Genomic DNA, 57,671 nt, shown 5'->3' on the forward strand with positions numbered 1-57,671 from the left:
AGCGGCCCAGCGTATCGAGCGCCCATTGCAGGGCGTACTCAACGCTTCTCTCCCGGACCCGTTCACGGCCGATATCGCCGAACTGCATCACCTGGACCAGTGTGATGTCCTGATTTTCGATATCGGTATAGCTTAGCCCAAAACAGACCATGCCGACGGGCTTTTCGGCCGAACCGCCGCCGGGGCCGGCAATTCCGGTAACACTCAACGCCAAGTCGGCATTGGCAGCCGTGCGTGCCCCGTCGGCCATGGCGGCGGCGACCTCGAGGCTTACGGCGCCGTGGGCGATGAGCAGGACTTCCGGGACGCCGGCCAGCGCCGTCTTGGCGGCATTGGAGTAGGTGATCAGGCCGGTCTCGAACACCTGCGATGATCCCGCTACCGAGGTGAGGGCGGCGGCGATCAGTCCACCGGTGCAGCTTTCGACCGTGGCGATCGTCTTGCCTTGATCCTGCAGGCGGTGGACCAGTTCGGCGGCGAGTGACCTGCTGTTCATGCACCTATCCTTGTCGACGGCCGCGACGGCGGGCAATAAAAAAAAGCGGTCCGAAGACCGCTTTTTCATTTCATCAAACGCCCGGGTGAAGCGGAGCGTCAAGGTTGGCATTGGCGAAGTCCCAATTGACCAGGCTGGTCAGGAAGGTCTCGATGAACTTGGGGCGCAGGTTCTGGTAGTCGAGATAGTAGGCGTGTTCCCAAACATCCAAGGTCAACAACGGCTTGTCGCCCTTGGTAAACGGGGTTTCGGCGTTGCCGGTCTTGGTGACCTTCAGCTTGCCATCCTCGCCCAGAACCAGCCACGCCCAACCCGAACCGAACTGGGTGGCACCGGCCGTCTTGAATTGCTCGACGAAGGCATCGTACGAGCCAAAGTCGACATTGATCTTATCGGCGATCGCGCCGGTGGCTGCGCCGCCGCCATTGGGCTTCATCGACGACCAGAAGAAGGTGTGATTCCACACCTGCGCGGAATTGTTGAACACGCCCGGGTTCTTGCCGTCCGACGCCTTGACGATCTCGACCAGCGACAGGTTTTCGAATTCGGTGCCGGCGATCAGCTTGTTCAGGTTGTCGACATAGGCCTTGTGGTGCTTGGCGTGGTGGAAGCTGAAGGTATTGGCCGACATGTGCGGTTCCAGCGAATCGCTGGCGTAGGGCAGGGGCGGCAATTCGAAAGCCATGACAAACCTCGTTGCAATAGGGGAGGAGACGCAGTTACCCGGCTCATATATTGGGCGCCCATAGCCATTTCAAGGCCAAGTTTACTGAGAATGCTTCGCAGTAAACCATAGAAACATAAGGGTTTTCATATTTCAATGGCACAGACCGCCTGGGCGGCCAGCCCTTCCTGACGACCGGTAAAGCCCATGCCCTCGGTCGTGGTCGCCTTGACGCTGACGCGGTCGATGGCGATGCCGAGGATTTCGGCCAACCGCGCGCGCATGGCTTCGCGGTGCGGTTTGATCCTGGGGCGTTCGCAGATCAGGGTAACATCGACATTGACGATGCTGCCCCCCCTTTGCGTAATCAGATCAACAGCATGCAGCAAGAACCTGTCGCTGGAGGCCCCCTTCCACTGCGGATCAGTTGGTGGGAAATGGTCGCCGATATCGCCCAGACCGGCTGCGCCCAACAGGGCATCGGTCAGGGCATGCAGGCCGGCATCAGCATCGCTATGGCCGATCAAGGTCTGGGTGTGGACGATTTCCACGCCGCACAGCCAGACACTGTCGCCTTCGCCCCAGCGATGGGCGTCAAAGCCCTGGCCGATCCGGATCTGTTTTGCGGGCTTGTCCATCAGGGCTTCCAATAAAGAAAAATCGACGGGATAGGTCAGTTTGTGCAGCCGAACATCGCCTTCGACCAGGGCGACCTCGATCCCCGCTGCGGCCGCCACAGTGGCTTCGTCGGTCGCTGGGCCACCCGACCAGATCTCGTAGGCTCTGACGATATCGCCAAAGCGGAACGCCTGGGGAGTCTGGGCGCGCCACAGGCCGTCACGCGACGGTGCGCCAGTCACCACCTCCGCGCCGGATTTCAGAGAATCTGTTATCGGCAGCGCCAGAATTGCCGCACGTCGCGTCTCAAGACTATGCAATAGCGCATTGATATGGCGTGACTTTAACAGAGGTCTAGCCGCATCATGAATAAGCACCAGGTCTCGTTCGTCCGCAGCAAGCGCCCGCAGCCCGTTGATCACCGAACCGGCCCGGTCGGTACCACCGGCGACAATGGTCGCCTGCTCGCCATAGCGCTGCGTTGCCTGAACGACGTCGTCGGCGGGCACGACAACGACAATTTGCGCCGCGCCGGCAAAGGCTGACACCGACCAGTCGAGGACAGGCCGGCCACCCAGCGGCATCCATTGCTTCTTGCCGCGCGATCGTGAACCGGATCCGCCGGCGACAATGATGGCGTGCCAGGTCATACGTTTGTCTCGAAATGAAAGGCTTGAATGGTCAAACCCTCACGGAAATAGAATTTGTGCGCCTGTGTGCGGTGGGTACCACTGTCCAGCCTGAGTTGAGCGCAACCTTCTTCGCGTGCAAGGTCTTTCATCCAGTTCAGGAGATTTTTTCCGTAACCCTTTGATCGAGCCTCATCTATTGTTACCAAGTCATCGACATAGAGGATCTTCCCTGAGACCAGCCATTCGTGGACGCGGAACCCGGCGCAGGCCACAACTGCTCCTGCATCTTCAACATAGGCCAACCGCCAGTCGGCCATAGACCGCTGGCGATCGATGCGAGCTATCAGATCGTCGGCATCAATGACATGCGGACGTAACAACTGGATAACCGGGAAACAGCGCCGGAAATCGTCTTCGCTGACGGCCAGTTTGACTTCGGGCATGAGCAGACTCCTTCGCCAGCCTTCTAAAACTGCCACGGGCATTCCCACAAGCGCCATTTTCCGTTAAAGCCCCCTCATGACCAAGGGTTTGACCATAGGCGACGTGACTATCGACGGCCGGGTGCTGATCGCACCGATGACCGGCGTATCCGATCTGCCTTTCCGTCGTGTGGCGGCGAAACTCGGCGCACCTTATGCTGCGACAGAGATGGTGGCCTGCGCCGACATGAGTCGGCCCGAGATTGTCCGCAAGGCTCAATTGGGCGACCACGCCGGCCTGAAGATCGTGCAACTGGTCGGCCGCGACCCGGAACACATCGCCCACGGCGCCCGTCTGGCCGAAGAGTCAGGTGCTGATATTGTCGACCTCAACTTCGGCTGTCCGGCCAAGGAGGTCATCGGTGTGCTCTGCGGTTCGGCCCTGATGCGTGACCTGGATCAGGCCGAACGCATTATGACAGCGGCCCTCAAGGCGACATCAAGACCTGTGACGGTCAAGATGCGGCTGGGCTGGGATGATGACTCGCAAAACGCGCCGGAACTTGCGCAGCGGGCGGAAAAACTGGGTATCAAGGCGCTGACGGTCCACGGTCGTACCCGCCAGCAATTCTACAAGGGCGAAGCCAACTGGCATGCGGTGGCGCATGTCAAAAGCGCGGTCCGCATTCCGGTTATCGTGAACGGCGATATTGTCGACCTGGGGTCTGCCCGGGATGCGCTGCACCAGTCCGGAGCCGACGGACTGATGATTGGCCGCGGTATCTACGGACGGCCGTGGTTCGCTCATGACCTGAACCACGCGCTGAACGACAACGATATGCCGTCACGCGATGTTGCCGATCGGGCTGACATTGTTGTCGAACATATGAACGACAGCCTGGCCTTTTACGGCAAAGCGCTTGGCCTGCGTATGTTCAAGAAGCATCTGGGGGCCTATGTTGAAGGCGCGCCCTACCATGATGATCCTTCGGTGCGTCGCCAGGATAAGGCGAGGTTGTGCCGCATGGACGATTCCGCCCAAATCGAAAACGCCCTGCGCACCCTGTTCAGTCGCTAGGTCGTAACAATTGCGGTCAAATCTGCGATAATTTGACGCTTTGGCGCAACATTCCTGTTGATATTCGGACACAGTAGTGCACAAATGCCACGGAACCAGAACGTGGTGGTGTTGGGTCTTGAAAGACACATCCTTGAAACGACGGAGCATGCATTTCCTGTTGCGCGGCATCAGGGATATCCGCTCAGCCGGCCTGAAAAGGCTTTTGCTGGGTGCGGGTTATGGTGCTTCCTTCCTCACGACCGCGTTTATTGTCTGGCTCATTCTTGAAGGCCCTGGAACGGCGCCGATCAGCCAGACCAGCGCCTATCTCCTGATCGTGGCCTGTCTCAATCTGATCCTGCTGTTGGGGCTACTGGCGGGCGTCGTTGTGCGGGTGGCGGCGATCGCGCGCAGTCGTGGTGCCGACGCCGGAGCAAGGCTGCACCTGCGTTTCGTCTTTCTGTTTTCACTGGCCGCTGTCACGCCGGCGATTATCGTCGCCCTGATGTTCGGATTCCTGAACCGTGGGTTCGACACCTGGTTCGAGCAAAAGGTCAATGACACGGTCGAAAATGGGGCCGCCCTGGCCAGCAATTACCTGGCCTCAGAACGCAGCGTCGCCAGCGACGCCATGACGGCGTTGCAGGCGCAACTTCAATCCGAACGGGCCCACGCTCTTTATCCGGACCGGGTGGCATTTTCCCAAGCCCTGAAACAGGTTGTCGAAGATCAGGGTGTCATGACGGCCCTCTATATCATCGACCGAGAAGGGCAGATTCTGGCGCAGGCCGAAACCGCCGAGGCGCCGATCTATGTGGCGCCGGCGTCGAATATTCTGTCATTTGTGACGGCCGAAGGTCCGCTTCTGGCGGAATATCCCGGGCCTGACGCGCAACGCGTTGTCTACACACTGCCAGGGTACGAGGGCGCCTACCTCTATGGCGTCCGCCTGTTGCCGGAAGGCATTTTTGCCCGGTTGCGCGGCGCTGAGGATGCCATCAGCGAATATCGCGGCGTGCGCCAGGACCGAAATCGCAGCCAGGCCTTGTTCATCATGACCTATGTCGAGGCTGTTCTGCTGGTGCTGATCGGCGCCATCTGGGGCGGGACGTCGGCAGCGGAAAGTATCGCCGTGCCTGTGGCCCGACTTGTGCAGGCGGCGGACAAGGTCGCCAGTGGGGATTTGAACGCACGAGTCATGACAGCCCGCCAATCCGAAGATATCGCCGTGCTGTCACGCGCTTTCAATCGCATGACCTCGGATCTGCAAAGTCAGCGGCAGGCCTTGAAACAGGCCGGCGACGAGGCCGAAACGCGGCGCCGCTTTATCGAAACCGTGCTGTCCGAGATCAGCGCCGGCATCGTCGGCCTGGACGAAGACGAACAGATTTCGGCCATCAACCGCCACGCCGCCAACTTTATCGGCATCGCCAAGGATGAGGCCGCCGGTCTCAAGATTCGCGACGTAGCCCCTGAAATCGCTGAGCTTTTGGACAAGGTCTCGGTGCATCGCGTCGAAGAGCAGGAGGTTGACCTGGTCCGCCGTGGCGAAACGCGACGTGTCCGTGTTCGCGTCTCGGGCCTGGAGACCGGCGGCGCCGTTTTGACCTTCGACGATATAACCCGACTGATTGCGGCCCAGCGCAACGCCGCCTGGAAAGACGTGGCCCGGCGCATCGCCCACGAAATCAAAAATCCGCTGACCCCGATCCAACTGTCGGCCGAGCGTCTGCGCCGTAAATACCGCGCCCAGATTGAGACAGATGTCGAAACCTTCGATCGCCTGAATGATACCATCATCCGGCAGGTTGGCGATATCGGTCGCATGGTCGACGAATTTGCCTCGTTCGCCCGCATGCCGGCACCGAACTTCGCCGAGGAAGAAGCCGCGGAACTGGTGCGTTCGTGCGTCTTCTCGCAACGTGTGGCCAGGGCCGATATCGTCATCGACATTGTTGAGCCCTTGCCCGAACTGCGTGTCGTCTGCGATGGCCGCATGCTGGGTCAAGCCCTGGGCAATGTGCTGAAAAACGGCGGAGAGGCCATCTCGTCGCGTCTGCTGCGTGACCGCGGCACCGATGTGGTTGAGCCTGCCGACGGCATTGTCGGCCACCTGCGCGTCGAGATGACGGCAGAGGACGGCTTCCTGATCATCACGGTCGAGGATGATGGGATAGGCCTGCCCGAAAAGGACCGTGACCGTTTGACTGAACCCTATGTCACAACGCGTGAAAAGGGTACCGGTCTGGGACTGGCAATTGTGAAGCGTATTCTGGAAGACCACGGCGGTGAGTTCTGGCTGACCGACGCGGTGCATCTCAACGGCGCGCGGGCCGTCTTGCGTCTGCCGCGCCAGCAGTCGGGTCTTCTCCCGACTGGTACTGATGTTTCGGCCTTGGCCGGAAGTAAGCTGATGAGGGTCTGATGAAAGTATCGTCTGGCGTAGATATTCTGGTTGTCGACGACGAAGCCGACATCCGCGAACTGATTGCGGGTATCCTGGAGGACGAAGGTTACGCGGTTCGCACCGCCGCCGACTCCAATGCGGCCTTGCGAGCTATCAAGGCGCGTAAGCCTAGCCTGTGCGTGCTCGACATCTGGATGCAGGGTGGCGGCCTTGACGGCATAGAGTTGCTGAGCGTCATCCATGAGCTGGACCCCGACATTCCGGCCATCATGATCTCAGGTCACGGCACAATCGAAACAGCGGTGACGGCGATCAAGCGGGGGGCGTTCGATTTCATCGAAAAGCCTTTCAAAACCGAGCGCTTGATCATGGTTGTTCAGCGCGCGCTTGAAGTCACCAGCCTGCGGCGGGAAAACAAGCGGCTGCGCTCTCAGGCGGTTGTGCCGGACGGATTGATCGGCAATTCGGCAGCGGCGCAACTGCTGCGCTCAACCATCGCCAAGGTGGCGCCCGCCAACTCGCGCATCATGATCTCCGGTCCGGCCGGTTCCGGCAAGGAACTGGTGGCGCGGATGATCCACGACGCTTCGCCGCGGGCACGCTGTGAATTTGTGCCGATCTCGGCTGCGGGCATGACGCCGGAACGGCTGGATGTTGAACTCTTCGGCGAGGAAGGCGAGGGCGGCAAGCCGCGCAAGATCGGCGTGTTCGAACGTGCGCATGGCGGAACGCTGTTCCTCGACGAAGTCGCCGACATGCCGCCGGAATCCCAAAGCCGCATTCTCCGGGTCCTCGTCGAACAACGCTTCCAGCGCGTCGGCGGCGCCCAGGACGTCCAGGTCGACGTGCGGGTGATATCCTCGACCTCCAAGGATCTGGCCCAGGAGATCTCAGCCGCCCGTTTCCGCGAAGACCTGTTCCACCGCCTCAACGTCGTTCCGGTGCGGGTCCCAGGCCTGTCTGAGCGCCGCAGCGATATCGCCGAACTGGTGACCTACTTCATAGAGCGCATCGCAGCGGCGCAGGGCCTGGCGCGGCGCACCCTGTCGGAAGACGCTATGGCGACCTTGCAGGTCCACGAATGGCCCGGCAATGTCCGGCAACTGCGCAACAATATTGAGCGGCTGCTGATCCTGGCCTCGGGGTCCCCCAACGAGCCGATCACCGCCCAGATGCTGCCGTCGGAAGTGGTCGAGTCGGCCGTAGCCGGCGCCATTCGTCCGGAACGGATCATTGCCCTGCCGCTGCGCGACGCCCGTGAAGTGTTCGAGCGCGAGTATCTGTCGTCCCAGATTGTCCGTTTCGGCGGCAATATTTCGCGCACCGCCACCTTTATCGGCATGGAACGTTCGGCGCTTCACCGCAAGCTCAAGTCGTTGGGCCTGGCCCACGTCCGCGGCGAGGAAGAGGACGCTTAAGCTTCATGCGTACCGCCTATGTCAATGGCGCCTATGTGCGCCAGTCCGAAGCCGTCGTCTCGATCGAAGACCGCGGCTATCAGTTCGCCGATGCCGTCTACGAGGTATGGTCGGTCTTCGACGGTCGTTTGGCCGATCTCGAAGGCCACCTGAACCGACTGGAACGGTCGCTGGGCGAGTTGAAAATCGCCACGCCGATGCCGCGCAATTCGCTGCTGGTCGTTTTAAACGAAGTGGTTCGCCGCAATCGAGTCCGCGAAGGCATGGTCTACCTGCAGATTTCGCGCGGCGTGGCGCCACGCGACCACGTCTTCCCGGAAAATGTCCGTCCGGCCATGGTCGTTACGGCCCGGCCGGTTGACCGCGATGCCGCCGCGAAGAAGGCCCTGACCGGCATCAAGGCCAAATCCATGCCGGATATCCGCTGGGGCCGGTGCGACATCAAGACGGTAGGGCTCCTGCCCAATGTCCTGGCGAAGCAGGCGGCGAAAGAGGACGGCGCAGGGGAAGTTATCTTTGTCGACAAGAATGGCTATGTCACCGAAGGCGGGTCGACCAATGTCTACATGGTCGACGCCGACGGTATCATCCTGACCCGAGACCTGAAGGCCAACATCCTGGCCGGCGTGACGCGACTCACCCTGCTGGACATGGTGAGTGATACCGGTCTCGAAATCCGTCAGGTAGCGTTCACCCTGGAGGCCGCGAAGGCCGCGTCAGAGGTGTTTATTACCGCTGCGACGTCGTTGGTGATGCCAATCGTGGCGATCGACGGTCACCCTGTTGGTGAAGGCAAGCCCGGCCCTGTGGCAAGCGCCCTAAGGGATTCCTACATCAGCCATGCCAGGCGGACCGCGTCGGCGTAAACAGTCGCAAAATAAATTTACCGCAGTGCGGTTGAAATAGCAGAGGTTATTTGCCTATTATCCGATGTTGTCTGTGTGGGGGGTATTGTGCTCCCCAAATTTTATTGAAATGAGAAGGGCCGATTAATGTCCCACGACAAGAAGCAAAACCTGCAGGATACGTTTCTCAACAGTGTCCGCAAAACCAAAACTCCTTTGACCATTTTCCTGATCAACGGCGTCAAGCTGCAAGGTATCGTCAGCTGGTTCGACAATTTCTGCGTGTTGCTGCGCCGCGATGGCCAATCGCAACTGGTGTACAAGCACGCGATCTCGACCATCATGCCGGCCGCGCCCGTCCAGCTTTATGAGCAAGAAGACGACGCTGATGATTGATATCCCTACGAGGGAATTCTTCATTGACTGACAAATATATCGATAACGCCCCCGACATCGTGCGGGCGGTCGTGATCGACCCCGATATCGCGCACGCTGCTGAACAGCGTGCGGCGCCGCGCCTGCTCGAGGACTCACGCCTGGACGAAGCCATCGGCCTCGCCCTGGCGCTGGATCTAGAGATCGCTGGCTCCCTTTCTGTGCGTGTCCGCAAACTCAATCCGGCGACCCTGTTCGGCGCGGGCAAGGTCGAAGAGATCAAGGCCCTGTGTGAGGAGGTCGACGCCTCCCTGTGCGTGGTCAACGGCTCGCTCACGCCCATCCAGCAACGGAATCTGGAAAAGGAACTCGAGCGAAAGGTCATCGACCGGACCGGCATGATCCTGGAGATCTTCGGCCGTCGTGCCCGCACGCGCGAAGGCAAGCTGCAGGTCGAACTGGCGCGGCTGGAATACGAAAAGTCGCGCCTGGTGCGGACCTGGACCCACCTGGAGCGCCAGCGGGCCACGGGTACGACCGGCGGTCCGGGTGAAACCCAGATCGAACTCGACCGGCGCATGATCGCGGACAAGATCAAGCAACTGAAGACCGAGTTGGATGAGGTTCGCCGCACGCGCGCACTTCATCGCGTCCAGCGCAAGAAGGTTCCGTATCCGATCGTGGCCCTGGTCGGCTATACCAATGCCGGCAAGTCGACCCTGTTCAATCATCTGACCCGGGCCGAGGTCGTCGCCAAGGACCTGTTGTTCGCCACGCTGGACACCACTCTTCGCACTCTGAAACTGCCCAACGGACGTTCGGCCATGCTGAGCGACACGGTCGGGTTCATTTCCGACCTGCCCCACGAACTGGTCGCGGCCTTCCGGGCCACGTTGGAAGAGGTCGAGCAGGCCGACCTGATTTTGCACGTCCGCGACGTCTCCAACCCGGAGACGGAGGCCCAGCGCCAGGACGTCGAGCAGGTGCTGCAGCACATCCTGCCGGATCTCGACCGCGGCCGAATGTTCGAAGTCTGGAATAAGATCGACCTTTTAGATCCTGATTCGAAAGAGGTTTTGTACGCGCGATCGGTGACCTCTCGCGACGCCCAAAAGCCCTTGCCTGTATCGGCCGTGACAGGGGAGGGCATTGAGGCCTTGCTGGCCCGTGTCGCCAATCTGGTTGACGCCGACGGGGAGGAGATCGACCTGGTCCTGGAACCGCATCAGGGCGATGCCCTTGCGTTCCTGTACCAACATGGCCGCGTCATCGCCCGCCATGAAGACGAAGACGGCAAGGTCCACGTGAAGGTCAAGTTGTCGGATATGGCCTATGGCCGGTACGAAAGATTAAGCAACGCTCAATCCTGAATTTAGAGCGCCGATCCGGTAGAATCGGATCGGCGCTCTAAATTTTTTTTGACGCGCATCTTTGTCCAAAACGTGCGTCACACTTTTTGGGATGCGCTCTAAGCGTGAATATATCCCGCCAAGTGGCTGATACAACAGCCAATTGGCGGGATTTCCATGTCAGAAAAGGCTCAAAGTTTCCTCGGCTGCCCCGCGGGGCTCTGGCTTGCGGCGCTTCACGGGTGATTTGGGCGCGTTGGCTCGGATCAGGCGCGAGACGAAGATGGGCTTGTTGCGCTGCATTTCCGCGGCAACCTCCTTCGGCATATCGGTGCGCCGCTCGTGTTTCATGGAATAGAGCGCCAATTCCACCAGCAGCGGTGCCAGATCGGCGCCTTTTTCCGTCAGGCTGTAGATGAATTTGCGGGCATCCGCCGGGTCGGGCTTCTTGACGATCAGGCCGTTCAGTTCCAACCGCGACAGGCGGTCGGCCAGAATGTTTGTGGCAATTTTTTCCTCGGAACGGAGGAAGGCCTGATAGCCCGTATGTCCGCGCAACATCAGGTCTCGGATGATCAGCATCGACCAGGAGTCGCCTACCTTTTCCAGGGTCAGGTTGATCGGGCACATTGACCGGTGTGACTTTTCCGGAGCCGGCTTCTTGATCAGGGATGGCTTGGCCTGAGGCGCATCCGCCCGAACCAACCTGGACCTGGGCCCGGAAGACCGCGGGGCAGGGGGCGGAGGCGAAGCTTTGGCAGTTCTTTTCATGGCGCGGCACCGGTCATTTTGAATGGCGTGACGCAAGTCTTAACGCGCTCACCTTTTGATTCGCAATCGGAACAAAAGCTAAACTTTCAAACTAAAAGTGAATTTCCGATTCACTTGTGGCCAGCAAGCCACCATCTAGATCACTTTCAATTCAAAACTGATGGCTTGCGGCTTTGAACGGGCGGATATGCCGCTTCACCTCGTCTGTGCCCGCGTCACCCCTGGCAAGGCTGGCCACGCGGGTCAAGGCCTCCAACTGCGCCACGGTGTCGGAGACACTCGGGTCGTTCAGCGCCTGGTCGGTACCCGGCTTCCATTTCAGGCAACCGTTTCGGCGTATCTCTTTCTTGACGTGCAGAACGACCAGGCAGGAGCCGCCATAGATAGTGGGGCCGGTGGCTATCGGATCGGCCCAGAATGACGAGACGTGCAGATCGCGCACGTAGGCGCGTACATCCTTTTCCGAAACGCGATAGACATAGATGCCCGAGACCCTGGTCCCCGTGCCGCCCTGATAAACCACCGTACCGTCACCGAAGACATCAATCCGATAGGCCGGACAGGCGGCGGCGGCCGTCATCGACGAGCAGGGAAATTGGACGTAGCTGATATGTGCGTCTCTCAGGGCTGACTCTTCGCGCCAAGTCTGCCAGGCGGGGGCGGCGAAACCGAACACGGCAGCTGCGCCTATGATCAGTCCCCCCCAAAGTGCGTAACGTTTGATAGCGGTGGCCTTGGCCTTCAGCATGCAGATCCTCCGATGGAGATCGGAGGTTATGCCAAGCCCAGGATTTCACCAATTACACGCGGCTTACGAATTCCCGGGTGAATCTCACGATGGGTTTTCACGCTCGCTATGCTTGGCCGCGTTCCACAGGGCGTCCATCTCTTCGAGATTGGATTGGTCGGGCGTGCGCCCCTGAGCCCGCAGCGCGTCTTCGATCGACTGGAAGCGTCGCACGAACTTGGCATTTGTCAGGCGCAAGGCATCCTCGGGCTCAACATCCAGTTTGCGTGCCAGGTTGGCCATGACGAACAGCAAGTCGCCCAGTTCCTCGCGCGCCTTGTCGAGATCGCCGGCGCGGATCTCGACTTTCAACTCGGCGGTTTCTTCATCGAGCTTGTCGATCACCTCTTGCACGTTAGGCCAATCAAAGCCAACGCGAGCCGCGCGTTTGGTCAGCTTGGCAGCGCGGGTGAGGGCGGGCAATCCTACCGGAACGTCATCCAGGATCCCGGTCTTGTTCTTGGCCTTGCGTTCTTCCGCCTTGGTCACTTCCCAGGCGACGTTCTGTTCATCCGCGGTGCGATCACCGACATCGCCGAAAACATGCGGGTGCCGGCGGATCAGCTTCTCCGACATGGCGGCGGCGACATCGTGAAAATCGAACAGGCCCTGTTCCTCGGCGAGGCGGGAATGAAACACCACCTGGAACAACAGGTCGCCCAATTCTTCCTTCAGGTCGCGCATGTCGTCGCGCTGGATTGCATCGGCGACTTCGTAGGATTCCTCGATCGTGTATGGGGCTATCGTCGCGAAGGTTTGCTCACGGTCCCACGGGCAACCGCCGACCGGATCGCGCAAACGGCGCATGACGTCAAGCAGCGATTCAATGGCTGACGGGTCCGTCACACCAGACCCTTTTCCTTGAGACGGGCCACCACTTCAGCATGTTTTTGTGGCGTCAGGTCGTAATTCTTCATCACCAGTGCACCCAGGATCAGAAAGATCACCGGCAAACCGATAAATAGCGCTTCGACCCACACAAGGGACTCTGCCGGACTTGCCGAAGGCTCTTTAACGTTGAACCCGAGAGCACCGACCAAGGTGATGGTCGCTGCGGAAACGGCATAGCCCAGCTTGGTTGTCGCCGACAGTATCGCCATTAGGGTGCCCTTGTGGTCATGACCCGTTTCGGACATGACCTCGTCGCCTATGTCGGCCATTAGGGCGCGCGTCAGCAACAACGACGCGGCATAGGGAATACCGTTTAGGAAGGTCATTGTGGCACATGCGACGAAATTATCTTTTGGCGCAAAGTACATTGCGCCGTACAACACCGCGAAAATCAGGCTCGAAACGATCAAGGTTGCGTGTTTGTTGAATTTCTTCGATGCGATCACCCAAATGGGCGCACCAACGATGCCACCGACAAAATAGAGCAGCATCGCGATGCTGGCTTCCATCCGCGTCAGGTGTTTGACCTGCTCGAAAAAGTAGAAGAGGAGGGCGCCCATGATGCCCGGCGCCAGTCCCATAAACAGGTCGGCCCACAGGATGCAACGGACGTTTCGCCGTTTCCACATGTCGAAGTAATGCCCCAAATGGAGGTCGTGGGTTGCGGCATTCGACACCTTCTCCGGGACGATCATGAAGGCGGTGCCAATGCTGATCGGCAACGTAATCATAATGAATATACCGACAGCCTGGACACCGACGTTGTAACTGTAGCCGATATGTTGGGCGGCCACCGGGATAATAGCGGCGAAAATGATGCCGATAATATTGCCGACCTGCCACCAGGCGAATATACGCGACCGTTCGTTATAGTCCGTCGACAGAACCGAACCCCAACTCGATTGACTCAGAGCGGCCATAGAAAATCCGATGTAAAGGACCAGGAGCCATAGGCCGAGGTACAGCTCGTTGACGCCCTTGCCGGCCAGGAAAATGAAACCTGCGCTGACAAACAGCACCGGCAAACACATCAACATCCATAGCTTGAAACGGCCGAATTTCGTGCGCGTGCGGTCCATCCAGTAGCCGAGTGGTGGATCGATCAGGATGTCACAGCACCTGACAAGCAGGAAGATTAGTCCAACGGACGCGCCGAGCTGGAGTTGTGTGCCATAATATTCCGGCAGGATGGCAACGAGAGGCAGTCCCAAGGCGGCGAAAGGTACGCAAGGACCGATGAAGGCCAGCAAGCGCCCGAATGGCACTTTGCCGTCGCTGCTGGCTGGACTGCCCCCCGTAGACATGCGGTTCTCCTGAAAAATCGTACCGTTTCACAGACTAGAGCGAGTCTTAAGCCGCGTCCCCACAAAAGCCAAGTGCTGCCACACTTAAAGTAAGGGGTGAGGTTTTTATCAATATTGATGAATGACGGTATCCCTTATATCACCTTGGAAAGCTGAAACCTGATGGCGGCCGTAACGACCTCCGGATCCGTCAGATTCGGAAAATGGCCAGAGGTCAGAATGTCCGCGGACGCCACATTCGGCAGAGCCTCCATCAGACAGTTCCTGGCATCCTGACTGACGAAAGCGTCGTTGCGACAATGGAACAACACACACGGCACGGTGACCTTGGAGAGATCATCACGTAGATCCGCCATCAGGGCGCAATGGACCTGGTGCTCCAGGATTGTGGAATTATTGCTGCAGAAATAGCCTTCGAGTTCGTCAATAATAACCGTCTGGCCGTCATCGGCGATAGCCAAGGGCGCCACATGTGCCGACCAGTCACGCAAGCTGGCACGCAGCGACGCCAACAAGCCTTCGATGTCGTCGTCGCTGAAACCGCCCTCATAGTTGCCCAGGTTGCGGTGGCAGGGCGAAACGTTCAGCAGCAGAAGCCGCGAAAACAACTCAGGTGCCTGTGACGCGGCCAACAAAGCCGCCATGCCGCCTAGACTGTGTCCGACGACATCGACAGGACCGCCACCTAGGGACCTGCATATGGCAATAAGATCGTCAGCTTGGCCCTGCAGGGTTTTATAGCGTTCGGGCTCGAAAGCGGCGTGATCGGAATTGCCAGAGCCAATCAGGTCCAGCAGGACGACGCGATGCGTCCGCTCGAAACGCGGAGATATATAGTGCCAGACATGCTGATCGCAGCCAACGCCATGAAGAAAAATGAGGTGCCGCGTGCCGGCGCCGGAAATCGTCAGAGCATGGCGTTTGAACAGAGACATGACGGGCCCGAATTGCTGTAACAACGGCCGGATGCAGCGGTGGTATGGTCTCCCAAATTTCACTCATCCACAAGGCGAAATTGGACGAATGTTCGATTGACCCGAACAGATGGTTGTCGTGATCGTCAAGCTAAAATTCGCGTATGAAACGGGCGGGTAAATCGCCATGTTAATCGCGCATAATAAATATTATGGGAAATTTGATGCATGGTTAAGCCCTTAGAACCGTTCTGGCTTACGCCGTCCTTACGTCATGCAGCGAGCTTTGCCACATACACCTTACGGAATTTGCACTAGGTTCACATCAACGCCGATTGTGGCGCTCGCGATCTCAAGTAACAGCTTTTCGGGGTTTTTGTCATGGCCAAGTCCGCCACACATTTTCAACCTACTACCGACACCTTCGGTGAACTTACCCTCCATGCACGTCGCATCGGTTCGTATTTCACCACGACCACCTGGGATCATCTGTCTACTGGAGTCGATCGAAAGGCCCTGAACAACACAATCATCACGGTGCTGTTCCTTGCCGGATTTTTTGCCGCTCTGGCAGGATTGTTCGTCTTCGACCAGATGGCCTTTGAAGGCGTTCAAACCAGCCAAGTTTACTACGGTGGCGTCGCGCTCGACTACAATTAACTCAATCATGGACATTGAGCGAATGTCCGGCATGAGTTATTTCCCATAATTCTTTGTTTTGTAATGATATTTAATCGTCCATATCGACGTCGACTTGCAGCTGATCGTAGGCCGGCTCGATACCGTCCGGTAATTCAGCTTTTAAACTTTCATAGTCCATATCGTGGTGCAAGTTCGTCAGAATGGCGCGCTCCGGCTTCACTCGCGCGATCCATTCTAACGCCAGGTCCAGGTGTGCGTGTGTCGGATGTGTTCGCCGGCGTAAGGCGTCGACGATCCACACCTTGACCCCGTCCAAAGCCTCCAGGCTAGCCTCCGGCATCACATTCACATCGCTTGAATAGGCCACATCGCCGATCCGGTAGCCGACCGATCGAATGGGTCCATGTCCCTGATCAAAGGTGATGATCGGCACATGGCCACCGTCGCCGTCCACACCCCAGGTCAGGCCGTGTGGCATTATGACGTGCGGATCGCATATCGGCGGATATCCAAACTTGCCGGTAAAGACATAATCGAACCGCGCCCGGAAGGTTTCATACGTCGCCTCATCCATATAGCCGTCGATCGGCCCGCCGCGAGCGAATGTATAGGCCCGCATGTCGTCCAGCCCGTGGCTTTGATCAGCGTGGTCGTGAGTCCACAAGATCGCGTCAACATGGTTAACGCCCGCCCGCACCATCTGTTCGCGAAACTCGGGTGACGTATCGACGACAACCGAGGTCACGCCATCCGTCACCGTGTCGCGCAGCCCAAACCAGGCTGAACATCGTGTCCGCCGGTTCTTCGGATTCTCCGGATCACACGCGCCCCAAAAGCCGTCGATGCGCGGAACGCCAGTCGAACATCCGGACCCCAGGATTTTGACGGTCAGAATCTTGCTCATGCTGTGATCCTGTCGAACAGCTTGAATGTCGCCTCGTGCGTGCGCGCCCTCACCTCTTGAGCGTCCCAGCCGCGGATCTCGCCCAGCTTGTCATAGACGTGGGGCACAAAGGCCGGTTCGCAACGGCGGCCGCGCATCGGCACCGGCGCCAGGTACGGGCAATCGGTCTCAACGATAATGCGGTCGCCCGGCATGTCACTGATAATGTCGCGAACATCCTGGGCGGCCTTGAACGTCGCAATCCCCGACACAGAGAAATATGCGCCCATGGCCGCGCATTTGCGCGCCAGTTCTGGACCAGACGTGTAGCAGTGCAACAACAGCTTGAACGCGCCCGCGGACATTTCCTCTTCGAGGATCTGGCCCATCCAGTCGTCCGCTTCACGGGTGTGGACCACCAGTGGCAATCCGCTGTCGCGCGCGGCCGCGGCATGAACGCGAAAGACCTTGGCCTGGATATCTCGAGGACTGTAGTCATAATGAAAGTCGAGACCGCACTCCCCAATCCCGACGACCTTCGTTTTGCGCCAGTTCCAGGAGGGATGCTGCCGTCAAATCCGGATTTTCGCGCGCCTCATGGGGATGGGTTCCAACGGTTGCCCAGATGTCCGGGTTTGCGTCGGCAATGGCGTAAACCGCATCGAAATTTGACACCCGGTCACAGATATTGATCATCAGGCCCACCCCCGCCGCCCGGGCGCGGTCTATAACCTGGTCGCGATCGTCATCGAACTGCGGCGCATGCAAGTTGACGTGGGAATCAATATATCGGCAATCAATCATCTTAATTCATACTCTGTCTTAGCTTAATGTAGATAAATCGTTGTAAATAGACCAAAAATAGTCACCTCGATCAAGGTTGACAGACTCCGCCTCCGCCGGGGCGTTTTGCAGCCTCGACCAGAGCTTTGCCACCGATTGTCCCTTTTGTGACGTCTCGGCCCCAAGGGCGCGGTCTTGAAGACGGTCGCACAAACACATGATGAAGGTGGCGAACTTCCGAGCGCCATCGTTCTTTGCACTCGACGATTTGAATAAGGCAGCGGCAGCCATGAGTTCCTGGCGCGGCGGCCTGGCAGTTTTCAGCATCCTTCCGGCCAGGCTATCCATCTCCAGAGCCCCTTCTTGCATAAGGCTTAGCGCGCGACCGGGCGCTCCATGTGCCAGTCGCACGAGACGGTCGACCGCTTCGTCTTCCAGGTCAATTCGATGGCGCAGGAAGGCATTGACCTCGGTGTCGCTCCACGGTGGAAAGTTCAGTCGCCGGCAGCGCGAACGGATGGTCGCCAGCAGTTTCCCAGGTGAATGCGAGATCAGGAAGATGATGCCCTTATGCGGTGGTTCTTCAAGAATCTTCAGCAAGGCATTGGCAGAATTGATATTCAGGTCATCTACGGAGTCGATAATGCAGACCCGGAAGGCCGATCGCGATGGCGCCTTTGAGAAGAATTCTCCGACCTCCCGCACCGCGTCGACGGAGATATTCTTCTTCAACTTGGTGTCGCCCATCTCACGTTCCAGCACCAACAAGTCGGGATGCGACTGGGCTGTGATCAAACGGACATCGGCATCGTCGCGCGCCATGCCCAAGGCACCAAAGCTTTCATCGCGATTGTGCCCCATCAGAAAACGGGCACAACGAAACGCGAAACTGGCTTTACCCAAACCTTGTGGTCCACACAGCAGCCAGGCATGGTGCAACCGGTCGCGTTGAAATGCCGTCAAAAAAGAACGGTCGGCCGCCTCACCGCCTTCGAAGGCGAAACTTTCGCGTGGCGGGATCAGGCGGGACTCTTCGGCCATCTCAGGTGACCCGCAGTTCAGGGAAGGCTCGGGCCATCACGCGCCAGATATCATTGAACAGAGGCTCGATCGGCTGATCAGCATTGAACACGCGATAACGCTCCGGCACCTTGGCCGCGCGATTAAGGAATCCCTGACGCAGCCTTTCGTGGAACGCCAGTCCTTTCGACTCAAACCGGTTCTCCTTGTCGCCACGTGCCGAAGCCCGGGCAAGACCGGCTTCAACCGGCATGTCCAACACCAGGACCAGATCCGGCTGGGTGTCGCCCACGACAGCGGCGTCGATTTGTTCGATAAATTCCGGCGCCACACCGCCTCCCGCCCCTTGATAGGCGCGCGACGAATCGGCGAAACGGTCACACACCACCCAGGCGCCACGTTCCAAAGCCGGCCGGATCACGGTTTCGAGATGGTCCGACCGAGCGGCATACATCATGAGGGTTTCGCTCATCGGCGACCAACGTCCCGCGTCGCCCTGGACCAGTAGGTTTCTCAAGACTTCGGCCCCCGGCGATCCGCCGGGCTCGCGCGTCTGGACAACCTCAAGGCCAAAGTCGCGCAAACGCTTGACCAGCGCCTGAACCTGGGTGGATTTTCCGGCCCCCTCACCGCCTTCGAAAACGATGAAACGGCCCGTGCTGTTCGATATATGGCTCACGCGCTGAAATAGCCCGCGTTCCGGCGATTTCTCAAGTTTTATTTCGCCTAATCGGCGCGCTTGAGGATGGCGCCGGTGAATCCGGCGTCGATGGCCTTTTGACGATGCTTCTCAGCAGACGCGGCGCCCATATAAGGACCGATATACACTATATATATGTCGCCACGCCGATCGACATGGGCGTCGTCTATCTTGTCGCGAACCCGCTCGGCATTGTCTCTCTGCGAAAACGCCCCCAACTGCACGATATAGCTTTGACGGTCATCGGACGGAACCGCATGGACCAGTGACGCCGTCAGCGGTTCCGCCGGCCCCAGAAATTTCACCCGCACCTTGGCGGTTCCAGTCGTGTAAACACCCAGGGCCTTGGCGGCGCCTCGCGAAAGATCGATGATACGGCCGTTGCTGAAGGGGCCGCGGTCATTGACCCGAACGCGAATGGTCTTGCCATTATCAAGGTTGGTCACTTCAGCGATGCTGGGGAGTGGGAAGGTCTTGTGCGCGGCCGAAATGCCATCGGCCACAAACACCTCGCCATCCGCCGTGTGTCGGTTCGGAGACTCGTGGCCATACCACGAAGCCGTACCCGTCTCTTCATGCCCTACCTTGGGTATGACGGGTTGGTATGTACGGCCGCGAACCGTGTAGGGTTTCAAGTTACCTTTGTTATAACGGGCTTCGTCGGCAACGACTGGTCTGTGGACATCGACACCGTCGCGGCCTTTGGGTGACGACGCGCACGCCATCAAACTCATAGCCAAAACAAGGGCTAAGCCAACAATATTTAAAGTAGAATATGTCGCTCGAACCGTCGCCATTCGGTCGCAATCCTGCCCCTCGATACACCTACTTCATCCAACCTATCAAAATTCTGGTTAAGAAAGTCTGATGGCAGATATCTGGCGCAAAAACCGCTGTCGCCTGCTCCAAAATTTGGCGGCAAAAAACGCCTTGGCAATCGATCGAAACTCAGGCGAAAAGCCGCTTCCCACTCAATGACACGGACAGGTGGCCGAGTGGTTTAAGGCGGCGGTCTTGAAACCGGAGCGAAGCGGAGGTTCGGCGAAGCCAAAACCGCCACCGCGCAAAGCGCGGTATTTGCTTAAAAACGTCTTGGCACGAGGGTGCAAGTCGGGCTACAAGCCGCTTTCCGCTCATATCAGGCACGGACAGGTGGCCGAGTGGTTTAAGGCAGCGGTCTTGAAAACCGCCGTAGGTGGAAGCCTACCGTGGGTTCGAATCCCACCTTGTCCGCCAAAGCCCGTCCAAATTGAGCCCGGAAACGGTTGTTTGGCATCTCTTTGGGGGGAATTCGAGATGGCCGTACTGAAGGCGTTGACGTACAACCTTGGCAACTTACTCACGTTTACAGGCCGCGAAACTCGCGGTCAGTTTTGGCCGTACGCGGCGATCGTTTTTGTATTTTCGATGGCGGGCATGATGGCTGTAATGATGCCTGAAATGTTCGCGAGTATGGAGCGAATGCAAAAATTCGCTACGGAGCATCCCGAGTTAGCAACGATCCAACAAGGATCAGGTAGTTATTCCATCACTGTACAAGGGAATCATCCCGAATTGATGCCTGACATGGCGAATATGATGGGGATGATGGCCATTGTATTCATCTTCGCTATTTCCCTGCTCGCGGCCGCAGTTGCTCGTCGGCTCCATGATCGTGGAAAATCAGGCGCTTGGGGACTGATGCCTCTCCCTTTCATTACATTTGCATCGGTTATGATGCCGACGGTCTTTGCGCAAACCTTTGCCGATATGGGTCTATTTTTTACCATGTTTATCAACAATGTGCTCTACATCGCGGCACTGGTTTTCCTGGTAATCTTACTCGCTGGCGCTGGTTCGGAGGGAGAGAATCGCTTTGGACCTGATCCGACACTTTAAGTGATTCTGGCGCAGCTTTTACGAATGCCGCCATGTGGTTCACGGTCACCGCTAATGACGTGAATTCGAATCCCGCCTTGTCCGCCATCTCCTTGCCAAAGCGCTCTTTGCGCAGAACTATCCTGGCTGGATTTCGCACTGACCAGGGGCAATGTCATGCCGAGCGGGCCGACGAAAATTATCTACCCGGAAGATCGCTTGCCCGTGGGGCAAAACCTGTTTGCGGGCTTGCAGCGCGTGCTGGCCATGTTCGGCGGAGCCGTGCTCTGCCCGCTCCTGATAGAGTTTGATCCCAACACCACAATCTTCTTCTCCGGTCTCGGCTCCAGCTAGTCCTTTATTGCCGCCATCATCGCCGTAACAGCCTATTCCGGCACTGGCGCCAATCCCAATATCCCGGTTGCCTTGGGCGGCGTCGCGGCCGGCGCGGTCTATGCCGTTATCGGGCTGATTGTCATGAAGACCGGCCATGGCTGGATCGAAACGCGGATGCCGCCCGTCCTGACTGGCGCTATCGTCACCAAGATTGGTCTAAACCCGGCACCCGTGGCGGAACAGCAGGTCAGTGGCTCGCAGTTCAATGTCTTTTTTGGCCTCCTGACCGTAGCGCTCGTCGCCTTCAGCGCGGCTTACCTACACTATTTCCTCGCATGCAACCTCAGTACACTCGGGAAACCCATTGATTTTTCAAAAATTAGTGGAGCTGAATGGTTGGGGTCTCCGCAGTTCACACCCCCGGCTTTCGAACTCAATGCGATGCTATTGGTCGCCCCCGTGGCCATTATCCTCGTGGCGGAAAACCTGGGCCATGTACGCGCGATTTCCGCGATGACGGGCCGCTGGCAACCTTCTTCTCCCTGGTGCTGTTCCACGTTCTGGCGCTGAAAAAGGCGAAGGCCTAGTCCTTACACACGTGACAACGACCAATCTGTAACACTTTCTCAAGACCTGTCTGCAACCTTCTGTTCAGGTTGCGGAATCGTCGCTGCATATGATGCCGCGGCTTGGCTAGGGCCTGTTCAAAATCACGCCGCCTTGACGCTCTGCCCGGTATGGCCATGCCAGGTAGTGCCTTGTCATGCCTGGTCGAACCAGCCCTACCTCGGTCCGCATAAATATTTCGTATTTAATTAATAGCCAAGATGACCTAAACTTCGCGCTACAGAAACAGGGAGATTCCAATCATGCCGAAGATTTCACGTCGTCACCTGATGGCCACTGCCGCTGCGGGGCTGGCCTTGTCAGGCTGCAATTTGCCCACTTTGAACACCTCCGCCCCGACAAAGGACGACTTCGTGTCCGTCGACGGCATTAAGTTCAAGCTCAAGGACGACACCTACCACTATGTTGGCGCAAATATCTGGTACGGCGCTTACCTCGGCGCCACCGCGGCCTTTGGCAATCGTGCGCGCCTGCTCAAAGAACTCGACGATATGAAAGCCCTTGGGATAGATAACCTGCGGGTTCTGGGGTCGTCCGAGCTCTCACCCTTGACCAATTCGCTGGATCCGGCCTTTACCAACAAGCCAGGCGACTACAACAACGACCTTCTCGTCGGCCTCGACTTCCTGCTGGACGAAATGGCCAAGCGCGACATGAAGGCGGTGCTGTACCTGACCAATTTCTGGGAATGGTCGGGCGGCCTGGTGACCAATCAGTACTACACCAACGGTGGAGACTATATGAATGCGGGCGATCCCGCCCATCCCTGGCCGGCATTTGCCGACTATTCCGCCCAGTTCTACGCCAGCGGCACCGCCACGGCGGTCTATTACGATTACGTACGCATGCTGGTGTCGCGCACTAATTCCATTACGGGCAAACCCTACAAGGACGACGCCACCATCATGGCATGGCAGCTCTGCAATGAGCCGCGTCCGGGTGGCAGCGACGCGGCCATCGACAAGAACGTTGAGGCCTATTACGGCTGGATCAAGGATACCGCCGCCCTGATCCGCTCGCTCGACTCAAACCATCTGGTATCCCTGGGTCATGAGGGCCTGATGGGGGCCAACGGACGTGAGGACATCGTCGTAAAGGCCCATGAACACATAGATTATTTGACAGCGCACATCTGGCCTCAGAACTGGTCGTGGGTCGACGGCAAGAATCTGGCCGGTACATTCGACGCCGGCGCAGAAAAGGTCAAAACCTATATCCAAGCTCATATCGACATCGCCCGAAAGCTCGACATGCCGGTCGTTTTTGAAGAATTTGGCTTCCCACGCGACGACGTTGCCTATGAGCCTGGAACGCCAACCACCTATAAGGACAGGTTCTACGGCCTGATCTATGCCGCGGTCGAAGATGCCATCAAGAACAATACGCCGGTCGCCGGTTCCAACTTCTGGGCCTGGGGTGGTGCAGGTCGGGCATTGCACGCCGACTACCACATGCTGCGGGGTGAAACAGCCTATGTCGGTGATCCGCCGCACGAACCTCAAGGCTGGTATAGTGTCTTCAACACCGACACCTCGACCCAGGCCTTGGTGAAGACCCATGCCGAGCACATCCGCAGCCTATCGGCGGCTGGCTAATCCTGGACAAAGGCCGTGCCGTGTGGCGCGGCCTTTTTTCGTCTTTGCAGGTCCCGCATCCTGTGTCAGGAGACGGTAATGACGCCTGATGAACCCGAGACCATCGACGCCCGAGGTCACCGCTGTCCGGTGCCGACGCTTAAACTGCGCCGCCACCTGGCGCAGCAGCCTGCGGGAGCCCGTGTCGTGCTGCTGGCAGATGATCCCATGGCACAGATCGATGTCCCCCACTTTTGCAATCAAAACAACTACTTCCTGCGCTCAGTCGAAGTTGTCGCTGATGGCTGGCGTTTTGAAATCTGCTGCGCCGACTGATCCTTTTTGTGTTACAACCTTGTTTACGGTTTCGGCTCTATGAATCGGGCCCGCCAGGGTAGACGGAAACGATTCTGTCTTCAGGTAGAGGTAGAGGAGCGTAAGCATTGACCCTTCATGCGCGTCTGTTGCTGCTGAGTCGCGACGACGGCTGGCTGCAAGGGTTGAGCCGCGATCTGGACCGGCTGGGGACGCGCACACTCTCTGCGGAAACACCCGAAGCCGCCTGCGCCGCGCTGGCCGATCTCGGGATTGAAGCCGTGCTGGTCAATGAAACCTGCCAAAGGGAATGGCCAGAGGTTCTGGATCAACTGCGCGCAGCCTGTCAGCCGCGACGGATCGCGGCGATCATGATGCGACACGACGATGACTATGTCATTCCGGCGGGTTGGGACATGGTCTTTACCCGCGATGCCCATCCGCAGCAGATTTCGCTCAGCGTCGAACACCTGGTGCGCGCCTGCGTCGCAGAAGAAGAGTACGACCTCCGCTGTCAGACGTTTAACAGTGGCGCACAAAGCCTTGATCAACTTATGAAAACTCAACCCAAACTGAGTTTACTGTCGATCGGTCAACCCGACCCGGAGTTCCTCGCGCTTAGCCACGCCCTGAAGGCCCAGGGCTGTGATGTGGTCGCCGCACTGTCAAGTTACAGCGCTTTCGACTACCTCCACGACAAGGTCTTTGACGCCGTATTGTTGTGGGGCAGCGATCAGCCGTCGGAGGCCTTGGCTATCGCTTCGGGCATGCGACGCAATACGCGCCTGTATCATACACCCGTTTTGTTGCGGCTCAACCGCGTCGTGGAACTCGACCTAGGCGATGCCTATCTGCGCGGCGTCAGTGACATTGCTAACCCCGCCGCCGGCGTCGGTGAAATCGCGGATCGCCTGGTGCGACTGGCGCGGGTCCATCGCCGCCACCTTACCATCCGCAAGACGCTGGAAGCCATGCGTGGCGAATCGCAGATGGACAAGGGCACAGGACTTTTCGGCCGCGACCTGTTTGCCGCTCACCTGGCGCGCCTCGCCAGGGGCGCCGTCGACCGCCAGCGCCCGATGTGCATCTGCGTATTGAAGATTGCCGATACACCCGACATCGTTCGGGCCCGCCAGAAGAAGATGTTTGACCGCGCTGTGCCGCAGATCGGCTCGATGATCGCGCGGCTTGTCCGCGCCGAAGACACGGGCGGCCGTTTGTCCAATGACGTCTTTGCCCTGGCCCTGCCCGCCACCACACTGAACTCCGCGCGCAATGTCGCAGAGCGCATCTCAGCGGTGATCGGCTGTACCGCTTTCGATTCCGGCCATGGACGCCCACCCTTTGTGGTCGAGTTCGACGTCGGTGTCGCCGAGATGCGCGCAGGCGAACCGGCCGCCGATGTCCTGATGCGCGCCGCGGCCGCAGCCGACAGCCGCGACCGCCAAGCGGGCTAGGCCGCCGCGAGTCGCGCTAGCTCCTTCATGATGATTTCGGCCGCCGCCAAACGTTGAACGGCCTCCGGCCATTCCCCCCTGACCAGCAGTTTCTGGTCGGGACGCAGCTTCCAGTCATTGGGCCGGCTTTGGATGTTTTTGACCAGACCTATCGGATTGTTGAACGTGTCATTGCGGAAGGTGACGACTGCTCCCTTGGGGCCGACATCCAGTTTGGCAACATTGGCTTCCCGGCACAAACCTTTGATTCCAACCACTTTCAACAGCTGCTCAGCCTCTTGTGGGATGGGGCCGAACCGGTCGATCAGTTCCGACGCAAGGGCTTCCCGATCGGCCAGCTTTTCCGCCTCGGATACCCGGCGATACAGGGCCAGACGGATGTTCAGGTCGGGAATATAGGCCTCTGGAATCATGATGGCAGCGCCGGCATTGATTTGTGGCGACCAACTGCGGTGATCCGACAGGTTCTCATCTGATTTCTGGCGCAACTCGGCGACGGCATCCTCCAACATCTGTTGGTACAGTTCGACCCCGATTTCGCGGATGTGACCCGACTGCTCGTGACCGAGCAGATTTCCGCCGCCGCGGATGTCGAGATCGTGGCTGGCGAGTTGGAAGCCAGCCCCCAGATTGTCCAGTGATTGCAACACTTTAAGACGTTTTTCTGAAGCGACGCTCAAGGTGCGGTGCTGCGGCGTTGTCAGGTAGGCAAAGGCGCGCGTCTTGGACCGCCCGACGCGGCCGCGGATCTGGTACAACTGGGCCAGGCCGAACATGTCGGCGCGATGGACGATCAGCGTATTGGCGGTTGGCACATCGAGGCCGGATTCGACGATCGTTGTCGACAGCAGGACATCGTACTGCCCCTCATAAAAGGCCGTCATGACGTCTTCCAGAGCCGTCGGTGACAACTGACCGTGGCCGATGACAAACCTGATCTCCGGCACCTGAACCCGAAGAAAATCAGCTACATCCGGCAGATCGCTGAGACGCGGAACCACGTAATAGGCCTGGCCGCCACGGTATTTTTCGCGCAACAGGGCTTCGCGCAGCGCCACCGGATCGTATGGCAGCACATAGGTTCGAACGGCAATACGATCGACCGGCGGCGTGGCGATGATCGACATGTCACGAATGCCTGACAGTGCCATCTGCAATGTGCGCGGGATTGGCGTTGCCGACAGCGCCATCATATGGACATCGGCGCGGAAGGCCTTCAGCTTTTCCTTATGCTTGACCCCGAAATGCTGTTCTTCGTCGACGATAACCAGGCCCAGGTCCTTGAAGCTGACCTGTTCCGACAGCAACGCATGGGTGCCGATAACGATCTCGATCTCGCCCTTTTTCAGCCCTTCACGCGTTTCGTCGGCGTCCTTACGCCCAACCAGGCGCGAAAGCTGACGCACGCGCACCGGCCAGCCCTGGAAACGCTGCGTGAAGGTCTTGAAATGCTGACGCGCCAGGAGCGTCGTCGGGCAAACAATGGCGACCTGGCTGCCGGACATCGCGACCACGAAGGCCGCGCGCAGCGCCACCTCGGTCTTGCCAAAACCGACGTCGCCACAGATCAGGCGATCCATCGGCTGTCCCTTGGCGAGGTCCTCCAGCACATCCTGGATAGCGTGGAGTTGGTCGTCGGTCTCCTCGTAGGGAAACTGGGCGCAGAATTCGTCGTACAAGCCCGACGGAGGATCGATCTGAGCCCCCTCACGAAGGGCGCGCGCGGCGGCCAATTGAATCAGGCCATCGGCCATCTCGCGCAGCTTTTGCTTGGCCTTGGCCTTGCGGGCCTGCCAACTGGCGGAACCCAGGCGGTCCAGTTGCGCACTGTCACTGTCGGAACCATATCGCGTCAGCAGGTCGATGTTTTCGACAGGCAGGTACAGTTTCGATTCCGCTGCGTAATGCAGTTCCAGGCAGTCGTGTGGCGCGTCGTTGACACTTAGAGTCTTTAGCCCTTCATAACGCCCAATGCCGTGTTCGATATGAACCACCAGATCGCCGGGTGACAGCGATGACGCTTCGGCCAAAAAATTCTGTGCCCGTCGGCGCTTACGCGGGCGAGCTAAACGATCACCTAATATGTCGGTTTCAGAAATGACCGCCAAAGACTCGGTTTCGAAACCGTGGTCCAGCGGCAGGACCGCCCGCTGGATCGGCTTGGCCTTGGTTCCCGCGACGCCATAGCTTTGCGCATCGACCCAATTGGAAGCGAGGCGCGGACTGGTGAGGCCGTGATCGGCCAACATGGCAGCCAGTCGGTCCGACGAGCCATCGGTCCACGACGCGAAGATGACGCGCTTGCCCTGTTTGGCGAGTGCCTGCGCGTGATCGGCGACCGTCGTAAAGAGGTTCACGCTATCGAGCTTTCGCGCTTCCGCGAAATTCCGGCCGGAACGCCCGCCCAGATCGATCGCATCAACCGCTTCCCCTTCAAACGGTTCGAAACGGCGTACTCTGTGCGCCCCCAAGGCAGCCTTCCATTGGCCGTCATCCAGGTAGAGCCTCTGCGGCGCGATGGCGCGATAGGCCGATCCGCCCTTATCCTTCATCGCCGCGACGCGCAGTTCGTAGGCGTCCCGCACAGTGTCGGCACGTTCGGCAAAGGCGTTGCCGGCCAGGGCATCGAGCATGACCAGGCTAAGCGGAGGCAGATAGTCGAAAACACTGTCAAGATGGTCGTAGAACAGGGGCAGCATATGTTCGACGCCCTGACGACGGATGCCGGACGACAGGGCCGCGTAGACCGGATCATCACCTGCAGCGCCGAACGCCGCCAGATAACCCTGGCGGAAACGGCTTATGCTGTCCGTATCCATGCGGATCTCCGACACGGCGGTGAAGTTGAGCTGGCTAATCTGTTTGAGCGACCGTTGGGTTTCCGGATCGAAACTGCGGATCGATTCCAGACTGTCGCCGAAGAAGTCGAGTCGAACCGGTTCATCAGCCGATGGCGGAAAGACATCGACCAAGCCGCCACGCACGGCGAATTCGCCGCGCTCAGCCACGGTGGATACTCGGGTATAGCCGTTGTTGACGAAATAGGCGTCCAGGTCCGTCATGTCGATCGTCAGACCCGGCTTCAGGCTCAGCCGTCCCTGGTCGACAATCGATCGCGGCGGCACCCTCTGGGCCATGGCCGAGGCCGTCGTCAGAAAAAGAACAGGTTTTTCAGGTCGCTTATCGCGATAAGCTGAGAGTTGCGACAAGGCGTACATGCGTTGGGCGATGACGCCGGGGGTTGGGCTGAGGCGGTCGTATGGCAGACAATCCCAGGCCGGAAAGCTCAATATGTCCAGTTCGGGCGCGAAGAATTTCAAGGCCTCCGCAACGGCGTTCATGCGCCCGAAATCGCGGGCAATAAACACACTGACGCCGCCAGCTCTGGCCAGATCCGCCGCCACCAGGCTTTCATAACCTTCAGGGCTGCCGCTCAGGGTCAGCGAAGACGCACGTCCGGTAATCTCGCTAAGCGTGGTCATGACTGGATTTTTTTGTAAGCCGTTTTATAAAACTGATTGAGTTGTTTCATGATTTCGGAGTCGAAGTCAGCCGGAGCCGGTTCACGTTCGATGATCCAGCCGTAAAGGTCATGATCCGGAACTTCCAACAGCACTTCAAAGATATCGAGGTCGGCGTCGCTCATCCGCCCCAGGTGTTCGTCGGCGAAATGCCCCAGTATGATGTCGGCTTCCTTGAAGCCGCGGCGCCAGGCGCGAAAGGACAGTTTCTTCAGGCGGGCTTCACGCGCTTCGCTCACGGCGGCAGGTCCTTGTATATTGAGGGCCTTCTCATAAAGCATTTTTGGTGCTTGATAAGCCCATGCGTCCGGAAATTTTATTCCCCTACTATGCCGATGTTACGACCCTGAAGGGCGTCGGCCCCAAACTGGCGCCTGTTCTGGCCCAGCATGTGGGTAGCCATATCCGCGACTTGGCGTTTTTCCTGCCATCCGGCGTGATCAAGCGGCCTCTGGTGCCGTTGAACCGCGCGCGAATCGGTGAGGTCCAGACCGTGGCGGTGACGATCGCGGGCTATCCCCCGGCGCCGGCCAAGGGACCGCAGCGAATCGAGACCGTCGACGACACGACCCGGCTGACCCTGGTCTATTTCCACCGCATCCGTGGATTTGAAACCCAGCACCCGGTCGGCTCCAAACGGCTGATCAGCGGAAAGCTGGAAAGCTTCAATAACCAGTTGCAGATGCCGCATCCGGACTACCTTGTCGATGAGGCCCGCGCTGCCGAAATCCCGGCCTGCGAACCGGTGTATCCGGCGACACTCGACCTCGGGTCGCGCACCTTGCGTAAGCTGGTGCAGGGCGCGCTCTCTATCACGCCGGAACTGCCGGAATGGCTGGATTTGGCTATGGTCGACAAATACTTATGGCCGTCCTTTCATGCGGCCTTGGCCGCGGCACATACGCCCTTGAGCGAACTCGACCTGGATCCCGATGCCAAACCGCGCCAACGCCTGGCCTATGACGAAGCCTTGGCACACCAACTCGCACTGAAAGCACGTAAACAGTTCCGTCAGAATACCCCGTCCCGCGTGATCGATCGCCACGCCTGGGCCGACAGGGCCCTGACGACCCTGCCCTTTGCCATGACGGGTGCCCAAGTCCGCGCCCTAGCCGATATCCGCGGCGATCTGCGGTCCGGACATCGTATGAATCGGCTGGTCCAGGGCGATGTCGGTGCCGGTAAGACCCTGGTCGCCCTGATGGCAATGATCGATGTCGCAGAAGACGGTTTGCAAAGTGTCCTGATGGCGCCGACCGAAATCCTGGCCCGTCAGCATTTTGAAAAAAGTCATTCAATTCTGGAGGCTCTGGGTATTTCTTCGACCATTATGACCGGTCGTGACAAAGGCAAGGAGCGTGACCGAAAGCGCGCTGCGGTGGCCTCGGGTGAGGCTCAGGTGGTCTTCGGTACCCATGCCGTCTTCCAGGAAGGCGTCGATTTCCACAGCCTGCAACTGGCCGTCATTGACGAACAACATCGCTTCGGCGTCGGCCAGCGTCAGAAGCTGTTTTCCAAGGGCGAAGCTGTCCATTACCTCTCCATGTCGGCCACGCCGATCCCGCGTACCCTTGCCCTGACCCAGTACGGTGAAGCGGATCTCAGTATTTTGGACGAGAAGCCGGCCGGGCGTCAGCCCATCCATACCGCTGTGGTGCCGCGCGCGCGCCTGGCCGATGTCATGCATCGCCTGAAAGGGGCGCTGGCTGACGGTCAACAGGCCTACTGGGTCTGCCCCCTCGTTGAGGACACCGCCGAGTCTGATCTGATCGCGGCCGAGAAACGGCACGAAGAACTGCAGGAAGCCCTGGGCATCGAAGTCGGCCTGGTGCATGGCCGCATGCCATCGGAAACCAAAGACAACGTCGTCACACGATTTGCCGCCGGCGAACTACGGGTGCTGTGCGCTACGACCGTCGTCGAGGTCGGAATCGATGTCCCGACCGCGTCGATCATTATCATCGAGCAGGCCGAGCGTTTCGGATTGGCCCAACTGCATCAGTTGCGCGGCCGCGTCGGCCGCGGCGCCGCGAAAAGCGCCTGTATCCTGCTGTACGATTCGCCCCTGTCCAAGAACGCCAAGGCGCGCCTGGAACTGTTGCGTGACACCGAGGACGGCTTCAAAATTGCCGAGATGGACTGGAAGCTGCGTGGCGAAGGTGACATCCTGGGCGCCAAGCAATCTGGGTTCCCGGACTACAGGTTCGTCGACCCTGTGCGTCACACAGCGCTGATTGCCCTGGCGGCACGCGAAGCCGTTTACATTCTACATCAAGGTGACGCACTCCCTGCGCCGCGACGTAAGGCGATCGAGGTATTAAAACAACTGTTCGACTGGCGGGCTGACGTCGCCGACAAGCAGGATTGATCAGGGCTACACGTTGCGGAACGCCGTCCAGCGCACCTGAAAATCTTCCTGAAGATCTCCGTAGAAAAGATTGTAAAAATTCACCTTTCTGCGATCCTCCCACGTCCCCGCATCGTTGAACGACGGCGATCCCGGTTTGTCGACGACCAAAACGCCACGCACACAGCGCGCGGCGACCTTGCGTGGAATCAATGCCGGTTCCACCCCCCATTCCAGGCCCGTGGCGTTGGTCGCGCCCAGCGAAATCTTGGCTTCGGCGGCCTCTTCACTGACTCCCCCCAGGATCGGATTGACGCAAATCGCCTTCTGAGCGTTCAGCGGTTCCAACCGGTCGCCTTCCCAGTAGACGGCCTTTTGCTGGCGTTGCAAAGCCTTGTCCGGTCGGTTGGCTTCAACGCTGAGATAACTCAGGGCGCAACCGACCTGGCTCCGCGACAGGCAGGCCGGGAAGAACAGTCCCTCGGTGCCGAACTGGCGCTCGGGCACAGACACTTCCAGCAGATAGGCCGCGACCAGTTGGCTTTTCAACTCGGGATCGGACGCCACCACGTCACGCAGCAATCGCTCGGCCATCAGACCGCCCTGCTCGACCCCGACAACGACAAACCCCCGCCCGCCCTTGCGCTTGGTTAGGAACACGCGGAATGCCGCTTCGACGTCGCGATAGGCGAATTGCCGCGCCTCGCGAGCATCTTCGCGCAGCGTCAGTTGGGTATAGAGGCTCGCCTGGCGATATTTGGGCGCGTAAACATTGCCCATGATGGAAAAGGGGGCCGCGTAGTTCGGCAGGTGGATGCGATGGACGTCCTCGTCAATCCCCTTGCTGTCGATCCGCCCAAGCCAGTCGCGACCGCCATTGAAGGTCGTGCCGTGAACGAAGAAGACGTCGACCTTGCGCGGATCTGCATAATAACCCGCTATTTGTGGATTGAGGTACCACGCCGCCGGCTTGGCATAGTCGGGTGCCCTCGGCGGACTATAGACCTGGAAGGGAATCTTGGGGTCGAGGTAGTTGCGGTGAATATCGTTCTGCAGATACATCCAGGTCAAGGTGACGAAGGCGCCGATCAGCGCCCCGATCACCAGGCTCAGCCTGCGCTTTTTCAGAATCTGCGTCCACATACTCATCTGGTCGGCAACCTAAGCTCCGCGGATGGGATTGAACAGATTGGCGGCTTCAATTTTTGTGACCCGGCGTTTCCGGCTTATAGGCGTCATTCGGCCAGCGTTTGTGCACCCAGAACCATTCTTCGGGCCGAGAGCGCACGGCCGACTCGATAAACGCGCTGACCTTGCACACCGTGGCGTCGATGTCTTCGGACTTGCGGCCGGTATCAACCACGTCGATCGGATCGCACACCGTCACCTTGAAGCGCCCTGCGCCGGTCCGTTCCACCGTCATCGGTTGCAAAACCGTGCCGAACCGCATAGCCAATCGCGTCGGCCCGGGGGCCGTATCGACTGGCCGGCTGAAGAAAGGCGTCGAAACGCCGCGGTTGAACTTCTGGTCGTTCATCAACGCCACAGACTCACCGCGCGCCATCCCGGCCAGTAATTCTTTCGCGCCGTCGCCGCCCTTGGGCGCGAACAGACGCGTGCCATAACGTTCCCGGGCTTTGCGCCAGCGAGCATCGACGTAGGGGTTGTTGGCGGCGCGATACGTCATCTGGCAGATCACGCCGGATTCATTGATGACCGACGGCATGATTTCCCAGTTGGCGAAGTGCCCGGAAATGAAGACAACAGGTGTTCCCGACGTCTCGATCTCGTCAAGTCGTTCGGCGTTTTCAACGACGATTCGACCATTGGCTACGGTGATGCGGTCCATCATGGCGATCTCGGCGAAGGTGCGGCCCAGATTGTCCCACTGCGCTCTCGATACCCGCGCCTTCCAGGCGCCGTCTTTTTCCGGAAACGCCAGATCGAGGTTGCGGTTGACGACCTTCTGAACCGGAGATATCGGCCCCAGCGCCTTCAACAGGCCCGCGCCGAGATCCGACGCGACGTCGACCGGAAACATCCGCAACAATCCGACGGTCGCGTCGAAGGCAATCGCCTCGAATCGCCACATCAGGTCCTGCCAGAAACCAACCTTATCGCTCATCCCGCCGGCCCAGTACGCGTTTCGCCGGCGCGCTGCGCCGCCAGAAATTTCAGGATACGTTTGAAACGCGCCTCGGCCGCGATATGGCTGACTCGCACGCCATCGAAGCCGCCTGTAAAGTGGCGACGGAAAACATAGTATCGCAGGAAGCCTAGAGGATACTCCAGCGGCAACCGGGCCCAGAGTTGCCAGGACGGCTTTTTCAGAACCTTGGCCTGCAGCGTATTGTAGGATTCGAACTTCTGCCGGATATGGTCGAACGATCGCGACGAGAAGTGCGTCACAGTGCCGGTCAGTTGGCCAACAGGTTCATCGCGCGTGTCGACGGTATCGTGCACGGGGCTTTCACGAAAGCGCACAACCCGGCGATCATAGAGGCGGACATAGTTATGAAAGTCGGCCCACAGCCGCGGCTTGTCGCGACCGGGATAGACATTCATGATGCGGAAACGATAGGCCTTCAACTTCGGCCCTTCGCGCATCATCGCCTTGATCTCGGAATAAAGTTCTGGCGTCACCACTTCATCGGCATCCAGATTGAGAATCCAGTCGTATGCCGCGCAGTCCTCACTGTACCGTTTCTGCGGTCCGTACCCAGGCCAGTCATGATGCACCACCCGCGCCCCGAGACCTTCCGCTACGGCAACCGTGTTGTCGGTCGAACCGCTATCGATGACGACGACCTCATCGACCAGACCGGCAACGGCGCGGATGACATCGCCGATCCGATCACCTTCATTCCTGGCGATTATACAGCAGCTTAAAGGCGTAGTGGCGGGCATGTCTGCCCTTGTGCCCAAGACCTGTTTGACAGGCAAGTTTTTTCACCAACATTGTCGTGACATGGCCCTTTCCGAATATCCCGTTATCCTCTGGTTTCGCTCTGACCTGCGCCTGCACGACCATTCTGGGGTCGCCGCAGCGCTTGCCACAAAAAGACCGGTTTTGCCGCTCTACATATGGGACCAGAGCACCTCTGCCCGGCCGCTGGGCGCCGCGTCACGATGGTGGTTACACCAATCTCTTCATGCTTTGGATGAAGACTTGGCCAGGTTCGGATCAAGATTGATTATTGCTCGGGGTCAGTCCCAGCTCGTCCTGGCCGATCTTTGCAAAAAAACATCAGTAAAAACGGTCATTTGTTCTAAAACCCTTGAACCTGTGACGGAAGAGTTTGATCGTCAGCTTGAGCGCGATCTTGCCGAAATTGGTGTCGCCCTTGAACGCCATCTGACAGGTTTCCTGATCGCGCCGGGCAGTATAAAGACCAAGGACGACAAGCCTTATCGCGTCTATACCCCCTTTTTTAAGGCCGCTGAGGCCGCGGGCAGATTGCATGTTGATTCCCCACCCGTCCTATCAACCCATGAATGGCCCGTACCGTCATGCTGGCCGCCGACTTTGCCTTTGGAAGACCTGGCACTGACACCGCAAAAAACGTCATCCGGGAAAAACTGGGCGGAAGGCTTTTCGATCTTCAAACCTGGCGAAGCCGGAGCCCGCGGTGCGTTGCGGCGGTTTCTGGCGAGCGGCCTGGCCGATTACGAAGATGGCCGCGATCGACCGGACAAGGATCTGACCTCATATCTGTCGCCGCATCTGCGCTTTGGCGAAATCAGTCCACGCCGGATTTTGACCGAGCTCGATAAGGTCGTTCGGTCGACGCCACGCCTGGTCGCCCCCGCAGAGAAATTCCGCAAGGAACTGGTTTGGCGCGAGTTCAACTACAACATTCTTGACCTTCAACCCGAGCTTCACACGCGCAATTTCCGCGACGATTTTTCGACCTTTCCCTGGCAGAGCAGTGACAAGGATTTCCGCGCCTGGGCCCGCGGCGAAACCGGTTATCCCCTCGTCGACGCCGGGATGAAGCAACTTTGGCAGACCGGATTCATGCACAACCGCGTCCGTATGGTCTGCGCCTCCTTCCTGGTGAAACACCTTCTGATCGACTGGCGACGCGGCGAACAGTGGTTCTGGGATTGCCTGCTGGACGCGGATCCGGCGAGCAACCCCGGTAACTGGCAATGGGTCGCCGGTTGCGGTGCCGACGCCGCCCCGTATTTTCGCGTCTTTAATCCGATCACTCAGGCTGACAAGTTCGATCCCGACGATATCTATCGCCGCAAATTTGACAAACCGCGCGGCACGGTTCCATATCCCCGACCGATCGTCGACCACGCCTTCGCTCGCGAACGCGCGCTCGATGCCTATCGCAGCCGGGGAGACGGGAATGACGACTCAGATTGATGCTTTCGAACTGGACGCGCTAATCGCGGCCGATGCGGTCAAGGTCATCGATGGCAGTTGGGCACTCGACGGCACCGACATGCGTGCGTTGTATGAGCAAGAGCACATTCCTGGCGCGCAGTTTTTCGACATTGAAGCGATCAGCGACCACACAACCGGCCTTCCCCACATGGCGCCGTCGCCTGAACACTTTGGCGAAGCGGTCGGGCGAATGGGTGTTTCCGCCGGCGACCATGTCGTGATTTATGACCGGCAGGGACTGTTTTCCGCTGCGCGGGTGTGGTGGACATTCACCGTTATGGGCCACTCCAAGGTGCAGGTACTGCGCGGCGGCCTGCCCGCATGGAAGGCGGCTGGCTTCGCGCTGGAGGGTAACAAACCTGTGCCGGCGCCGGCGATCTACACACCTCGTCCGACGGCTGGAAGTATCATTGACCGGAAGGCACTGATGGACACGCCCAACCGATATCTCGTGCTCGACGCCCGTTCGCGTGCCCGTTTCGAAGGTACGGCGCCGGAACCACGTGCCGGGCTTCGCTCGGGTCACATACCGGGAAGCCGGAGCCTGCCGTTCGCCGAACTCATTCAGGACGGCGCCCTAAGGCCAGAAGCAGAGTTGCGAGACATTCTAACGGCCGTTGGCGTCCATGATGGAGCAACGGTTGTTACGTCCTGCGGGTCGGGTGTTACCGCGGCCATTATCAGTATGGCCTTGGCAGAAACCGGCCATACCTCAGGCCTACTCTATGATGGATCCTGGGCCGAATGGGGGCAGCACTCACTCGACACCCCGGTGGTCACCGGGGCGAGCTAAGTCAGGATGGCGTGATTGGGTTGAGAGAGTCTTAACGGTGGCGACTCCGACAGGGCTCGAACCTGTAACCGTCCGCTTAGAAGGCGGATGCTCTATCCAGTTGAGCTACGGAGCCTCAAAACGTCAAAACGTCAGTGCGTCCAGCTTTGGCGGCGCGTATAGGCGAAGTTGTCAGCATAGGCCTTGATGATTTTCGGCGGCAGCTCGGGTTCGATCAAACGGAACGGAATTCCATGATGTTCGGCATAGGCCATTGCCTGGTCCTTGGTTTCGAACGTCAGTCGAATCTGCGCTTCCGTGTCCGCCGAAGACGACCAGCCCATCAAGGGATCCGGTGTCCGCGCCGACTTGGGCTCGAACTCCAAAATCCAGTCGTGCGTCTTGGCGCGGCCGGATTGCATGGCGGTTTTGGCAGGCTTGAAAATACGCGCGAACATGAAAGGCTCCGACAAAGAATCCTAAATGTGATTACTACACTATCCGACGCAGTTGCAATAAGGGGTGGAGGATAATGGGCGGTGCGAACCTTCTTATCCTCCTCCGCGTTGCCTGCTGGCAAGGCTGGAGACGAAGTGGGAGCCAAGACCTCGAAAGGCATCCATAACCGCAAGGTTATGCAAGAATGCGTCCTGTGCACCGCTAGGCGAGAGGATTGGCTCCGCCGGTTTCCTATCCCCTCACCCCGACCATTAAAAAAGCCACCCCGAAGAGTGGCCTTTTTTAGTGGTCGGGGCGAGAGGATTCGAACCTCCGGCCTTCTGCTCCCGAAGCAGACGCGCTACCAGGCTGCGCTACGCCCCGACACCTTAAATTCAATCTCAGCATTGGTCGGGGCGAGAGGATTTGAACCTCCGACCTGCTGCACCCAAAACAGCTGCGCTACCAGGCTGCGCTACACCCCGACGCTCTCAGCCGAGACTTGAGAGGCGCGCTACATGCCATTTTAGATCAGGGTCCGCAAGCCCCTTAAATGACGAAAAAGCGCGAATCGTCAGCTTATTGGAAAAACGGGTGGATAACCTGGTCACCGGGCTTAAGCCCCAACTTATCGCTCATTCCACCGCGTACTTCTAGCACGCCACTGGCCATGCCTTGAGACGGCAGAGGTGTGCGATCCAGCGGGCGGGCATTTTTCTGTATCGAAACGATTCGACCGTCCGGAGCGATATAGATGATATCGAGCGGTATCAGGGTGTTGTTCATCCAGAACGCACGCTCCGCCACGTCCTGGAATTCAAAGAGCATACCTTCATTGTCCGCCAACTTCGTTCGACACATCATGCCCTGGGCGCGGGTCTGGAAGTTCGCAGCGATTTCGACCGCGAACAGGCGCTTGCCCTTGGCGGACACGACTTCCAGCCGCTCTGGCGCTGTATAGGGGGAAATGTCCATGGTGCGGCATTGCGGTGGTGCGGCACCGATGGGTACAGCCGCTGGCGTCGAGGCCTGAACGCCACAGGCGCCCACCGCAACCGCTATCAATCCGAAAAGAACAACGAAACGTCCAGACATGGCCAACCCCATAATATGTCGCGACGAAATTGCCGCCGACGCATGGCCTTTTCAAGGCAAAAAGCGCGACAGAAGCCTGCCGCGCTTTTTTGTCGGTAATCGATACGAGTACTGACTTAGACCAGGGCTTTCGGATGAACTTCCGTCACGACCAGACCTTTGGGGCCCTCGCCGAAGCGCACCATAATCGTGTCACCCTGTTGTACATCTTCCAGGCCATAACGGCGCAGGGTTTCGATGTGTATGAATATGTCCGTGGGATCATTGCCGCGAACCACAAAGCCATAGCCCTTGGTACGGTTGAACCACTTGATGGTCGCCGCTTCGAGGTCGCCGACACGCATGCCTTCCGGCAAGGTGCGGCTGGATCGGGTGTGAGCGACATCACTGCGCACATGCGGCTGTTCCGCCGCCTGATCGAGATGGTCGATTTCGATGACCTGCCAGCCCTTGGATCGCTTGGCAATCTTGCAGGTAATCTTTGCGCCCTCATGTGCACTGTCACGACCCAGGTCGCGCAGGCTGGAGATGTGGAGCAGGACGTCGCGCGTGCTTGTCAGCGTGGCATCCTGTGGAACGATAAAGCCGTAACCCTTGGCGGCATCAAACCATTTTACATGACCTGAGATCGTTACTAACTCGTCGGCTTCGTTCTTGTTATTATAATCAAACAAACTCATCTATCCTCACCATGTCGCATGAAACTCAAGTGACATACGCAACCATAACACGGATATCTCGTTGTGGCATTCAAAAAGAGAGATATTTCGCAGTAATTGCGAATTTTAAGCCAAAAACTCACTTATAGCGAGTGGAATCTTATCGTGATCACGAGCTGAGACCGCTACCAGCCCCGGAAAACATGTGGATAACTTTCCCCGAACCCATCGGTGGGGAGGATTCAACGTCAAAATGAACGGAGAAAGCTGAGGTCTTGTGGCAGTCCCTAGGGGAGTCGAACCCCTCTCTTCAGGTTGAAAACCTGACGTCCTAACCGATAGACGAAGGGACCGCAATCAAGAGGTGCGCTTGTTACCCTTTCACATTTGGCGGTGCAAGCCCTATTTTAAAGTTATTCACAGTCCGTGAGAAAGTTTTTCAGACCAACGCAATGTCTTCAATCTCAAGCTGTATTCCGCGTCTCCCCATATAATCATCCGCCTTCAACCGCGCCAGGACATGAACCTTGCCCGATGGCCGCAACAGCGCGTCGCCTAAAGCTGTGCCTTCCGCGCGCCAGATAATTGCCTTCACCTTGGCGCCGCTGTCGTCCAGCAACTCGCACCGGACATGCCCTCCTTTCATCGCCTGCGCAAAAGCCACACGGACATCGGTAAAGGCGAGGAGCGGCTCCGGATTGCCCTGGCCGAACGGCGCCAGCAGATCGAATCGGTCGAATAGATCGCGCGACGCCGCCTTTAGAGACAGGGCTGCGTCGATTTCGACGGTCTCGACCTGATCGGCTTCGGCGACGTGAGTGTGAATATAGTCATTGAGAAACCGCCGTAAGTCGGCAATGCGATCACGTTCGACGCTCAACCCGGCGGCCATGGCGTGACCGCCACCCGACAACAGCAGACCTGATTCGAATGCCGCCCCCACGGCTTCGCCCAGATTGACTCCGGCCTGGGAGCGACCCGAACCCTTGCCCATGCCGCTGACCGGATCAACGCCTATAATAATGACCGGCCGGTGCCAGCGCTCACGCAGGCGCCCGGCAACGATGCCGATGACGCCGGGATGCCAGTCCTGGTGGGCAACGACAATCACAGGATCGTCGCTGGGCCACAGGCCCTGGTCTTCGGCGACGCGCGCGGCCTGCTCCAGTACCTGGGTTTCGACGTCACGGCGTAGTCGGTTCAGTTCGTCCAGTTCCTGAGCCAGGCTCGCGGCTTCGACCGGGTCGTCGGTCGACAAAAGACGTACGCCCAGGTCTGACCGCCCTACCCGCCCGCCGGCATTGATGCGGGGACCGATGACGAAACCGGAATGGAAGGTGCTCATCAGCTTGCCGGCCTCGCTGGCCGATCCGGCGATATCCATAAGCGCATTGATGCCGGGGTTTTTCCGCTGCGACATGATCTTCAGGCCCTGGGCGGCCAGAGCGCGATTGAACCCGGTCAGGGCCGTCACGTCGCAGATGGCACCCAAGGCCGACAGATCCAGCCATTGCATCAGGTCGGGCCGGCCGCGCCCCGCGAACAGTCCGCGTTTTTCGGCTTCTCGGTTCAGCGCTGCCAAGACAACAAACACCACACCGGCCGCGGCCAGATTGCCCTGAGCCGACGTACAGCCCGGCCGGTTGGGGTTGACGACCGCCAGGGCCCTGGGCGGATCCTCCCGCATCAGGTGGTGGTCGATGACCACGACATCCAGGCCGATCTCTGCGGCGTGATCCAGAGCACGGTGCGCCATCGCCCCGCAATCAACCGTAATCACCAGGTCGGCGCCTTGTCGCTTCAGAGTGTCGAAGGCGGCGTTGGACGGACCATAACCTTCCGTTACCCGGTCGGGCACATAGACGGTCAGATCGTGGCCCATATGCCGAAACCAGCGCACCAGTTGCGCCGCCGAGGTGGCGCCATCGACGTCATAGTCGGCAAAGACGCAGATCTTCGCTTTTGCCTGCAAAGCCTCCAGCATGGCTTCAACGGCACGGTCCATATCCATAAAGGAGGACGGATCCGGAAACAGAGCCTTCAATGTCGGATGTATAAAGGTGTCGAGCGAATCCGGGGTGATGCCGCGTCCGGCGATAAACCGGGCCAGTGGATCTAGAAAGGCAGGCTCGGCGACATTCATCAACCCGAGGCGCTGGGTGATCTCGCGCAGAGTTTCAGGTGCGACCTTTTGCGCAGCAAGCCGTTCGCTCCAACCCCGACCGGTCAGGGAAGCGGTGACGCCGAGATAAGGTTCGGACACTTTGGATGGATCGAGGACGGCGGACAGACTCATCGAGGGAATCTGTCACGCCGGCCGAAGGGTATCAAGCCTTAAGGGGGCGCCGCATCGAAAGCTTGCGCACGGTGCCCGTCTTGGAAATCATCACCAGGCTTTCTGTCGTGACGAAAACCTCACCCTTGGTGGTCACTTCCTTGCGCACACCGTTCAGTAAGGCCCCCTGTGTCACGCCCGTCGCGATGAAGACGGCATCACTGCTGACCAGATCGTCGAGGTCGTATTTGCGATCGAAGTCGGTCAAACCCAGGCGTTCGGCGCGGGCGCGTTCGTCAGCATTGCGAAACACCAGTCGACCCTGGAACTGGCCACCGACGCATTTCAGCGCGGCGCAGGCCAGGACGCCTTCTGGGGCGCCGCCTTGTCCCATATAGATGTCGATGCCGGTTTCCGGCTGAGCCGTATGAATGACGCCGGCGACATCTCCATCGGTGATCAGGTGAACGCGTGCGCCGGCCTTGCGCAGCGACGTGATAATGCCGTCGTGACGCGGACGATCCAGCACGCAGGCAACAATTTCAGAAACATCGACGCCCTTCGCCTTCGCCAGTGCGCGGACATTCTCCTCCGGCGTCGCGTCCAGGTCGACAATACCCTTGGCGTACCCCGGCCCGATGGCCAGCTTGTCCATATAGGTGTCGGGCGCATGCAGCATGCCGCCGCGCGGGGCAAAGGCGATGACGGCGAGCGAATTGGCCATGGCCTTGGCGGCCAGGGTCGTGCCTTCCAAAGGATCCAGCGCGATGTCGATCTGCGGCCCGTTGCCGGTCCCGACCTTCTCACCGATATAGAGCATCGGGGCTTCGTCGCGCTCACCTTCGCCGATGACGATCCGGCCATCCATTTCGATGGCGTTGAGCGCGCGACGCATGGCATCGACTGCGGCCTGGTCAGCGGCCTTTTCATCGCCGCCGCCGACACAGGAATAGGCAGCGATGGCGGCTTCTTCGGCGACACGAACAATATCAAGACTGAGATCGAATCCGGAAGCTGTGTTTGACATATTTTTCGAAATTTCAAGGGTTTCTGGCATTTGGCTATCTTCTGGCTTGAAGTTTTACGGCACGACAATTTGATTGTTTTGCATCGCGTCCGGCGCGGGAACTAAAAACGTCACGGCGCAAGCCGTGTATCAGACTGGCTCCGCCTTGAACAGCCTTGCCGTAAGGTCAATCGGCCACGGGCGGCGGGACGGCGCGGCGGCGCAAACCCTCAGCGAGACGCTCGATATCTTCGACCGACATGACGGCGTCGACGGGCTTGAGATAGACAGGGTTGATCCGGGCAATGGCGGCGGCAGCGTAAGGTTCGGGTTGCTCCTTATCCCAGACAAGGGCCCTCACCTCGGTCGCCAGCTTGTCTGACGCCGCAGTCTGGGTTTTAACGCGCTGGCCGAATTGCGCAACCGTCGGAATATCTGCGGGCGGGGTCGGGAATTGCGACCATTTGGGAATGCCGGCTGCGACCGCACTGTGCGACGGCGTGACATTCGGCAGGGGCGCCAGCGGACGCTGCGCTGCTGACTCGGCCGATTCTTGTGCCTGTGAGACCCCAGCAACAGTCAAGACGCCCGCCGCCAGGCCTAAGCACCGCATCCAAACCGGCAGGATCATGACAAATGTCTCCGTATTGACGACAGGGCGCATTGGCCACCCGTGCGGCGCATCATGAGCAAAATTCTACGCCCGTGAACAGACTTACGACAACAAAAATAATATTTGAGTGGATTTGCAGCGCGATTTACCGCACTGCAAGCGCTCCGGACGGCCTCAATAAAGGCGAGGATGCGCATGAGCAAGACCCCAAAAACCCCAGCATCAACCAAGACTTCGGCGAAAACTCCAGTCAAGAAGGCAGCCGCAAAGGCGCCTACCGCAAAGACGCCTTCTGAGAAGGTGAAACCCGAGACTGTCAAGCAGAAGCCGGCGCCGAAACCCGAATCCATAAAGGTAGCCCCCCAGCCAGAGGCTCCCAAGCCACAATCCCAACCGCGCGCCAAACCCGAATCGCGGGCTGAAACACCAATGTTCGACGCGGAAAACGTCCGTCGTCTCGAAGAACTTTCGGTCAATATCGCACGGGCGACCATGACCGCCCAGACCGTCCTGGCCCGGACCGTCATGAAACAGCCTGATATGGAAGCCGTCGGCGCACCTACCGATCCGTTCCAGGTCGGCCCGGCCATGACCGAGGTGATGAAGTCCCTGGCAACCCGCCCCGAAAAGGTGGTCGAAGCCCAGAGCGACTTGCTCAACGGTTATCTCGAACTCTGGGGCCAAATGGCGCGCCGCTCCCTGGGCGTTACAGATGAGAAGGCCGCCGTCAAAGACAAGCGCTTCTCCGATCCACGGTGGGAGCAGAACCTGGTCTTCGACATGATGCGCCAGTCCTACCTGCTGTCGTCCAATTGGTTGAACAAGTTGATCGGCAGCGTCGACGACATCGATCCTCTGGTCAAACGCCGCGCTGAGTTCTTTACCAAACTGCTCACCGACGCCATGTCGCCAGCCAACTTCCTGCTGACCAATCCGGTAGCGATCGACACCCTCGTTAGTTCCAAGGGCGAAACCCTGGTCAAGGGGATGCAGATGTTCGCTGACGACCTGGCGCGCGGCGACGGAAAGCTCAAGATTAGCCAGGCCGACTACAGCCGCTTCAAGGTGGGCGAAAACGTCGCCACAACACCGGGCAAGGTCGTCTACCGCGGGGACTTTTTCGAGCTTTTGCAATATACCCCGACGACCGAGCAGGTTTATGAAATCCCGCTACTGATCTTCCCGCCGTGGATCAACAAGTTCTATATCCTGGACCTTCAGGCCAAGAACTCTATGATCAAGTGGCTGGTGGACCAGGGTTTCAGCGTCTTCGTAGTCTCGTGGGTCAATCCCGATATCTCAATGAAGGACGTCACCTTCGAAGACTATATGTTTGGCGGCATCTACGAGGCCACGCAAAAGGTCAAGGCGCAGACCGGCGCCAAAACCGTCAACACGGTCGGCTATTGCATCGGGGGCACGCTTCTGGGCTGCGCCCTCGCCCACATGGCCGATAAAGGCGATAGCTCCATCAATTCGGCGACCTTCTTTACCGCCCAGCATGACTTTACCGAGGCCGGGGATTTGTTGCTGTTCACATCGGAGCCCTGGCTGAAAGAGTTGGAACGCCAGATGGACGCCGCCGGCGGTGTGCTGCCGGGTTCGGCCATGGCCGACACCTTCAATTCCCTGCGCGCCAATGACCTGGTATGGTCTTTCTTCGTCAGCAACTATCTGCTGGGCAAGGATCTTACGCCCTTCGACCTTTTGTGCTGGAACGGCGACCAGACGCGCATGCCCAAGGCGCTGCACATCTTCTACCTGCGTACCTTTTACGGCCACAATGCTCTGTCCAAGGGTGAGTTGACCCTGGGCGGGGTTAAACTTGACCTGAAAAAGGTCAAGGTGCCGATCTACGAACAGGCCGGCCGCGAGGACCACATCGCCCCGCCGGGATCCGTCTACAAGGGCTCCAAGCTGTTCGGCGGTCCGGTGACCTATATGATGGCGGGTTCGGGTCACATTGCCGGCGTCGTCAATCCGCCGGCGGCGCAGAAATATATGCACTGGCTGAATGACGCGCACCCGGACACCCTGGAAGCTTGGTTGGCTGGCGCCACCGAACATCCCGGTTCGTGGTGGCCGCACTGGGCTGGTTGGCTCGGCAAACTGTCGGGCGAAAAGATTGCGCCCCGTGACCCGGCCAAGGGACATTTCAAAGTCCTCGGCGATGCGCCAGGCACCTACGTCTTGGTTAAATCCTGATCGAGAGGCGAAAAACTCGCTGGCGGGAAGAAGTTAATGAATCCAATTGGTTGAAATGGAACTCCGACGGTTTTGGTTCCATTTCAACCGACACTTTCGGCAATTTAATCAACGTTGAAATATGGTGGATATCATTCGAAAAGCTCCACATAATCAATAAGATATATGGTTAATATGCATTAACGAATGAGCTTAACCCAACCCCGCCAGTCTTCAGTAATCAACATTGATGGCCTGGCCCAAATTCCCCTCTGGCGCCCGCAATTTCCGGTCGTTCCCCTCGCCGGGGATTTCACGCCAGGCGCGAAACGCTTCAGGTGCGCAGAATGATGGTCTCGACGATCGGGCGGCGGTCCCAGATCGCCTGGGCAGCTTTTTTGACAACCCGCGCCACCACGGTTTCGACCGTTTCATCGTCGTCGCGCGCTTCGTTCGGCATGGCCTTTAGCGCCTTCTCGACAGTGGCACACAGCGACTCCAGTTGGTCCGAGATGGTGTCTTCGTTTTCGAACGCCAGCCCCAGACCGCGGACATCGACGATCGATGCCAGTTGATTCTTGCTGTTCAAGGCGAAGGCCACGAAGATCATGCCGTTATGGGCGGCATGGCGGCGTTCGCGCAGAGCCTCCGACGCTTCCGGCACCAACATGCCACCGTCGACAAAGAGTCGGCCCGACGGAACCTCATCGATAATCTCCGGCAAGCCGGGCGCGAGACGAACCATGTCGCCATTGCGCGGAGTTACCTGGCGCGGGACGCCCAGTTCGGCGGCAAGAGCGGCATGCTTCAGAAGATGGCGGCGTTCACCATGGGTCGGCACCGAGATAGCGGGCCGCACCCATTGGTACATGTCCTTCAGTTCTTCACGGCACGGGTGACCGGACACGTGGATGCCGGGGTGATCACGTTCGGTGTGAATCTCGACACCCAGATCCGACAGACGGTTCTGCAGCGAGCGAATGGCAATTTCATTGCCGGGAATGACGCGCGACGAGAAGACGCAAACATCGCCTTCTTTCAGCTTCACCTGCGGGTGGTTGCCGTCGGCGATCCGCGATAGGGCAGCGCGCGGCTCCCCCTGCGAACCCGTGCACAGGTACAAGACCTGGTGCGGCTTGAAATTGGCGGCCTCACCTTCCGAAATCGGATCGGGAATCCCCTGCAACAAACCAACATGCCGCGACGCCGCCAGCATGCGATGCATCGACCGGCCGACCAGACACACCTGGCGCTTGCAGGCCATGGCGGCGCGCATCACCGAATCCATCCGTGCCACATTCGATGCGAAACAGGCCACGGCGACGCGCTTCTTGAAGGTACGGATCAGCTTTTCCAGCTCTTCGCGCACCCCGGCTTCCGAACCGGCCCGGCCTTCGACAAAGACATTGGTCGAATCGCACACCATGGCCAGCACGCCCTGGTCGCCCAGGCGTTTCAGTTCGGCAATGTCCGTTGGCTGGCCGGTGATCGGCTCTTCGTCGATCTTCCAGTCGCCGGTATGCAGGATCGTACCCAGCGGCGTCTTGATCGCCAGGCCATTGGGCTCAGGGATGGAGTGGGTTATCGTAATATAATCAATATCGAATGGTCCCAACTTCACGTTACCGTTCAACGGAACTTCGGTGATGTCGGCGTCGTCGACGCCGGCCTCACGCAGCTTCTCGCGGATCAGGAAGGCCGTGAAAGGCGTGGCAAACACCGGCGCCTTGATCTTGTCCCAAAGCCAGCCCAGGGCGCCGATATGGTCCTCGTGGGCATGGGTCAGAACGATGCCCAGGAGGTTTTCACCCACCAGAAATTCCGGGTCTGGAGCAATTACCTCGATGCCCGGTGTGGTCAGATCGCCGAACGTCACGCCGACATCGACGATAATCCATTGGCGGTCATCCGCCGGTCCGAACCCGTACAGGTTCAGGTTCATGCCGATTTCGTTCGAGCCGCCCAGCGGCAGGAACACCAGTTCGTTTTGTTTTTTTTTGCATAATCAGCTATGTGACAAGGTACGCTTATAGATTTCGAGGAGGCCGCGCAGAGTAAGGTCATGATCGAAATGATCAATCTTCTCCGTTGCACCTTCAAACAAGGACGCTACCCCACCGGTGGCAATGACGCTCATCTTCTGGCCGTATTCGGCCTCAATAGCGATGATGAGGTATTCAATCAAGCCGACATATCCCCAAAAGATGCCGGACTGCATGGCGCTGACCGTATCCTTGCCGATTTTGCGCGCCGGACGCTCGATGGCAACCCGTGGAAGCTTCGCTGCCGCCGCGTGCAAGGCCTGGAGCGACAGGTTGATTCCTGGCGCGATCGCTCCGCCTTCATAGCCGCCATCGGCCGCCACGACATCGAAGGTGGTGGCTGTGCCAGAGTCGATGATCAGCAACGGTCCGCCGTAGGTAATGTAGCCGCCAATGGCATTGACCAGGCGATCGGCGCCGGCTTCGCGCGGTTTGTCGATGCGGATGTCGAGGTTCAAAATCGTATTTTCGCCAACCACATACGGTGTTTTGTTAAAGTATCGCTGCGCGAGTTTGCGCAGGTTAAACAGGGACTGCGGAACGACGGAGGAGATGATGCAGTCGTCGATCTGCTTGAGGTCGAGACCATGCATCTGCATTAGCTGATATAGCCAGGCGGCATACTCATCGGCCGTGCGCCGGGTCTCCGTCGCCACCCGCCATTGCGCCACCCAGTCGGTGCCGTCATGGATGGCAAACAGCGTATTGGTGTTGCCCTGTTCAATGGCCAGCAGCATGCGGCCTCTCCATAAATATTTATTGTTTAAGCGCGCCGTATTCGACGTCGCCACCGGTGACGGTATAGATCTGGCCGTCACCTGCCCGCACCTGCAGTCCGCCGAATTCGTCGAGTCCGACTATATCACCGCTGACCTTGACGCCATCGACGGTGACGCTGACGACGCGATCGCGGCCATAGGCGCGCTTAAGCCACGCCTTGGCAATGTCACTGAAGGCCTTGTTGCGCCACAGATCGAGAACGCCGTCGAGATGGCCGTTCAACTTATGCAGCATGCCGACGGCATCCAGGGTGCGCACGGCATCCGGGTTGATCTCCTTCAAGGCCACCGTCAGATAGCCCTCGAGGATCGGGGCGACCCGCAGGTTCATGCCGATACCAATGACGATGCCCAGGGAGTCAGGTTCTTGCGACGCCTCCGTCTGGACCAGGATGCCGCACAGTTTACGCCCGCGGTGTAGTATATCGTTGGGCCATTTTATGCGCATCGAAGCGTCGGTATCGTGGATCAGCGGCCGCAGCATCTCATAGACCGCCAGGGCTGTGACGAAACTGAGTTGCGGAGCGCGGCGGACATCCAGAGGCATGGCGTCCCAGCGTGATGCCATGAAGTTACCCTTCTGGCCAATCCAGCCGCGGCCGTGGCGGCCTATGCCCTTGGTCTGCTCCCGGGCCAGGATCCAGCCTGGACCTTTGCGACCGGCACGCAGTCGGGACAAGGCCAGGTCCTGGGTCGATGGCAGGGTATCGAAGATCTCGAAATCGGCCACCGAACGCTGACCTAATGCGCGCCGAAGCCGACAACCGCCGCGGCTGCCAGCACGGAGCCGAAGATGAGGAAAACGATCGCGCCCGGGAAGGAGAAGGCCGCCGAAGCCAGGGCAATCCACCGCGTTTCCAGCGGCGCCTTACCGAATTCCACAACCGGCGCATCAAACCACATGAGTTTGATCAGACGCAGATAATAGAAGGCAGCGATGACGGATGCCACCAGGCCGGCGACGGCAAACCAGATCAGATCACTGCTCAGCGCAGCGCCGAAGACAAAGTACTTGCTCCAGAACCCTCCGAAGGGCGGCATGCCCAGAACCGACAGCGCCAGGATGGTGATCGCGATGGCGATCGGCATATTGACCTTGGCCAGGCCGGCGAACTGATCGATGCGGGTGACAGGCTCGCCATCCTTTCGTTGCAATGACATCTGGGCGGCAAACAGGCCAAGACTGTCGACCATGTACAGAGCAAAGAACATCAGCAGTGCCTGGATGCCCTGGGTCGTACCTGCGGCGATGGCCAGCAGGGCGTAACCCATATTGGCAATCGATGAATAGGCCAGCAGCCGCTTGAAGTCCTTCTGCATCAGGCCGCCAAGGCCGCCGACGGCAAAGCTGAGGACCGCGAGGACCAGCAGTACCTGACGCCACTGATCGATTTCGGTCAGGAAGGCGGTCTCCAGCACGCGGGCCAACAGGATCATGGCTGCGAACTTGGGCGCGCCGGCAAAGAAGGCGACGACCGGAGTCGGTGCGCCTTCGTAGACATCCGGCGTCCACATGTGGAAGGGCGCAGCCGATACCTTAAAGGCCAGGCCCGAAATCACGAACACCAAGCCGAAGATTAGGCCGACATTCATATTGTCATTGGCCGCGGCGGCGATGTCGGTGAAGTACATCGAGCCCGCAAAGCCATAGACCAGCGAGGCGCCATACAGCAGCAGGCCTGACGCGAGCGCGCCAAGGACGAAATACTTCAGGCCGGCTTCCGAGGACTTGGCGTCGTCGCGGCGAAAGGCCGCCAGGACGTACAGGGCCAGGGATTGCAGTTCCAGCCCGACATAAAGCGCGATCAGGTCACCAGCGGAAACCATGATGCTCATGCCGAGCGTCGCCAGCAGGATCAGGATGGGGAATTCGAAGCGTCGGTTGTTCAGCCGGTCGAAATAGCCCTGCCCCAAGACGATGATGAAGGCCGAGGCGATGTACATCGCCACCTTGGCGAAGACCGAGACGCCGTCCGAGACGAACGAGCCGGAAAAGGCCGTGCCCAGCGGCGACCACGCCGCCGCGAAGGCCGCGCCGATCAGGGCTGCCCCGCACAGGGCGCTGATCGAGGTCATGCCCTTGTCGCCCCGGAAGGCGCCGAAGACGAGGATCAGGATCGCACTGAGCCCGAGGATGGTTTCGGGTAGTGCTTCATTGAAAGCCGGAAAGTCCATAGCCAGATCCATCCTCATCCGCCGATAGCGGCCTGATAGGCTTTAACAAGCCCATCGACGCTGGCCGTGGTGAAGTCAAAAACGAAGGCTGGATAGATACCCAGCACCAGTGTGCCGATAATCAGCGGCGTGAAGATCGCAATCTCACGTGCATCGACATCGGGATATTTTTTCAGTTCGTCATTGGTGACGACGCCGAACATCACGCGCTTATAGAGGTTCAGGGCATAGACCGCCGAGAAGATGACGCCTGAAGCCGACACGAGCGCGACCCAGGTGCCCCAGTCATAGGCGCCGGTCATGGTGGCGATTTCACCGATGAAGCCCGACGTTCCCGGCAGGCCAACATTGGCCATGGTGAACAGCAAGAAGATGAAGGCGAAGTGCGGCATCAGCTTGGTCAGGCCGCCGTAGAAGGCGATCTCACGCGTATGCCAGCGATCATAGACCACCCCGACGCATAGGAAGAGAGCGCCCGAGATCAGGCCGTGGCTGATCATCTGGAAGATGGCGCCTTCGACCCCTAACTGGTTGCCGGCAAAGATACCCATGGTCACAAAGCCCATGTGGGCGACCGAGGAATAGGCGATCAGTTTTTTGATGTCGGTCTGGCGGAAAGCGACGAGCGAGGTATAGACCACGGCGATGACCGACAGGATCATGACCAGCGGCGCGAACATCTCCGAAGCCTGCGGGAACATCGGCAGGTTGAAGCGGATAAAGCCGTAGCCGCCGAGCTTCAGCAGGATGCCGGCCAGCATGACCGAACCGGCTGTCGGCGCCTGGACGTGGGCATCGGGCAACCAGGTATGGACGGGCCACATCGGCATCTTGACCGCGAACGACGCGAAGAAGGCGAACCACAGGAAGCCCTGAACATCGACCGGGAAAGGCGTCTCGGTCAGGAGGCGGGTCATTTCCGGGATGTTGGCAGTGCCCAACTTGTTGACCATGTAGAGCATGGCCGCCAGCATCAGGACGGATCCCAGCAGGGTATAGAGGAAGAACTTGTAGGCCGCATAGACCCGGTCCTTGCCGCCCCAGATGCCGATGATCAGGAACATCGGCACCAGGCCACCTTCGAAGAAGATGTAGAACAGGAAGATGTCCAGCGAGGTGAAGACGCCGATGACCAGCGTCTCGAGCAGCAGGAAAGCGACCATATATTCGGTGACGCGCTGGGTGATCGAGGTCCACGAGGCAGCGATACAGATCGGCATCAGGAAGGCCGTCAGGGCGACGAACAGGATTGAAATGCCGTCGACGCCCATATGGTACGAAACCGGCCCGAACCACGTATAGTGCTCTTCGAACTGATAAGCGGGACTGGCGCCGTTGAACTGCAGCAACATGACAACCGACAGGGCCAGGGTGACCAGAGTGGTCCACAGGCTGATCCATTTGGCGTTGCGGGCAATGACGGCCTCGTCGTCCCGGCGCGACAGGGCGCGCAGGATCATGATCACCGCCGCGCCGAACAGGGGCGCGAAGGTGACGATGCTGAGGAGGTTGGGAATGGCAGGTAGCATTGTGTGTTCCGTCTCCCCTTAATGCGCCAGCCCGAAGACAGCCCAGGTAAGCAGGCCGACAACGCCGAGGAACATGAAGAAGGCATAGTGATAGACGTAGCCGGTCTGGGTCTTGACCAGATTCTTGGCCGACTTCAATGCCGTCCAGGCAACGCCGTTAGGGCCGAGGCCGTCGATGATCTTGACGTCGCCAATCTTCCAGAAGACATCGCCCAGCCATTTGGTCAGCTTGACAAAGGTGGCCTGGTAGATCTCGTCGAAAAACCACTTGTTGTACAGGAAGGTCCAGATCGGCCCTTCGTTCGCCGCCATCTTTTTGGGCAGCGACGGACGGTGCAGGTAATAGTACCAGGCCAGAGCCAGGCCCAGCAGGGTCACGACCAGCGGAGCCAGCTTCACCCATACCTCTTTGATATTGTGGGCCTCGTGCATGACGTGGTTGTCGGAAGCCGTCTGGATCGCATTGCCCCAGAAGGCGTGTGCGTGTTCGCCGATAAAGTAAGGCGCGAACACGAACCCGGCCGCCACTGCGCCGACAGCCAGCAGGATCAGCGGTACTAGCATGATCCACGGGCTTTCATGCGGCGTGTGCGCATGGCCGTGGCCGTGGTCATGGTCGTCGTGGCCTTTGGCGTGATCGTCATGGCCATGAGAGTCGTGACCGTGCGCGTGATCATCGTGACCATGGTCCCACGTCTTCTTGCCATGGAAGGTCATGAAGATCAGACGGAAGCTGTAGAAGGACGTCAGCAGCGCAGCGAGAATACCCATCCAGAAGGCGAACATGCCTTGCGCCGTGCCATGCATGACCCAGGCGGATTCGATAATGGCGTCCTTGGAGAAGAAGCCGGCGAAGCCGATTTCGGTATAGGGAATACCCAGGCCGGTAATGGCGATCGTGCCGATGGTCATGACGGCGTAGGTGACCGGCAGGTACTTGTACAGCCCGCCCATCTTTCGCATGTCCTGTTCGTGGTGCATGCCGTGGATGACCGAACCGGCGCCCAGGAACAGCAGCGCTTTGAAGAAGGCGTGGGTGAACAGGTGGAACATGGCCGCCTGATAGGCCCCTACCCCGGCCGCGAAGAACATGTAGCCCAGTTGCGAACAGGTCGAATAGGCGATAACGCGCTTGATGTCGTTCTGAGTAAAACCGATCGACGCCGCGAAGATGGCGGTGATGGCGCCGATATAGGCGACGATCATCTTGGCTTGCGGCGCTTGTTCGAACAACGGCGACAGAAGGCACACCATATAGACGCCGGCGGTCACCATGGTGGCGGCATGGATCAGCGCCGACACGGGAGTCGGGCCTTCCATGGCGTCCGGCAGCCAGGTGTGCAGGAAGAACTGCGCCGACTTGCCCATGGCGCCGATGAACAGCAGGAAGGCCGCCAGATCCAGGGCCGAGAAGTACATGCCTGCGAATTCCCAGGCTTGGCCCTTCTGGTTGGCCAGCAACGGGAACAGCTCACCAAAATTGATGGTGCCAAACTGCCAGTAGATGGTCATGATGCCCAGGGCGAAGCCGAAGTCACCAACGCGGTTGACGACAAAAGCCTTGATGGCGGCCGAGCTGGCGCTGTCTTTCTGGAACCAGAAGCCGATCAGCAGATAGGATGCCAGCCCAACCCCTTCCCAGCCGAAGAATAGCTGCATGAAGTCGGCGGCGGTCACCAGCATCAGCATGGCGAAGGTGAACAGCGACAGGTAGCTGAAGAAACGCGGCCGCGAGTCGTCCTCGGACATGTACCCCCACGAATAGAGGTGGACCAGCGAGGACACGGACGTCACAACGACGAGCATGGTGGCCGACAGAGCGTCGATGCGGATGGACCAGGCTGACTTGAAATCACCGATATTGATGAAGTCGAGCAGCTTGACCGTAAAATCTGGCATACCGCCCCAGGTGTGCTGGATAAAGGTATACCAGCCCAGGACACAGGACAGGAAGAGCAGGCCCGTTGTGACGGCCTGCGAAGGAATATTGCCGATGCGGCGGCCGAAGAAGCCGGCAATGGCGGCGCCGACGATCGGCGCCATCACACAAAGGGTCACGATGGTCGCCATGCCCTCGGGCGGCGCGGCGGCTATGGCGCCGGCAACCGCATGGGTTGCCTCGGCGGCATGTCCGGCCCCGTGCGCGGCGGGTGCGGCGTGAGCGGCGGTCTCGAAAAGCACGACGACCTATCCTTTCATCATGCTGGCGTCATCGACGGCGATATCGCCGCGATTACGGAAGAAGGTCACAAGGATCGCCAGGCCGACGGCGGCTTCGGCCGCGGCGACGGTGAGGACGAACATCGCCATCACTTGGCCCTGCACGTTGTGCAGGTAGCTGGAAAAGGCGACAAAATTGATGTTCACCGACAAGAGTATGAGTTCCACAGACATCAGGATAATGATGATGTTGCGTCGGTTCACGAAGATACCGAACACTCCGATGGTGAACAGGATGGCCGAGACGGTCAGATAGTGGACCAGGCCGATGGTCATGGGTTCGACGGCGGTCATTCCTGAATTCCTTCTCCGGTCTTGGCCGGGACGACGGCAACCGCATCCTTGCGGCGGCGCGTAACCTGCTTGTAAATGTCCTGGCGCTTGACGTAGGTACGGTGGCGCAGGGTCAGGACGATGGCCCCGATCATAGCGACCAGCAGAACAAAGCCGGCCGCTTCGAAGACGTAGGCATAGGTAGTGTACAGCTCCAGGCCGATGGTCTGGATGTTGGTCGCGTCCGGCCGCGCCGCCTGAGGCGCGTTGCCGGCGGCAGCGCCGCGTCCGGCCACGGCCCAGCCGACAAAGATCAGCTCGAAGGCCAGGATACCGGCAACGACGGCGCCCGGCGCCAGATAGTTGGCAAAGCCCTGACGCAGCTTGATGAAGTCGACGTCGAGCATCATCACCACGAACAGGAACAACACCGCCACGGCGCCGACATAGACGACGATCAGCAGCATGGCCAGGAATTCTGCCCCGAGAAGAACGAACAGGCCGGCCGCCGAGAAGAAAGCCAGGATCAGGTATAGGACGCTGTGCACGGGGTTGCGCGCCGTGACGACCAGCAGGCCGGCTACGAGCGTTACCGCCGCCATCAGGTAAAAAGCGATTGCCATCAAGGTCATGTGTCTAAATCCTCACCTTACCTGTAGGGCGCGTCAAGTTCGAGGGCGCGGGCAATTTCGCGCTCCCAGCGGTCACCGTTAGCCAGCAGACGGTCCTTGTCGTACAGCAGCTCTTCGCGCGTATCGGTCGAGAACTCGAAGTTCGGTCCTTCGACAATAGCGTCGACCGGGCAGGCCTCCTGACACAGGCCGCAATAGATGCACTTCACCATGTCGATGTCGTAGCGCGTCGTGCGACGTGAACCGTCATCGCGCGGTTCTGCCTCGATAGTGATGGCCTGGGCCGGGCAGATGGCTTCGCACAGCTTGCAGGCAATGCAGCGTTCTTCGCCATTGGCATAGCGGCGCAGTGCGTGCTCACCGCGGAAACGCGGCGAGATCGGCCCCTTCTCGAAGGGATAGTTGATGGTCGCCTTGTGGCGGAACATATATTTGACAGCCAGGAAGGTCGCGCCGACAAAGTCGAGCAGCAGCGCCGCCTTGATGCCATTGAGCATGCGGGAAATCACAGGGCGCCTCCATAAACGCGGTAAGCAGCGATAATGACCACGGCGACCAGCGACAGCGGCAGGAAGACCTTCCAGCCGAGACGCATCAACTGGTCGTAGCGGTAGCGCGGCACGATCGCCTTGACCAGGGCGAACATGATGAACCAGAACACGACCTTGCCGATAAAGGTCAGCAGATAGACGACCGACTCCAGCCAAGCCGGCATGCCCAGTCCGTCGATCGGGAACGGCAGATACCAGCCACCGAAGAACAGGATGGTGATCATGGCGCACATCAGCACGATGTTGGCGTATTCACCGATCATGAACAGCAGGTAGGGGGTCGAGGAGTATTCAACCTGATAGCCGGCCACCAGTTCCGATTCCGCCTCCGGGAGGTCGAACGGCGGGCGGTTGGTTTCGGCCAGTGCCGATATGAAGAACATGACCATGATCGGGAACATGACCGCCAGAGGGATCAAGCCCTTGATCGAGGTCAGGTTGCCGCCCAGGAAGTTCCAGTTCCAGATACCGGCCTTCTGGTGGTTGACGATGTCGCTCAGGTTCATCGAACCCGTCAGCAGGATCACCGTGACCAGGATAAACCCGATCGACACTTCGTAGGACACCATCTGAGCCGCCGAACGCAGGCCACCCAGGAAGGGATATTTCGAGTTCGACGCCCAGCCCCCCATGATAATGCCGTAGACACCCAGCGACGAAATCCCCAGCAGGTACAGCACGCCGACATTGATGTCCGAGACCACCCAACCGGGGGCGAAGGGAATGACGGCCCACGCCGCGAAGGCCAGGACAAAGGAAATCAGAGGCGCCAGAAGGAAGACGGTCTTGTCGGCCCCCGCCGGAATGATCACTTCCTTGAAGACGAACTTGAAGAAGTCGGCAAACGACTGAAACAGACCGAACGGACCGACGACGTTGGGCCCCTTTCGCATCTGCACGCCGGCCCACACCTTGCGGTCCCCCACAGCAGAAAGGCCAGGGACACCATAACGCCCATGATGACAGCCAGCGCCTGAAGCACTGTAATGATCGTCCAGCCGATCGGTCCTGCCCAAAAATTAGCATCCATAGTCCAGGTTCCTTACTCGGCCGCGGCCTTGAGGTGAGCGCCGCGTGCCGCCGAGCACTCCGCCATGGCGACGGACGCCCGGGCGATGGGGTTGGTCATGTAGAAATCGACGATCGGCGACATGAACACACGGTCCTTGATGTCGCCCTTGGCGCCGACGGCCTTGAGGTCAAAGGTTCTGGTGGCCGGCTTGACGTCGATGCGGCCGAACACCGGATGATCGGTAATCAGCTTCTCGCGCAGTTGCGCCAGACTGTCGTACGGCAGGGTTTGGCCAACCTTGTCCGACAAGGCGCGCAGGATGGCCCAGTCTTCTTTCGCCTCGCCCTTCGGGAAGACGCAGCGCTCGGCGATCTGCACCCGGCCTTCCAGGTTGGTATAGATACCCGACTTTTCGGTATAGGCCGCACCCGGCAGGATAACGTCGGCCGTGGCCGCACCCTTGTCGCCGTGCGACCCGATATAGACCACGAAGGTCTTGTCGAGGCCGGATGCGTCGAACTCGTCGGCACCCAGCAGAACCAAGGTGTCGACCGCGCCCTTCAGCATGGCAGTCGCGTCAATCGCCTCGCCCACCGGCACGAAACCGAGATCAAGGCCGGCGACCCGCGACGCAGCAGCGTGAACGATGTTGAAGCCGTTCCAACCATCCTTGACGACGCCGCAGGCGTCGGCGATCTCGGCGACTTCGCGCAGAACCGCCGCGCCATCGTCACCCGCCACAGCACCCGAACCCACCAGGATGGCCGGACGCTGGGCATTTTTCATCACATCGCGAAAAGCATTTTTCTTGAAATCTTTCAGCGCCTTAGGGCCAACACCTACGTGCGTATAGTCATAGGTCAAATCGACCGCCTGGCCGATCACACCGACCTGGACGGCGTTGCGCAGCCAGGTCTTGCGGATGCGAGTATTGATCAGGCTGGCCTCAAAGCGTAGGTCGCTGCCGACGATCAGAATGGCGTCAGCGTTCTCGATTCCAGCAATCCCGGAGTTGAACAGCCAGGACTCCCGCGGCGTCGATTGCGTGACAGGACCGACCTTGGCGCCATCCTGGCGGCAGTCGAGATTGGTCACGCCCATGGCGTAGAAAAGGTCCTTGGCCGCCTTCATGGTCTCTGCGTCGACCAGGTCGCCGGCGATGACGCCGATCTTGTTCTTCGGCGTGGTGTTGAGCTTGCCGGCCACGGCCGTCAGGGCTTCATCCCAGGACACCGGTTCCAGCTTGCCGCCCTTGCGGACATAGGGACGGTCCAGGCGTTTACGCGACAGGCCGTCAACGGCATAGCGCGACTTGTCGGTCAACCATTCCTCGTTGACGTCTTCTTTCAACCGCGGCAAGGCGCGCAGGACGGCCGGACCGCGATTGTCGATGCGGATATGAGCACCCAGCGCGTCGTGGACGTCGATGGTTTCGGTCTTCGTTAGTTCCCACGGCCGGTAGTTGAACGACCACGGCTTGTGCGTCAAAGCTCCGACCGGGCACAGATCGTTGACATTACCCGAAAGTTCCGACGTCACGGCCTGTTCCAGATAAGAAGTAATCTCAGCGCCCTCGCCGCGCGAAATCATGCCCATCTCGGTGACGCCGGCCACTTCGGTGGTGAATCGGACGCAGCGCGTGCATTGGATGCAGCGGGTCATGAAGGTCTTGATCGTCGGCCCGAGATACTTTTCCTCGACGGCGCGCTTGTTCTCGCCGTAGCGGGAAGCGCCCTTGCCGTAGGCGACCGACTGGTCCTGAAGGTCACATTCACCGCCCTGGTCGCAGATCGGGCAATCCAGCGGGTGGTTGATCAGAAGGAATTCCATTACGCCTTCGCGGGCCTTCTTGACCATCGGCGTGTTGGTGAAGATTTCCTGATTATCGGCGGCCGGCAGCGCACACGACGCCTGCGGCTTCGGCGGTCCGGGCTTAACCTCGACCAGGCACATGCGGCAGTTGCCGGCGATCGACAGACGCTCATGGTAACAGAAGCGCGGAATC

The 57,671-nt window shown here is 59.1% G+C and carries 52 protein-coding genes, 5 tRNA genes and 2 pseudogenes (1 of these 59 running past the window's edge); 19 read left to right on the forward strand and 40 right to left on the reverse strand.

Features of this window, described 5'->3' with window-relative positions; genetic code table 11:
- The 4 genes from ABI_RS17380 to ABI_RS17395 all read right to left on the reverse strand — a co-directional run.
- The coding region (locus tag ABI_RS17380) for a CinA family protein (RefSeq protein WP_083811550.1) at nucleotides 1-496 on the reverse strand (496 nt) is incomplete at its 3' end.
- 73 nt (nucleotides 497-569) lie between these two features.
- On the reverse strand, nucleotides 570-1,181 hold the full coding sequence (locus tag ABI_RS17385) for a superoxide dismutase (protein ID WP_006274361.1): 612 nt from the start codon (nucleotides 1,179-1,181) through the stop codon (nucleotides 570-572).
- A gap of 125 nt (nucleotides 1,182-1,306) precedes the next feature.
- Entirely contained in the window at nucleotides 1,307-2,428 is a 1,122-nt protein-coding gene (locus tag ABI_RS17390) for a bifunctional 2-C-methyl-D-erythritol 4-phosphate cytidylyltransferase/2-C-methyl-D-erythritol 2,4-cyclodiphosphate synthase (protein WP_006274362.1), read from the reverse strand.
- Nucleotides 2,425-2,853 (reverse strand): GNAT family N-acetyltransferase, encoded by a 429-nt coding sequence (locus ABI_RS17395; RefSeq protein ID WP_006274363.1) that lies wholly within the window; start codon nucleotides 2,851-2,853, stop codon nucleotides 2,425-2,427. The genes ABI_RS17390 and ABI_RS17395 overlap by 4 nt, the downstream gene beginning before the upstream one ends.
- Before the next feature lie 76 nt (nucleotides 2,854-2,929).
- Here ABI_RS17395 and dusB point away from each other — a divergent pair, with 76 nt between their 5' ends.
- From dusB to hflX, 6 genes are all read left to right on the forward strand, one after another.
- Entirely contained in the window at nucleotides 2,930-3,910 is a 981-nt protein-coding gene (gene dusB / locus ABI_RS17400) for a tRNA dihydrouridine synthase DusB (protein WP_006274364.1), read from the forward strand.
- 148 nt (nucleotides 3,911-4,058) lie between these two features.
- Nucleotides 4,059-6,317, forward strand: a complete 2,259-nt coding sequence (locus tag ABI_RS17405; RefSeq protein WP_006274365.1) for a sensor histidine kinase — start codon at nucleotides 4,059-4,061, stop codon at nucleotides 6,315-6,317.
- The gene (gene ntrX, locus ABI_RS17410; protein WP_006274366.1) at nucleotides 6,317-7,717 is read left to right on the forward strand and encodes a nitrogen assimilation response regulator NtrX; all 1,401 of its coding nucleotides are present in this window, start codon (nucleotides 6,317-6,319) and stop codon (nucleotides 7,715-7,717) included. Before ABI_RS17405 ends, ntrX begins: the two co-directional genes overlap by 1 nt.
- Nucleotides 7,718-7,722: 5 nt before the next feature.
- The gene (locus ABI_RS17415; RefSeq protein ID WP_006274367.1) at nucleotides 7,723-8,583 is read left to right on the forward strand and encodes a D-amino-acid transaminase; all 861 of its coding nucleotides are present in this window, start codon (nucleotides 7,723-7,725) and stop codon (nucleotides 8,581-8,583) included.
- A gap of 126 nt (nucleotides 8,584-8,709) precedes the next feature.
- Entirely contained in the window at nucleotides 8,710-8,958 is a 249-nt protein-coding gene (gene hfq, locus ABI_RS17420; protein ID WP_006274368.1) for an RNA chaperone Hfq, read from the forward strand.
- Nucleotides 8,959-8,981: 23 nt separating this feature from the next.
- Nucleotides 8,982-10,307 (forward strand): GTPase HflX, encoded by a 1,326-nt coding sequence (gene hflX, locus ABI_RS17425; protein WP_006274369.1) that lies wholly within the window; start codon nucleotides 8,982-8,984, stop codon nucleotides 10,305-10,307.
- 159 nt (nucleotides 10,308-10,466) lie between these two features.
- Here the strand turns inward: hflX and ABI_RS17430 are convergent, their stop codons facing one another.
- From ABI_RS17430 to ABI_RS17450, 5 genes are all read right to left on the reverse strand, one after another.
- A complete protein-coding gene (locus ABI_RS17430; protein ID WP_245531383.1) occupies nucleotides 10,467-10,916 on the reverse strand; it encodes a winged helix-turn-helix transcriptional regulator in 450 nt (149 codons plus the stop codon).
- 292 nt (nucleotides 10,917-11,208) lie between these two features.
- Complete coding sequence (locus tag ABI_RS17435; protein WP_006274371.1) at nucleotides 11,209-11,805, reverse strand: DUF6438 domain-containing protein; 597 nt, start codon at nucleotides 11,803-11,805, stop codon at nucleotides 11,209-11,211.
- A gap of 84 nt (nucleotides 11,806-11,889) precedes the next feature.
- The gene (mazG, locus tag ABI_RS17440) at nucleotides 11,890-12,690 is read right to left on the reverse strand and encodes a nucleoside triphosphate pyrophosphohydrolase (RefSeq protein WP_083811551.1); all 801 of its coding nucleotides are present in this window, start codon (nucleotides 12,688-12,690) and stop codon (nucleotides 11,890-11,892) included.
- Nucleotides 12,687-14,039 (reverse strand): MFS transporter, encoded by a 1,353-nt coding sequence (locus ABI_RS17445; protein ID WP_050808344.1) that lies wholly within the window; start codon nucleotides 14,037-14,039, stop codon nucleotides 12,687-12,689. Before ABI_RS17445 ends, mazG begins: the two co-directional genes overlap by 4 nt.
- Before the next feature lie 134 nt (nucleotides 14,040-14,173).
- Nucleotides 14,174-14,974 carry an alpha/beta fold hydrolase gene (locus tag ABI_RS17450; protein ID WP_050808345.1) on the reverse strand — a complete coding sequence of 267 codons (801 nt, stop codon included), beginning with the start codon at nucleotides 14,972-14,974 and terminating at the stop codon, nucleotides 14,174-14,176.
- Nucleotides 14,975-15,334: 360 nt separating this feature from the next.
- Between ABI_RS17450 and ABI_RS17455 the strand changes: the two genes are divergently transcribed.
- Entirely contained in the window at nucleotides 15,335-15,613 is a 279-nt protein-coding gene (locus tag ABI_RS17455) for a hypothetical protein (protein ID WP_040309567.1), read from the forward strand.
- A 70-nt stretch (nucleotides 15,614-15,683) separates the two neighbouring features.
- On the opposite strand, the gene ABI_RS17460 is transcribed toward ABI_RS17455, so the two are convergent.
- The 5 genes and pseudogenes from ABI_RS17460 to ABI_RS17480 form a co-directional block, all read right to left on the reverse strand.
- Nucleotides 15,684-16,499 (reverse strand): MBL fold metallo-hydrolase, encoded by an 816-nt coding sequence (locus ABI_RS17460; RefSeq protein ID WP_006274377.1) that lies wholly within the window; start codon nucleotides 16,497-16,499, stop codon nucleotides 15,684-15,686.
- Nucleotides 16,496-17,282 (reverse strand): annotated as a pseudogene (locus tag ABI_RS17465) (TatD family hydrolase). Before ABI_RS17465 ends, ABI_RS17460 begins: the two are co-directional and overlap by 4 nt.
- Before the next feature lie 18 nt (nucleotides 17,283-17,300).
- A complete protein-coding gene (locus tag ABI_RS17470) occupies nucleotides 17,301-18,302 on the reverse strand; it encodes a DNA polymerase III subunit delta' (protein WP_006274380.1) in 1,002 nt (333 codons plus the stop codon).
- A gap of 1 nt (nucleotide 18,303) precedes the next feature.
- The gene (gene tmk, locus ABI_RS17475) at nucleotides 18,304-18,960 is read right to left on the reverse strand and encodes a dTMP kinase (RefSeq protein WP_006274381.1); all 657 of its coding nucleotides are present in this window, start codon (nucleotides 18,958-18,960) and stop codon (nucleotides 18,304-18,306) included.
- 47 nt (nucleotides 18,961-19,007) lie between these two features.
- Nucleotides 19,008-19,715 (reverse strand): SPOR domain-containing protein, encoded by a 708-nt coding sequence (locus tag ABI_RS17480; RefSeq protein WP_040309568.1) that lies wholly within the window; start codon nucleotides 19,713-19,715, stop codon nucleotides 19,008-19,010.
- A gap of 412 nt (nucleotides 19,716-20,127) precedes the next feature.
- Here ABI_RS17480 and ABI_RS17485 point away from each other — a divergent pair.
- The 7 genes from ABI_RS17485 (at nucleotide 20,128) to ABI_RS17510 (ending at nucleotide 25,147) form a co-directional block, all read left to right on the forward strand.
- A tRNA-Ser gene (locus ABI_RS17485) sits at nucleotides 20,128-20,217 on the forward strand.
- 60 nt (nucleotides 20,218-20,277) lie between these two features.
- On the forward strand, nucleotides 20,278-20,859 hold the full coding sequence (locus tag ABI_RS17490) for a DUF805 domain-containing protein (RefSeq protein WP_157138980.1): 582 nt from the start codon (nucleotides 20,278-20,280) through the stop codon (nucleotides 20,857-20,859).
- Nucleotides 20,860-21,015: 156 nt separating this feature from the next.
- A complete protein-coding gene (locus ABI_RS26000) occupies nucleotides 21,016-21,192 on the forward strand; it encodes a solute carrier family 23 protein (protein WP_211211188.1) in 177 nt (58 codons plus the stop codon).
- Between the two features lie 18 nt (nucleotides 21,193-21,210).
- Nucleotides 21,211-21,744: a solute carrier family 23 protein gene (locus tag ABI_RS23880; protein ID WP_280959747.1), complete on the forward strand. Its 534-nt coding sequence runs from the start codon at nucleotides 21,211-21,213 to the stop codon at nucleotides 21,742-21,744.
- Nucleotides 21,745-22,043: 299 nt separating this feature from the next.
- On the forward strand, nucleotides 22,044-23,396 hold the full coding sequence (locus ABI_RS17500) for a glycoside hydrolase 5 family protein (protein ID WP_006274386.1): 1,353 nt from the start codon (nucleotides 22,044-22,046) through the stop codon (nucleotides 23,394-23,396).
- A 78-nt stretch (nucleotides 23,397-23,474) separates the two neighbouring features.
- Nucleotides 23,475-23,711, forward strand: a complete 237-nt coding sequence (locus ABI_RS17505; protein ID WP_006274387.1) for a sulfurtransferase TusA family protein — start codon at nucleotides 23,475-23,477, stop codon at nucleotides 23,709-23,711.
- 107 nt (nucleotides 23,712-23,818) lie between these two features.
- Nucleotides 23,819-25,147 (forward strand): GGDEF domain-containing protein, encoded by a 1,329-nt coding sequence (locus ABI_RS17510; RefSeq protein WP_006274388.1) that lies wholly within the window; start codon nucleotides 23,819-23,821, stop codon nucleotides 25,145-25,147.
- Here ABI_RS17510 and mfd read toward each other — a convergent pair.
- Together mfd and ABI_RS17520 are read right to left on the reverse strand one after the other, a co-directional pair.
- Nucleotides 25,144-28,629 carry a transcription-repair coupling factor gene (gene mfd / locus ABI_RS17515; RefSeq protein ID WP_006274389.1) on the reverse strand — a complete coding sequence of 1,162 codons (3,486 nt, stop codon included), beginning with the start codon at nucleotides 28,627-28,629 and terminating at the stop codon, nucleotides 25,144-25,146. The genes ABI_RS17510 and mfd overlap by 4 nt on opposite strands.
- The gene (locus ABI_RS17520; RefSeq protein WP_245531384.1) at nucleotides 28,626-28,907 is read right to left on the reverse strand and encodes an FAD assembly factor SdhE; all 282 of its coding nucleotides are present in this window, start codon (nucleotides 28,905-28,907) and stop codon (nucleotides 28,626-28,628) included. The genes mfd and ABI_RS17520 overlap by 4 nt, the downstream gene beginning before the upstream one ends.
- 62 nt (nucleotides 28,908-28,969) lie before the next feature.
- On the opposite strand from ABI_RS17520, the gene recG reads away from it, so the two are divergent.
- Nucleotides 28,970-31,036 (forward strand): ATP-dependent DNA helicase RecG, encoded by a 2,067-nt coding sequence (gene recG, locus ABI_RS17525; protein WP_006274391.1) that lies wholly within the window; start codon nucleotides 28,970-28,972, stop codon nucleotides 31,034-31,036.
- Nucleotides 31,037-31,042: 6 nt separating this feature from the next.
- Here recG and ABI_RS17530 read toward each other — a convergent pair whose 3' ends face one another.
- From ABI_RS17530 to ABI_RS17540, 3 genes are read right to left on the reverse strand one after another with little or no spacing between them, the layout of a single operon-like run.
- A complete protein-coding gene (locus ABI_RS17530; protein ID WP_245531385.1) occupies nucleotides 31,043-32,164 on the reverse strand; it encodes a DUF3089 domain-containing protein in 1,122 nt (373 codons plus the stop codon).
- A 49-nt stretch (nucleotides 32,165-32,213) separates the two neighbouring features.
- Nucleotides 32,214-33,140 carry a lysophospholipid acyltransferase family protein gene (locus ABI_RS17535; protein WP_006274393.1) on the reverse strand — a complete coding sequence of 309 codons (927 nt, stop codon included), beginning with the start codon at nucleotides 33,138-33,140 and terminating at the stop codon, nucleotides 32,214-32,216.
- Nucleotides 33,137-33,922, reverse strand: coding sequence for a glycosyltransferase family 2 protein (locus tag ABI_RS17540; protein WP_006274394.1), 786 nt, complete (start codon nucleotides 33,920-33,922; stop codon nucleotides 33,137-33,139). The genes ABI_RS17535 and ABI_RS17540 overlap by 4 nt, the downstream gene beginning before the upstream one ends.
- Here ABI_RS17540 and ABI_RS24565 point away from each other — a divergent pair.
- Entirely contained in the window at nucleotides 33,921-35,390 is a 1,470-nt protein-coding gene (locus tag ABI_RS24565; protein WP_245531386.1) for a cryptochrome/photolyase family protein, read from the forward strand. The two genes, ABI_RS17540 and ABI_RS24565, sit on opposite strands and share 2 nt — an antisense overlap.
- Complete coding sequence (locus tag ABI_RS17550) at nucleotides 35,374-36,204, forward strand: sulfurtransferase (protein WP_040309569.1); 831 nt, start codon at nucleotides 35,374-35,376, stop codon at nucleotides 36,202-36,204. Before ABI_RS24565 ends, ABI_RS17550 begins: the two co-directional genes overlap by 17 nt.
- A 38-nt stretch (nucleotides 36,205-36,242) precedes the next feature.
- Here the strand turns inward: ABI_RS17550 and ABI_RS17555 are convergent.
- The 10 genes from ABI_RS17555 to ABI_RS17600 all read right to left on the reverse strand — a co-directional run bounded on the left by ABI_RS17555 (nucleotide 36,243) and on the right by ABI_RS17600 (nucleotide 42,287).
- Nucleotides 36,243-36,319: transfer RNA gene (locus ABI_RS17555), tRNA-Arg, on the reverse strand.
- A gap of 16 nt (nucleotides 36,320-36,335) precedes the next feature.
- Nucleotides 36,336-36,641, reverse strand: coding sequence for an ETC complex I subunit (locus ABI_RS17560; protein WP_006274398.1), 306 nt, complete (start codon nucleotides 36,639-36,641; stop codon nucleotides 36,336-36,338).
- Between the two features lie 287 nt (nucleotides 36,642-36,928).
- Nucleotides 36,929-37,005: transfer RNA gene (locus ABI_RS17565), tRNA-Pro, on the reverse strand.
- A gap of 24 nt (nucleotides 37,006-37,029) precedes the next feature.
- A tRNA-Pro gene (locus ABI_RS17570) sits at nucleotides 37,030-37,106 on the reverse strand.
- Nucleotides 37,107-37,200: 94 nt separating this feature from the next.
- Complete coding sequence (locus tag ABI_RS17575) at nucleotides 37,201-37,596, reverse strand: DUF192 domain-containing protein (protein ID WP_245531387.1); 396 nt, start codon at nucleotides 37,594-37,596, stop codon at nucleotides 37,201-37,203.
- A gap of 236 nt (nucleotides 37,597-37,832) precedes the next feature.
- The gene (locus tag ABI_RS17580) at nucleotides 37,833-38,396 is read right to left on the reverse strand and encodes a cold-shock protein (RefSeq protein ID WP_006274400.1); all 564 of its coding nucleotides are present in this window, start codon (nucleotides 38,394-38,396) and stop codon (nucleotides 37,833-37,835) included.
- Between the two features lie 257 nt (nucleotides 38,397-38,653).
- Nucleotides 38,654-38,728: transfer RNA gene (locus ABI_RS17585), tRNA-Glu, on the reverse strand.
- An 86-nt stretch (nucleotides 38,729-38,814) separates the two neighbouring features.
- Complete coding sequence (gene recJ / locus ABI_RS17590; RefSeq protein WP_006274401.1) at nucleotides 38,815-40,671, reverse strand: single-stranded-DNA-specific exonuclease RecJ; 1,857 nt, start codon at nucleotides 40,669-40,671, stop codon at nucleotides 38,815-38,817.
- Nucleotides 40,672-40,702: 31 nt separating this feature from the next.
- Complete coding sequence (gene glpX / locus ABI_RS17595; protein WP_006274402.1) at nucleotides 40,703-41,677, reverse strand: class II fructose-bisphosphatase; 975 nt, start codon at nucleotides 41,675-41,677, stop codon at nucleotides 40,703-40,705.
- 166 nt (nucleotides 41,678-41,843) lie between these two features.
- On the reverse strand, nucleotides 41,844-42,287 hold the full coding sequence (locus ABI_RS17600) for a hypothetical protein (RefSeq protein WP_006274403.1): 444 nt from the start codon (nucleotides 42,285-42,287) through the stop codon (nucleotides 41,844-41,846).
- A gap of 32 nt (nucleotides 42,288-42,319) precedes the next feature.
- Here ABI_RS17600 and ABI_RS25765 point away from each other — a divergent pair, with 32 nt between their 5' ends.
- A complete protein-coding gene (locus ABI_RS25765) occupies nucleotides 42,320-42,565 on the forward strand; it encodes a hypothetical protein (RefSeq protein ID WP_040309571.1) in 246 nt (81 codons plus the stop codon).
- Between the two features lie 133 nt (nucleotides 42,566-42,698).
- Complete coding sequence (phaC, locus tag ABI_RS17610) at nucleotides 42,699-44,474, forward strand: class I poly(R)-hydroxyalkanoic acid synthase (RefSeq protein WP_006274405.1); 1,776 nt, start codon at nucleotides 42,699-42,701, stop codon at nucleotides 44,472-44,474.
- Between the two features lie 313 nt (nucleotides 44,475-44,787).
- Here phaC and ABI_RS17615 read toward each other — a convergent pair whose 3' ends face one another.
- The 11 genes and pseudogenes from ABI_RS17615 to nuoG form a co-directional block, all read right to left on the reverse strand.
- A complete protein-coding gene (locus ABI_RS17615; protein ID WP_083811565.1) occupies nucleotides 44,788-46,395 on the reverse strand; it encodes a ribonuclease J in 1,608 nt (535 codons plus the stop codon).
- A gap of 63 nt (nucleotides 46,396-46,458) precedes the next feature.
- The gene (locus ABI_RS17620; RefSeq protein WP_006274407.1) at nucleotides 46,459-47,232 is read right to left on the reverse strand and encodes a type III pantothenate kinase; all 774 of its coding nucleotides are present in this window, start codon (nucleotides 47,230-47,232) and stop codon (nucleotides 46,459-46,461) included.
- 19 nt (nucleotides 47,233-47,251) lie between these two features.
- On the reverse strand, nucleotides 47,252-48,004 hold the full coding sequence (locus tag ABI_RS17625; protein WP_006274408.1) for a biotin--[acetyl-CoA-carboxylase] ligase: 753 nt from the start codon (nucleotides 48,002-48,004) through the stop codon (nucleotides 47,252-47,254).
- A gap of 11 nt (nucleotides 48,005-48,015) precedes the next feature.
- Nucleotides 48,016-49,449 (reverse strand): NADH-quinone oxidoreductase subunit NuoN, encoded by a 1,434-nt coding sequence (nuoN, locus tag ABI_RS17630; protein WP_040309698.1) that lies wholly within the window; start codon nucleotides 49,447-49,449, stop codon nucleotides 48,016-48,018.
- 14 nt (nucleotides 49,450-49,463) lie between these two features.
- Nucleotides 49,464-50,978, reverse strand: coding sequence for an NADH-quinone oxidoreductase subunit M (locus tag ABI_RS17635; protein ID WP_006274410.1), 1,515 nt, complete (start codon nucleotides 50,976-50,978; stop codon nucleotides 49,464-49,466).
- 18 nt (nucleotides 50,979-50,996) lie between these two features.
- Complete coding sequence (gene nuoL / locus ABI_RS17640) at nucleotides 50,997-53,048, reverse strand: NADH-quinone oxidoreductase subunit L (protein WP_006274411.1); 2,052 nt, start codon at nucleotides 53,046-53,048, stop codon at nucleotides 50,997-50,999.
- A 117-nt stretch (nucleotides 53,049-53,165) separates the two neighbouring features.
- The gene (gene nuoK, locus ABI_RS17645; RefSeq protein ID WP_006274412.1) at nucleotides 53,166-53,474 is read right to left on the reverse strand and encodes an NADH-quinone oxidoreductase subunit NuoK; all 309 of its coding nucleotides are present in this window, start codon (nucleotides 53,472-53,474) and stop codon (nucleotides 53,166-53,168) included.
- Nucleotides 53,475-53,488: 14 nt separating this feature from the next.
- Complete coding sequence (locus ABI_RS17650; RefSeq protein ID WP_006274413.1) at nucleotides 53,489-54,103, reverse strand: NADH-quinone oxidoreductase subunit J; 615 nt, start codon at nucleotides 54,101-54,103, stop codon at nucleotides 53,489-53,491.
- Between the two features lie 17 nt (nucleotides 54,104-54,120).
- Entirely contained in the window at nucleotides 54,121-54,600 is a 480-nt protein-coding gene (gene nuoI, locus ABI_RS17655) for an NADH-quinone oxidoreductase subunit NuoI (RefSeq protein WP_006274414.1), read from the reverse strand.
- Between the two features lie 8 nt (nucleotides 54,601-54,608).
- Nucleotides 54,609-55,684: pseudogene (gene nuoH, locus ABI_RS17660) on the reverse strand (NADH-quinone oxidoreductase subunit NuoH).
- 12 nt (nucleotides 55,685-55,696) lie between these two features.
- Nucleotides 55,697-57,671, reverse strand: the 3' portion of a protein-coding gene (gene nuoG, locus ABI_RS17665) for an NADH-quinone oxidoreductase subunit NuoG (RefSeq protein WP_006274416.1). Its footprint extends 86 nt past the window's final position; the window shows 1,975 of its 2,061 coding nt (coding positions 87-2,061); the start codon falls outside the window, past its right edge — the gene reads right to left on this strand; the stop codon is at nucleotides 55,697-55,699.

This window comes from Asticcacaulis biprosthecium C19 (assembly GCF_000204015.1).
GTDB lineage: Bacteria > Pseudomonadota > Alphaproteobacteria > Caulobacterales > Caulobacteraceae > Asticcacaulis > Asticcacaulis biprosthecius.

Coding starts and splice junctions, on each gene's coding strand:
- glpX (WP_006274402.1), bottom strand. CDS start 41,677: ATGTCAAACACAGCTTCCGGATTCGATCTCAGTCTTGATATTGTTCGT.
- ABI_RS17490 (WP_157138980.1), top strand. CDS start 20,278: ATGGCCGTACTGAAGGCGTTGACGTACAACCTTGGCAACTTACTCACG.
- nuoL (WP_006274411.1), bottom strand. CDS start 53,048: ATGGCGACCATCGTGACCCTTTGTGTGATGGCGCCGATCGTCGGCGCC.
- ABI_RS17470 (WP_006274380.1), bottom strand. CDS start 18,302: ATGGCCGAAGAGTCCCGCCTGATCCCGCCACGCGAAAGTTTCGCCTTC.
- nuoI (WP_006274414.1), bottom strand. CDS start 54,600: ATGCTCAATGGCATCAAGGCGGCGCTGCTGCTCGACTTTGTCGGCGCG.
- ABI_RS17540 (WP_006274394.1), bottom strand. CDS start 33,922: ATGCCCGCCACTACGCCTTTAAGCTGCTGTATAATCGCCAGGAATGAA.
- ABI_RS17535 (WP_006274393.1), bottom strand. CDS start 33,140: ATGAGCGATAAGGTTGGTTTCTGGCAGGACCTGATGTGGCGATTCGAG.
- phaC (WP_006274405.1), top strand. CDS start 42,699: ATGTTCGACGCGGAAAACGTCCGTCGTCTCGAAGAACTTTCGGTCAAT.
- nuoK (WP_006274412.1), bottom strand. CDS start 53,474: ATGACCATCGGCCTGGTCCACTATCTGACCGTCTCGGCCATCCTGTTC.
- ABI_RS17560 (WP_006274398.1), bottom strand. CDS start 36,641: ATGTTCGCGCGTATTTTCAAGCCTGCCAAAACCGCCATGCAATCCGGC.
- ABI_RS17500 (WP_006274386.1), top strand. CDS start 22,044: ATGCCGAAGATTTCACGTCGTCACCTGATGGCCACTGCCGCTGCGGGG.
- ABI_RS17580 (WP_006274400.1), bottom strand. CDS start 38,396: ATGAGTTTGTTTGATTATAATAACAAGAACGAAGCCGACGAGTTAGTA.
- mfd (WP_006274389.1), bottom strand. CDS start 28,629: ATGACCACGCTTAGCGAGATTACCGGACGTGCGTCTTCGCTGACCCTG.
- ABI_RS17390 (WP_006274362.1), bottom strand. CDS start 2,428: ATGACCTGGCACGCCATCATTGTCGCCGGCGGATCCGGTTCACGATCG.
- recG (WP_006274391.1), top strand. CDS start 28,970: ATGCGTCCGGAAATTTTATTCCCCTACTATGCCGATGTTACGACCCTG.
- ABI_RS17455 (WP_040309567.1), top strand. CDS start 15,335: ATGGCCAAGTCCGCCACACATTTTCAACCTACTACCGACACCTTCGGT.
- ABI_RS17405 (WP_006274365.1), top strand. CDS start 4,059: ATGCATTTCCTGTTGCGCGGCATCAGGGATATCCGCTCAGCCGGCCTG.
- ABI_RS17575 (WP_245531387.1), bottom strand. CDS start 37,596: ATGGACATTTCCCCCTATACAGCGCCAGAGCGGCTGGAAGTCGTGTCC.
- nuoN (WP_040309698.1), bottom strand. CDS start 49,449: ATGGACTTTCCGGCTTTCAATGAAGCACTACCCGAAACCATCCTCGGG.
- ABI_RS17450 (WP_050808345.1), bottom strand. CDS start 14,974: ATGTCTCTGTTCAAACGCCATGCTCTGACGATTTCCGGCGCCGGCACG.
- ABI_RS17445 (WP_050808344.1), bottom strand. CDS start 14,039: ATGTCTACGGGGGGCAGTCCAGCCAGCAGCGACGGCAAAGTGCCATTC.
- ABI_RS17635 (WP_006274410.1), bottom strand. CDS start 50,978: ATGCTACCTGCCATTCCCAACCTCCTCAGCATCGTCACCTTCGCGCCC.
- ABI_RS17480 (WP_040309568.1), bottom strand. CDS start 19,715: ATGAGTTTGATGGCGTGCGCGTCGTCACCCAAAGGCCGCGACGGTGTC.
- ABI_RS24565 (WP_245531386.1), top strand. CDS start 33,921: ATGTCTGCCCTTGTGCCCAAGACCTGTTTGACAGGCAAGTTTTTTCAC.
- hfq (WP_006274368.1), top strand. CDS start 8,710: ATGTCCCACGACAAGAAGCAAAACCTGCAGGATACGTTTCTCAACAGT.
- ABI_RS17415 (WP_006274367.1), top strand. CDS start 7,723: ATGCGTACCGCCTATGTCAATGGCGCCTATGTGCGCCAGTCCGAAGCC.
- recJ (WP_006274401.1), bottom strand. CDS start 40,671: ATGAGTCTGTCCGCCGTCCTCGATCCATCCAAAGTGTCCGAACCTTAT.
- ABI_RS17385 (WP_006274361.1), bottom strand. CDS start 1,181: ATGGCTTTCGAATTGCCGCCCCTGCCCTACGCCAGCGATTCGCTGGAA.
- ABI_RS17430 (WP_245531383.1), bottom strand. CDS start 10,916: ATGTGCCCGATCAACCTGACCCTGGAAAAGGTAGGCGACTCCTGGTCG.
- ABI_RS17615 (WP_083811565.1), bottom strand. CDS start 46,395: ATGAACCTGAACCTGTACGGGTTCGGACCGGCGGATGACCGCCAATGG.
- ABI_RS17460 (WP_006274377.1), bottom strand. CDS start 16,499: ATGAGCAAGATTCTGACCGTCAAAATCCTGGGGTCCGGATGTTCGACT.
- ABI_RS17620 (WP_006274407.1), bottom strand. CDS start 47,232: ATGCTGCTGGCCATTGAACAGGGCAACACCAATACGCTGTTTGCCATC.
- ABI_RS17505 (WP_006274387.1), top strand. CDS start 23,475: ATGACGCCTGATGAACCCGAGACCATCGACGCCCGAGGTCACCGCTGT.
- ABI_RS26000 (WP_211211188.1), top strand. CDS start 21,016: ATGCCGAGCGGGCCGACGAAAATTATCTACCCGGAAGATCGCTTGCCC.
- ABI_RS17650 (WP_006274413.1), bottom strand. CDS start 54,103: ATGACCTTGATGGCAATCGCTTTTTACCTGATGGCGGCGGTAACGCTC.
- ABI_RS17550 (WP_040309569.1), top strand. CDS start 35,374: ATGACGACTCAGATTGATGCTTTCGAACTGGACGCGCTAATCGCGGCC.
- ABI_RS17435 (WP_006274371.1), bottom strand. CDS start 11,805: ATGCTGAAGGCCAAGGCCACCGCTATCAAACGTTACGCACTTTGGGGG.
- ABI_RS17395 (WP_006274363.1), bottom strand. CDS start 2,853: ATGCCCGAAGTCAAACTGGCCGTCAGCGAAGACGATTTCCGGCGCTGT.
- ABI_RS17530 (WP_245531385.1), bottom strand. CDS start 32,164: ATGAGTATGTGGACGCAGATTCTGAAAAAGCGCAGGCTGAGCCTGGTG.
- dusB (WP_006274364.1), top strand. CDS start 2,930: ATGACCAAGGGTTTGACCATAGGCGACGTGACTATCGACGGCCGGGTG.
- ntrX (WP_006274366.1), top strand. CDS start 6,317: ATGAAAGTATCGTCTGGCGTAGATATTCTGGTTGTCGACGACGAAGCC.
- ABI_RS17600 (WP_006274403.1), bottom strand. CDS start 42,287: ATGATCCTGCCGGTTTGGATGCGGTGCTTAGGCCTGGCGGCGGGCGTC.